At 39.9% G+C, this 57,671-nt stretch carries 46 protein-coding genes, 5 tRNA genes and 3 pseudogenes (2 of these 54 running past the window's edge); 35 read left to right on the plus strand and 19 right to left on the minus strand.

What is annotated here, in order from left to right; all coding sequences use genetic code 11:
* The 3 genes from QT327_RS17665 to QT327_RS17675 form a co-directional block, all read right to left on the minus strand.
* Positions 1 to 297, minus strand: the beginning of a protein-coding gene (locus tag QT327_RS17665; protein ID WP_289553594.1) for a RagB/SusD family nutrient uptake outer membrane protein. It extends 456 nt beyond the left edge of the window; the window shows 297 of its 753 coding nt (coding positions 1–297); the start codon lies at positions 295 to 297; its stop codon lies beyond the left edge, outside the window.
* Between the two features lie 24 nt (positions 298 to 321).
* Positions 322 to 3,807: a SusC/RagA family TonB-linked outer membrane protein gene (locus QT327_RS17670; protein ID WP_130856870.1), complete on the minus strand. Its 3,486-nt coding sequence runs from the start codon at positions 3,805 to 3,807 to the stop codon at positions 322 to 324.
* 468 nt (positions 3,808 to 4,275) lie between these two features.
* Positions 4,276 to 4,857, minus strand: coding sequence for a thymidine kinase (locus QT327_RS17675; RefSeq protein ID WP_013665648.1), 582 nt, complete (start codon positions 4,855 to 4,857; stop codon positions 4,276 to 4,278).
* A 219-nt stretch (positions 4,858 to 5,076) separates the two neighbouring features.
* Between QT327_RS17675 and QT327_RS17680 the strand changes: the two genes are divergently transcribed.
* Positions 5,077 to 6,240 (plus strand): DUF8457 domain-containing protein, encoded by a 1,164-nt coding sequence (locus tag QT327_RS17680; protein WP_130856871.1) that lies wholly within the window; start codon positions 5,077 to 5,079, stop codon positions 6,238 to 6,240.
* A 62-nt stretch (positions 6,241 to 6,302) separates the two neighbouring features.
* Here QT327_RS17680 and rodA read toward each other — a convergent pair whose 3' ends face one another.
* The 5 genes from rodA to QT327_RS17705 all read right to left on the minus strand — a co-directional run bounded on the left by rodA (position 6,303) and on the right by QT327_RS17705 (position 12,030).
* Entirely contained in the window at positions 6,303 to 7,568 is a 1,266-nt protein-coding gene (gene rodA / locus QT327_RS17685; protein WP_130856872.1) for a rod shape-determining protein RodA, read from the minus strand.
* 5 nt (positions 7,569 to 7,573) lie between these two features.
* Positions 7,574 to 9,547, minus strand: coding sequence for a penicillin-binding protein 2 (gene mrdA / locus QT327_RS17690; RefSeq protein ID WP_130856873.1), 1,974 nt, complete (start codon positions 9,545 to 9,547; stop codon positions 7,574 to 7,576).
* Positions 9,548 to 9,589: 42 nt separating this feature from the next.
* On the minus strand, positions 9,590 to 10,030 hold the full coding sequence (locus QT327_RS17695) for a rod shape-determining protein MreD (protein WP_242627275.1): 441 nt from the start codon (positions 10,028 to 10,030) through the stop codon (positions 9,590 to 9,592).
* Positions 10,031 to 10,097: 67 nt separating this feature from the next.
* On the minus strand, positions 10,098 to 10,934 hold the full coding sequence (gene mreC / locus QT327_RS17700; RefSeq protein ID WP_130856874.1) for a rod shape-determining protein MreC: 837 nt from the start codon (positions 10,932 to 10,934) through the stop codon (positions 10,098 to 10,100).
* A 73-nt stretch (positions 10,935 to 11,007) separates the two neighbouring features.
* Positions 11,008 to 12,030: a rod shape-determining protein gene (locus tag QT327_RS17705; protein ID WP_013665654.1), complete on the minus strand. Its 1,023-nt coding sequence runs from the start codon at positions 12,028 to 12,030 to the stop codon at positions 11,008 to 11,010.
* A gap of 233 nt (positions 12,031 to 12,263) precedes the next feature.
* Here QT327_RS17705 and QT327_RS17710 point away from each other — a divergent pair, with 233 nt between their 5' ends.
* Both QT327_RS17710 and QT327_RS17715 read left to right on the plus strand, forming a co-directional pair.
* Positions 12,264 to 14,165 (plus strand): DUF3858 domain-containing protein, encoded by a 1,902-nt coding sequence (locus QT327_RS17710; RefSeq protein WP_289553596.1) that lies wholly within the window; start codon positions 12,264 to 12,266, stop codon positions 14,163 to 14,165.
* Between the two features lie 98 nt (positions 14,166 to 14,263).
* Complete coding sequence (locus QT327_RS17715) at positions 14,264 to 16,171, plus strand: DUF3858 domain-containing protein (protein ID WP_289553597.1); 1,908 nt, start codon at positions 14,264 to 14,266, stop codon at positions 16,169 to 16,171.
* Between the two features lie 54 nt (positions 16,172 to 16,225).
* On the opposite strand, the gene purH is transcribed toward QT327_RS17715, so the two are convergent.
* Complete coding sequence (gene purH, locus QT327_RS17720; RefSeq protein WP_289553598.1) at positions 16,226 to 17,752, minus strand: bifunctional phosphoribosylaminoimidazolecarboxamide formyltransferase/IMP cyclohydrolase; 1,527 nt, start codon at positions 17,750 to 17,752, stop codon at positions 16,226 to 16,228.
* Between the two features lie 92 nt (positions 17,753 to 17,844).
* On the minus strand, positions 17,845 to 18,357 hold the full coding sequence (locus QT327_RS17725; protein WP_013665658.1) for a peroxiredoxin family protein: 513 nt from the start codon (positions 18,355 to 18,357) through the stop codon (positions 17,845 to 17,847).
* Positions 18,358 to 18,663: 306 nt separating this feature from the next.
* On the opposite strand from QT327_RS17725, the gene purN reads away from it, so the two are divergent.
* Positions 18,664 to 19,257 (plus strand): phosphoribosylglycinamide formyltransferase, encoded by a 594-nt coding sequence (gene purN, locus QT327_RS17730; protein ID WP_130856878.1) that lies wholly within the window; start codon positions 18,664 to 18,666, stop codon positions 19,255 to 19,257.
* A gap of 48 nt (positions 19,258 to 19,305) precedes the next feature.
* Here the strand turns inward: purN and QT327_RS17735 are convergent, their stop codons facing one another.
* The 4 genes from QT327_RS17735 to QT327_RS17750 all read right to left on the minus strand — a co-directional run bounded on the left by QT327_RS17735 (position 19,306) and on the right by QT327_RS17750 (position 23,517).
* A complete protein-coding gene (locus QT327_RS17735; protein WP_130856879.1) occupies positions 19,306 to 20,775 on the minus strand; it encodes a serine hydrolase domain-containing protein in 1,470 nt (489 codons plus the stop codon).
* Between the two features lie 22 nt (positions 20,776 to 20,797).
* Positions 20,798 to 21,376 (minus strand): LytR/AlgR family response regulator transcription factor, encoded by a 579-nt coding sequence (locus QT327_RS17740; protein WP_354004787.1) that lies wholly within the window; start codon positions 21,374 to 21,376, stop codon positions 20,798 to 20,800.
* 163 nt (positions 21,377 to 21,539) lie between these two features.
* A complete protein-coding gene (locus QT327_RS17745; RefSeq protein WP_289553600.1) occupies positions 21,540 to 22,292 on the minus strand; it encodes a sensor histidine kinase in 753 nt (250 codons plus the stop codon).
* A 313-nt stretch (positions 22,293 to 22,605) separates the two neighbouring features.
* Positions 22,606 to 23,517 carry a LiaF transmembrane domain-containing protein gene (locus QT327_RS17750; RefSeq protein ID WP_165447018.1) on the minus strand — a complete coding sequence of 304 codons (912 nt, stop codon included), beginning with the start codon at positions 23,515 to 23,517 and terminating at the stop codon, positions 22,606 to 22,608.
* A gap of 264 nt (positions 23,518 to 23,781) precedes the next feature.
* Between QT327_RS17750 and QT327_RS17755 the strand changes: the two genes are divergently transcribed.
* Positions 23,782 to 23,997: a hypothetical protein gene (locus QT327_RS17755; protein WP_289553601.1), complete on the plus strand. Its 216-nt coding sequence runs from the start codon at positions 23,782 to 23,784 to the stop codon at positions 23,995 to 23,997.
* A gap of 222 nt (positions 23,998 to 24,219) precedes the next feature.
* Complete coding sequence (locus QT327_RS17760) at positions 24,220 to 25,926, plus strand: glucoamylase family protein (RefSeq protein ID WP_289553602.1); 1,707 nt, start codon at positions 24,220 to 24,222, stop codon at positions 25,924 to 25,926.
* A 16-nt stretch (positions 25,927 to 25,942) separates the two neighbouring features.
* Here the strand turns inward: QT327_RS17760 and QT327_RS17765 are convergent, their stop codons facing one another.
* A complete protein-coding gene (locus QT327_RS17765; protein ID WP_130856883.1) occupies positions 25,943 to 26,677 on the minus strand; it encodes a DUF2490 domain-containing protein in 735 nt (244 codons plus the stop codon).
* Positions 26,678 to 26,784: 107 nt separating this feature from the next.
* On the opposite strand from QT327_RS17765, the gene QT327_RS17770 reads away from it, so the two are divergent.
* From QT327_RS17770 to rpsU, 5 genes are all read left to right on the plus strand, one after another.
* Positions 26,785 to 27,474 (plus strand): MFS transporter, encoded by a 690-nt coding sequence (locus QT327_RS17770; protein WP_289553603.1) that lies wholly within the window; start codon positions 26,785 to 26,787, stop codon positions 27,472 to 27,474.
* A gap of 35 nt (positions 27,475 to 27,509) precedes the next feature.
* Positions 27,510 to 28,076, plus strand: a complete 567-nt coding sequence (locus QT327_RS17775) for an MFS transporter (RefSeq protein ID WP_256377673.1) — start codon at positions 27,510 to 27,512, stop codon at positions 28,074 to 28,076.
* Between the two features lie 144 nt (positions 28,077 to 28,220).
* A complete protein-coding gene (locus QT327_RS17780; protein WP_130856885.1) occupies positions 28,221 to 28,973 on the plus strand; it encodes a hypothetical protein in 753 nt (250 codons plus the stop codon).
* Positions 28,974 to 29,001: 28 nt separating this feature from the next.
* Positions 29,002 to 30,111, plus strand: a complete 1,110-nt coding sequence (locus QT327_RS17785) for a DUF6588 family protein (protein WP_130856886.1) — start codon at positions 29,002 to 29,004, stop codon at positions 30,109 to 30,111.
* 149 nt (positions 30,112 to 30,260) lie between these two features.
* The gene (gene rpsU / locus QT327_RS17790; protein WP_013665669.1) at positions 30,261 to 30,452 is read left to right on the plus strand and encodes a 30S ribosomal protein S21; all 192 of its coding nucleotides are present in this window, start codon (positions 30,261 to 30,263) and stop codon (positions 30,450 to 30,452) included.
* Positions 30,453 to 30,511: 59 nt separating this feature from the next.
* Here the strand turns inward: rpsU and QT327_RS17795 are convergent, their stop codons facing one another.
* Positions 30,512 to 31,591, minus strand: coding sequence for a hypothetical protein (locus QT327_RS17795; RefSeq protein ID WP_130856887.1), 1,080 nt, complete (start codon positions 31,589 to 31,591; stop codon positions 30,512 to 30,514).
* A 106-nt stretch (positions 31,592 to 31,697) separates the two neighbouring features.
* On the opposite strand from QT327_RS17795, the gene QT327_RS17800 reads away from it, so the two are divergent.
* The 19 genes and pseudogenes from QT327_RS17800 (at position 31,698) to QT327_RS17890 (ending at position 48,776) form a co-directional block, all read left to right on the plus strand.
* The gene (locus QT327_RS17800; RefSeq protein WP_130856888.1) at positions 31,698 to 32,402 is read left to right on the plus strand and encodes a LexA family transcriptional regulator; all 705 of its coding nucleotides are present in this window, start codon (positions 31,698 to 31,700) and stop codon (positions 32,400 to 32,402) included.
* Between the two features lie 138 nt (positions 32,403 to 32,540).
* Complete coding sequence (locus QT327_RS17805; RefSeq protein WP_289553604.1) at positions 32,541 to 33,404, plus strand: tyrosine-type recombinase/integrase; 864 nt, start codon at positions 32,541 to 32,543, stop codon at positions 33,402 to 33,404.
* A gap of 13 nt (positions 33,405 to 33,417) precedes the next feature.
* Complete coding sequence (gene hpf, locus QT327_RS17810; protein ID WP_013665673.1) at positions 33,418 to 33,768, plus strand: ribosome hibernation-promoting factor, HPF/YfiA family; 351 nt, start codon at positions 33,418 to 33,420, stop codon at positions 33,766 to 33,768.
* 290 nt (positions 33,769 to 34,058) lie between these two features.
* Positions 34,059 to 34,131: transfer RNA gene (locus QT327_RS17815), tRNA-Thr, on the plus strand.
* Positions 34,132 to 34,138: 7 nt separating this feature from the next.
* Positions 34,139 to 34,222, plus strand: a tRNA-Tyr gene (locus QT327_RS17820).
* A gap of 94 nt (positions 34,223 to 34,316) precedes the next feature.
* Positions 34,317 to 34,389: transfer RNA gene (locus QT327_RS17825), tRNA-Gly, on the plus strand.
* Between the two features lie 55 nt (positions 34,390 to 34,444).
* A tRNA-Thr gene (locus QT327_RS17830) sits at positions 34,445 to 34,516 on the plus strand.
* Positions 34,517 to 34,574: 58 nt separating this feature from the next.
* Positions 34,575 to 35,762, plus strand: coding sequence for an elongation factor Tu (gene tuf / locus QT327_RS17835; RefSeq protein ID WP_013665674.1), 1,188 nt, complete (start codon positions 34,575 to 34,577; stop codon positions 35,760 to 35,762).
* Between the two features lie 53 nt (positions 35,763 to 35,815).
* A tRNA-Trp gene (locus tag QT327_RS17840) sits at positions 35,816 to 35,886 on the plus strand.
* A gap of 84 nt (positions 35,887 to 35,970) precedes the next feature.
* Positions 35,971 to 36,165 carry a preprotein translocase subunit SecE gene (gene secE, locus QT327_RS17845; protein ID WP_013665675.1) on the plus strand — a complete coding sequence of 65 codons (195 nt, stop codon included), beginning with the start codon at positions 35,971 to 35,973 and terminating at the stop codon, positions 36,163 to 36,165.
* Between the two features lie 19 nt (positions 36,166 to 36,184).
* Complete coding sequence (gene nusG, locus QT327_RS17850; protein WP_013665676.1) at positions 36,185 to 36,730, plus strand: transcription termination/antitermination protein NusG; 546 nt, start codon at positions 36,185 to 36,187, stop codon at positions 36,728 to 36,730.
* A 228-nt stretch (positions 36,731 to 36,958) separates the two neighbouring features.
* The gene (gene rplK / locus QT327_RS17855) at positions 36,959 to 37,402 is read left to right on the plus strand and encodes a 50S ribosomal protein L11 (RefSeq protein ID WP_013665677.1); all 444 of its coding nucleotides are present in this window, start codon (positions 36,959 to 36,961) and stop codon (positions 37,400 to 37,402) included.
* Between the two features lie 23 nt (positions 37,403 to 37,425).
* Positions 37,426 to 38,124, plus strand: coding sequence for a 50S ribosomal protein L1 (rplA, locus tag QT327_RS17860; protein ID WP_013665678.1), 699 nt, complete (start codon positions 37,426 to 37,428; stop codon positions 38,122 to 38,124).
* Between the two features lie 2 nt (positions 38,125 to 38,126).
* Positions 38,127 to 38,645, plus strand: coding sequence for a 50S ribosomal protein L10 (gene rplJ, locus QT327_RS17865; protein WP_013665679.1), 519 nt, complete (start codon positions 38,127 to 38,129; stop codon positions 38,643 to 38,645).
* Positions 38,646 to 38,715: 70 nt separating this feature from the next.
* A complete protein-coding gene (rplL, locus tag QT327_RS17870; RefSeq protein WP_130856890.1) occupies positions 38,716 to 39,096 on the plus strand; it encodes a 50S ribosomal protein L7/L12 in 381 nt (126 codons plus the stop codon).
* Between the two features lie 159 nt (positions 39,097 to 39,255).
* Complete coding sequence (rpoB, locus tag QT327_RS17875; RefSeq protein WP_013665681.1) at positions 39,256 to 43,065, plus strand: DNA-directed RNA polymerase subunit beta; 3,810 nt, start codon at positions 39,256 to 39,258, stop codon at positions 43,063 to 43,065.
* A 78-nt stretch (positions 43,066 to 43,143) separates the two neighbouring features.
* Positions 43,144 to 47,423 (plus strand): annotated as a pseudogene (gene rpoC / locus QT327_RS17880) (DNA-directed RNA polymerase subunit beta').
* 125 nt (positions 47,424 to 47,548) lie between these two features.
* Complete coding sequence (locus QT327_RS17885; protein WP_013665683.1) at positions 47,549 to 47,854, plus strand: DUF3467 domain-containing protein; 306 nt, start codon at positions 47,549 to 47,551, stop codon at positions 47,852 to 47,854.
* A 112-nt stretch (positions 47,855 to 47,966) separates the two neighbouring features.
* The gene (locus QT327_RS17890; RefSeq protein WP_013665684.1) at positions 47,967 to 48,776 is read left to right on the plus strand and encodes an SDR family NAD(P)-dependent oxidoreductase; all 810 of its coding nucleotides are present in this window, start codon (positions 47,967 to 47,969) and stop codon (positions 48,774 to 48,776) included.
* Positions 48,777 to 48,846: 70 nt separating this feature from the next.
* On the opposite strand, the gene lysS is transcribed toward QT327_RS17890, so the two are convergent.
* A complete protein-coding gene (lysS, locus tag QT327_RS17895; protein ID WP_130856893.1) occupies positions 48,847 to 50,565 on the minus strand; it encodes a lysine--tRNA ligase in 1,719 nt (572 codons plus the stop codon).
* 409 nt (positions 50,566 to 50,974) lie between these two features.
* Here lysS and QT327_RS17900 point away from each other — a divergent pair, with 409 nt between their 5' ends.
* From QT327_RS17900 to QT327_RS17910, 3 genes are read left to right on the plus strand one after another with little or no spacing between them, the layout of a single operon-like run.
* Complete coding sequence (locus QT327_RS17900; RefSeq protein ID WP_130856895.1) at positions 50,975 to 51,577, plus strand: RNA polymerase sigma factor; 603 nt, start codon at positions 50,975 to 50,977, stop codon at positions 51,575 to 51,577.
* 15 nt (positions 51,578 to 51,592) lie between these two features.
* On the plus strand, positions 51,593 to 52,924 hold the full coding sequence (locus QT327_RS17905) for a hypothetical protein (protein WP_130856896.1): 1,332 nt from the start codon (positions 51,593 to 51,595) through the stop codon (positions 52,922 to 52,924).
* A gap of 32 nt (positions 52,925 to 52,956) precedes the next feature.
* Positions 52,957 to 53,247: a hypothetical protein gene (locus QT327_RS17910; RefSeq protein WP_289553608.1), complete on the plus strand. Its 291-nt coding sequence runs from the start codon at positions 52,957 to 52,959 to the stop codon at positions 53,245 to 53,247.
* A gap of 90 nt (positions 53,248 to 53,337) precedes the next feature.
* Here the strand turns inward: QT327_RS17910 and QT327_RS28550 are convergent.
* Together QT327_RS28550 and QT327_RS17925 are read right to left on the minus strand one after the other, a co-directional pair.
* A pseudogene (locus tag QT327_RS28550) lies at positions 53,338 to 54,618 on the minus strand (OmpA family protein); the annotation flags it as partial.
* Positions 54,619 to 54,831: 213 nt separating this feature from the next.
* Positions 54,832 to 55,311 (minus strand): DUF4293 domain-containing protein, encoded by a 480-nt coding sequence (locus QT327_RS17925; RefSeq protein WP_013665690.1) that lies wholly within the window; start codon positions 55,309 to 55,311, stop codon positions 54,832 to 54,834.
* A 132-nt stretch (positions 55,312 to 55,443) separates the two neighbouring features.
* Here QT327_RS17925 and truA point away from each other — a divergent pair, with 132 nt between their 5' ends.
* Both truA and QT327_RS17935 read left to right on the plus strand, forming a co-directional pair.
* Positions 55,444 to 56,211, plus strand: a complete 768-nt coding sequence (truA, locus tag QT327_RS17930; RefSeq protein ID WP_013665691.1) for a tRNA pseudouridine(38-40) synthase TruA — start codon at positions 55,444 to 55,446, stop codon at positions 56,209 to 56,211.
* 88 nt (positions 56,212 to 56,299) lie between these two features.
* Positions 56,300 to 57,671, plus strand: a pseudogene (locus QT327_RS17935) (ABC transporter ATP-binding protein) (it continues 448 nt past the right edge of the window).

Raw genomic sequence — 57,671 nt, forward strand, 5'->3', positions numbered from 1 at the left:
CCAAGGGTTGTTTACTTGGATATTATTTGTTCGGAAATTTTCGTATTCGGGATAGACCGAAGCATGACTTACATGACCTGCGGAAAATTCGGGAACGATAATGATGGACTGGCCAAAAGAAAAGGAGTTTAGCATTGTCCGGTACATGCCAATTACGGCTGAATTAGCGTTTGTTTCTGAATTAAAATACTCATCGGGTGTAATCTGGCTAATCGGTTCTTTATCAAGGAAGTCGTTACAAGCCGACAAGGAGGCTGCTAGCAACGTTATTATAACGATATTAAAGAATGTCTTCATTGTTTTCAAGTCTATTTTGAACTATTAAAAAGTTAAGTTTACACCAGCTGTAAATATGCGAGGCTGAGGATAACTGCCATAATCATAACCGTAAATGAGGCCGGTGTTAGCACCGCCATGACTGGATCCTACTTCCGGGTCGTATCCCCGATAATTGGTGAAAACGTAGGCATTTTGGACCGTTACGTAAACCCGCAGTCGACTTAAGTTGATATTTTCAATCATTTTAGTTGGGAAAGTATACCCTAGGGTGATGTTTCTCAATCTAAAGAAAGATCCATCTTGCACAAAACGGTCGGAAATAGCACCGTTATTCAGATCGCCTGGACTTGGTCGTGGAACATCCGTGATATCTCCAGGGTTCCTCCACCGACGGGTCCAATCGGTAAAGCCATTACTACTTGCGTTATACCCCTCTAAACCGGTTGCTAAATTATAGTTGAACACATCGTTTCCGTAGGAGAATTGTCCCATGATACTTAAATCAAAATTCTTGTACTGGAAAGTGTTCGTTATACCACCAAAGAAATCGGGATTTGGATCACCAATAATTTGTCGATCATCCGGATTAGTAGGCGTGGTTGGGTCGCCATTTTGGTCTTCAAAATCAATCAGTCCGGTTTCGGGGTTGACACCGATCATTTTCCATCCATAAAAGGTTCCGAGGGGAAGTCCCGGTTGTGCAATATTTAACTCACCTACTCCTCCAAGAATCCTGTTAACAGGTAAAGACACCACCTTGTTGCGGTTGAACGTCATGTTGAGTGTGGTATTCCATTTAAATTCCCCCACAAGGTTTTGCGTTGACAGCTCAAATTCAAACCCTTTATTTTGGATTTCGCCGAAATTGGTGAATCTGTTTTGAAAGCCCGAATTTGTGAGAACAGGTATTCCGATCAGCAAATCAGAGGTGTTTTTCAAATAGTAGTCTGCCAATAAGGAAATTCGATTACCGAAGAGACCTAAATCCAAGCCGATATCCCATTGTTTGGTGGTTTCCCATTTTAAGTTTTTATCTCCCAAAACATTAGGTATGAACCCAGGTAGGCCTAAATAATTCTGTCCACCTGTATAAAGCGAATAACTAGCATAGTTGCCGATATTCTGATTACCGGTAATCCCCCAGCTCGCCCTTAGTTTTAAATTGCTAATTGCTTTGATATCTTTAATAAAATCCTCGTCCGACAACCTCCATGCAGCGGCAAACGAAGGAAAATACCCCCACCGGTTATTTTCTCCAAATCTAGAGGAGCCGTCAGCGCGGAAATTTGCTGTAAATAAATATTTCCCTTTAAAACCATAATTTACCCGAGCGAATCCTGATGCAATAGCCCATTCTTCAGGATATGAATTAGCTCCCGTTATAACACCTCCTGAAGAAATGTACTCAATATCGTTTGAAGGAAAATTAGAGCGTTGTGCATCAACAAATTCCAATCGCGACTCTTGAACAGAAAAACCTGCCAGCGCATTAATACTGTGATCGCCGAAGGATTTGTCAAAACTTAATGTTGTTTCATTAATCCATAGTTGATCACGGGTGTTTCGTCTGGCACCTATTCCTCCCTGACTAGCAAAAGAACGCAATCCCTGCGGAGGCATAAAAAAAGTTTCATCAATAAAACTTAAATCGGTGCCGAAACTTGTTTTAAGTGCCAGTTCCGGTATAAAGCGATATTCAGCCGAAGCGTTTGCCAACACCCTAAATGTCTGTGCATTGTTGGTGGGAAGTTCTAGCATGGCTACTGGATTTTCCCGAGAAGTGCTTACTTCATCGAAGGCGTAGCTGCCATCCGGATTATAAACCGGAATATTTGGTGGCGCTACAATGCCGTTTTTTGTGGCTCCCTCTTTTGAGTTTTCTTCCTGAACGCGATCATTAATAGCCCTGGTTAGATTAATAGAAGTAGAGAAACGTAATTTTTCACTATGTTGATGGTCAAGATTAAGGCGGGCACTTAAACGGTTAAAATTTGAGTTTAACAGCACCCCGCCCTGTTTCATATAGCCGATTGAAGTATAATATTGTGTTTTTTCGCTGCCTCCGCTCGCTGACAATTCATAGTTACGTGTGGCGGCCGTACGGAAGATAGCATCTTGCCAGTCGGTGTTAATGTTGGGGTTTGCTAAGATCTGATCCGGGATGGCCGTGACGGTAGAATCCATTTCCATCCGATACTTATAATAATCCCGCATGTAATCTTGGTACTGTGCTGTGTTCATCATATCGTACCAACGTTCCTTCGGTACTTCAGAAAAACCTTCATACATATTGAAATTAAATGTACTTGTGCCCGCCTGTCCTTTTTTTGTGGTTATTAGTACAACACCGTTAGCCGCGCGTGCACCATATATAGAGGATGAGGCAGCATCTTTAAGTACTTCAACAGATTGTACATCCGACGGATTAATAGATGAAAGAATATTAATCCCCTGTGTACCGCCGCCAAAATTAAAATTCGTTCCACCTGTAAAATTTGTGGTACTATTTACGGGAATTCCATCTACTACATAAAGCGGGTCGGAGCTTGCATTGATTGAGGTCGTTCCGCGTACACGAATATTGAGGCCACCTCCAGGTGATCCCGATTTTTGCGTAACCTGAACACCGCCGGCTTTACCTTGAATAGCCTGTGTTACACTAGGCAATACATCATTTTCAATTTGATCACTTCCGATACTTGATACAGAGCTGGTTAATTTAGAGCGATCCATTGTTCCGTAACCGACAGCAACTACCTCCACTTCTTTTAAAGCTTGAGCCTCCTCACTAAGTGTTGTATTGACTACTTTTCTGTTGTTTACAAACTCCTCTTTCGTATCGTAGCCTAAAGAACTAAATACGAGTACAACATTGCCTGGTGCGGCTACACTGTATTTGCCCTGCTCATCCGTAATAACGCCTTCTTTTTTGCCTTTAATAGTTACGCTAACGCCCGGGATGGGGCCTTTTGTATCCCTTACAACACCGGTAATTTTTTCTTGTGTACTATCTGTTTTTGCAGTGTCCGGTTTTACTTGTGTGCTGTCACGGCGAAGCGAATCATTGGCTATCTTGTTTGTATCCGGTGTAACGTTAGCGGCAGGTTGAGACGAACTGGCCACAGGTTTTTCTATCAGTTGCAACTCGATATTAATCTCCTGCATTTTATTGACAGGTTCTTCTTTTGTTTGGTAACCGGAAGAGGCGAAAATTAACACGCCTATCGCTGGACTGTTGATAACATATTTTCCATCCTGGCCCGTTAGTACGCTGTCCCTTGAACCTTTAGGTTTTACAGAAACGTTAGCCAAAGGTTTGCCGGAAGAATCTGTGACCACGCCCTGTATCCGGATAGTATCGAGAACCGGTTTTTTCGTCGTGTCTTGCATGGTCGTGTCCTGATAGGAAAGAAGCAGATCCGATTTATTGCTTGCATGTGTGGTTTTTACGGTAGCGCCTTTTGAGTAATAGCCAAGGAGGATTAGGCTTAAGATAAATACAATTTGGGTGTAACGACTTCGTTTCATTCTTTGCTTTTTTACTATAATTGATTGTCTCGTCAGCAAGTGACGGGTTATCTTAACTGACGATCAAAAAGCTTAACAAAAGATGATTTAATAAAGTTTGCGGTATTGTTATACAGATTTTGTAACTATTATATTGATAATCAAAGGATTGCTGTGTGGAAAATCCGCTTTTTGTGGACTTTGGTACACATAATGTTGAAAAATTAAAAAAAAGTAAGGCTGTTCGATGGGCGAACAGCCTTAACTTAACCAATTATAAACCTAAATTATGAGAAGGATCTTTATATAAAAACCAATGTGATGGTTGTCTATTACTTCAAACAAAGATAGCCAAGAGAACAAAAAAATTCTAAAATATAGTGTTAAATTTATGTTAATATAAGGTCAAAAATGATGTAAATAAACTGTATACCAATTGGGTATATAGTTAAAAACGCAAAAAACAAATGAATATTGTGTGACTCTAGGCTATTTATTTCCTTGATAAAAACAATTTCTGCAACGAGGTTCGTAACTCTCCTTTTCTCCTATGAGCACTCTGGTATTGCCGGTCGAAATTCTATAGGAATAGTTGGCGGGGGCTCCGCAACATACGCACACGGCATGAACCTTGGTAACATGTTCGGCAATAGCCATTAGGTTTGGAATTGGGCCAAAGGGTCTACCCATATAATCCATGTCTAGCCCGGCGACAATAACCCTTATTCCTTTATTTGCCAGTATGTTACATACTTCGGGAAGATTGTCGTCAAAAAACTGCGCTTCATCGATGCCAACTACTTGAGTTTGTGTTCCCAATAATAAAATAGCAGAAGACATTTCCACAACCGTGGATTGAATACTATTCTTATCGTGTGAGACAATTTCCGTTGTCGCGTAACGCGTATCAACAGTTGGCTTAAAAATCTCAACTTCCAACTTTGCTATTTGTGCCCTTCTCAATCTTCTAATCAGTTCCTCGGTTTTTCCGGAGAACATAGAACCACATATCACTTCTATACTTCCTTTCGGGCCTGTTTTGTTTATGAAATTATGCTCACTGAACAGCATGGATTGTTGTTTTTATTCTTTAACACTAAAATCACCTTAGAAAAAGGGATGCTAATATCGGCATTTATTTCTGGTTTTGCCGCTTGGCTTCGCTATAAGAAAGCATGGTTGCTTAATAATAACCAATAGAGCAAGATAGCTCTTGCCAATCCATGCTATTTTATCTAAGTTTGACTAATATTCTTCAACATTTAGGATAAATAAGCGTTAATACATATTATGGTAACACAGAAAAGCATTTTTGAAAAGATAGGTGGTCTGTTGCAGGATTTGACTGAACAGTATGAGTTTCTAAAGGAAAATCCAAAGGAACAACAAGGTATTCATTTGGAACTTTTTGAGGCAAATATGACTTATCTAATGGGGCATGTAACGATATTAAAAAAACTCACCTCTTTGGATACCACAGAAAGTTATGCTAGCAATGTACAGGAGACAGGGCTCGATGCGAAAAAAGAGGAAAAGGCGGAGATTTCGATGCCTGAAATAAGTGCAGCGCAAGCAGTAGACGAAAAGGTAACCTTAAGGGAGGAAGAAGGCGAACAAACGTCTGCATTGAATTATGTAGATCAACAAGAAGTGAAAGAGACCTATTTTACGCCTGCCACAGCAAGTGAAGACGAAAAAGCCGAGGAATTTAAATTAGAGGATAAGCGCGATAAAAAAGAGGAGGAAAGAAGAGAACAGGGGGAATCAGGAGAACGGATCGATTATCCTATAAATGACAGAAAACAACCAGAAGATACGGCTGAAGAAACAGCGGTTGTAAAAAGCAGCGAAGAAGATGATCAACAAATTCATACTGAGCGTATGCTGGAGAAGGACCCTGATGAAGAAGAGAAGGAAGAAGTAGATAGAACCGGTGTAGGATTTATGGGGGAAAACGAAGTAGAAAAGGAAAAAACAGAGAAAGAGACTATGTCGGCGGGAGAAGGGGAGCCCGTATCAAAACAGGTTATAGAGGAGGCCAAATCAGTTGTTATTCCGAATGATCAAAACAAGGCTGAGCCAAAACAAGAAGAACCAAAGCGTCCAATGACCTTAAACGAATTGTTCTCTGCTCAACGTAAGCAAGAGCAAGGTATATTGAATGAACAGCAAGCGTCCGGTAATTTTGCCAAACAAGAATCCCCGACTACCACTAAACGGATTACGGATATAAAATCAGCTGTTAGTTTGAATGACAAGCTGCTATTTATCAAAGACTTGTTCAATGGTTATAGTTTAGCTTATACAGAGGCGATTGAGCTCTTAAGCCGTTATGATAATTTTGCCGATGCGGATACCTTCCTGCAGAGTAATTATGCTCAAAAGAATAACTGGGCAAATAAACAAGCCACAGTAGATAAATTATATGCCATATTGCGGCAAAGATTCGCTTAATAGTGTTTGACACGATTGTTCAATGAGATAATCCAGGTATCTTCGAGTGCCTGGATTTTTTATTAAACAACTCCTTTTCTGTTCGAGTCAAATTTCAGTAGGATAAAGAGCAGCAGGGTGAAACTCAGTAGAGAAGAGCCTCCATAGCTAAGGAAAGGTAGCGGGATACCAATGACAGGTACAATCCCTATTGTCATACCGATATTGATAAAAAAATGAAAAAAGAAAATGGAGGCAACACCATAGCCATATATTCTGGCAAATGCGGATCGCTGTCGTTCTGCCAGCTGGGTTATCCTCAGTAGTAAGGTCATATACAGCAATACAATAACCATTGAACCAACAAAACCCCATTCTTCACCTACTGTGCAAAAAATAAAATCCGTACTTTGTTCGGGAACGAAGTTATATTTTGTCTGGGTTCCCTGTAAATATCCCTTTCCAAAAAGCTGCCCCGACCCGATGGCTATTTTGGATTGATTCAGGTTGTAACCCTGTCCTCGGGGATCATCTACTTTTCCGAGAATTACATCAATCCGATTGCGTTGGTGCGACTGTAAAACATGTTCGTAAGCAAAATCAACCAGCAATACAAAAACAGCAGAGGCTATAAAAGCAATTACAATTGACTGAATTACTTTACGGCTTCTTTTAAACATATAGATTGACAATGCCGCTAATATAGCGAGTACGCCAATGATATACCACTGGGAGAAAAGTAGCGTAAGAATAAAGAGAATGATACAGATAAATGCGAATGCGAGGAATTGACCCGAGACATAGCCTTCACGATAAAAAACAAGCGTAAGTGCAAAGAAGGTAAGTGCAGAGCCCGTGTCCGGTTGAAGCATGATGAGAAGTACCGGTACAAAAAGGATGAGTGCCCCAAATACCAAAGTTTTAAGATTTGGCATTTTATTGCTATGTGAACTTAAATACCTTGCCAATAGTAAGCAAGAGCCCAATTTAGCAAATTCTGAAGGTTGCAACCTAAAGGTGCCGATTGGAATCCAAGCTTGGTTACCGCCCACGTTGCGTCCTACGATTAAAACGATGACCAAGAGAAGAAGAGTAATCCCGTACAGAATTGGGGATATATAATTGTAAAATTTACCATCGATAATCATCACTGCACAAGCAACTAACAAACACACTAAAATGTAAATGAACTGTTTACCATAATTGGTGCTCAGGCTTATTAAGCTGGCGTGTTGTGGGTCAAAGACGGCAGCACGAATATTAAACCAGCCGATAATACAAAGGGTCAACCAGATGAATACTGTTATCCAATCAATAGAGCCACCGTATATTTTTTTTGTTTGATTCATGAATGTTATCTTCCTTCGCTGTTTTTGTATTCGATGCGCCTTTTCAATTCATTAATAACTGCCACTTCATTATGTTTAACATAGCTTTCGCGCTTTCTTGATTGCGGTTTATTGCCGTTTGCTTTACTGATAACCGGTTCCGTAGTATTTTTAGGAGGCTCGGGCACGATTAAATTGCTTTCTTTCAATACTCTTTCTTGTACAGCTTTAGACATGCTGATGGTATCTTTTAGGTATTTTTCAACCATCATACTTGCTATTGGCGCTGCATAGGTTGCACCATAGCCTACATTTTCTACGAAAACAGCAATGGCAATTTTTGGATTTACCCTTGGAGCAAAAGCAAAGAAAACGGAATGGTGTTTACCGTGAGGGTTTTGAGCTGTACCGGTTTTTCCACACATTTCTATATCCGGGATTCGAATATTGGCATTATATTTAACGACGCGGCTCATTCCTTCTATAACCGGCTCAAAGTATTTCTGGTCGATGCCAACAGGTATTTTCTCAATAAACTCCTTCTTTACTACTTTTTTTTCTCCGATGGATTTTATCAGGTGCGGTCGAAAGTAATACCCTCGGTTGGCAACGATTGCCATGATATTGGCCATTTGTAAAGTGGTAATTTCAACCTCTCCTTGTCCAATGGAGTTTGAGATATTGTATCCTGAACCCCATTTATCGTTTCCATAACGTTTGGAATAGAAGTCGGCCGTCGGAAGAAGTCCCTTTTTCTCATTTGGAAGATCGACGCCCAATTCCTGGGCGACACCAAATTTCATGATAGCATCTCGCCAAAGTGAATAGGCTTTAGTTGACTTCATTTTTCGTTGATCAATCATTCTTGCATATACATGGCCAAAATAAGTATTGCAAGAGCCTTGAATAGCTGCAGGAAGATCGATCGTGCCATGAACGTGGGTACAGCGCATAAAGCCTCTACCTCCTCCATAACTGTAACCACCGGGACAATTCCATCGGGTATGCTCATCGATCATGCCTGCCTGTTGCGCTACGAGTGCACTTACAACCTTAAACACTGATCCTGGAGGATATTGAGCCTGAATGGGGCGAATGAACATAGGTTTATTGGGATCATTCAGCAACTTCATGTAATTATTACCCCGTTCCCTCCCCACCATTAGATTCGGATCGTAGCTTGGGGTACTGGCAAAGGCCAAAATTTCTCCTGTTGAGGGTTCTATGGCAACTACCGAGCCACGCTTATTCTTCATGAACTTTTCAGCAAGTTTTTGCAATTCTAAATCAAGAGAAGAGACAAGGCCTTCTCCTGCGACCGCGAGGGTGTCGTACTTTCCATCCATAAAGTGTCCCTTTGGACGATTAAAGGCGTCAACCATTAAATTCTGTACTCCGCGTTGGCCTCTTAATAGTTCTTCATAAGCACGCTCCACCCCGCTTACTCCGATGTAATCACCAGGACGGTAAAAGTTATTGGATCGCTCAATATCTTTTTCCGTAACTTCATTGATATAGCCCAGAAATTGAGCGGCAACCGAATCCGGATAGCTTCGTACCGTTCGATTTTGAACGTAGAATCCCCTGAATTGGAATAATTTCTCCTGTAGTCTGGCGTACGTTTGCGCTGATAATTGTTTTTCAAATATGGATGCACGATAGGGAGAAAAGTTGACAGCTTTTTGATAACGCTTATCAAAGCCTTCTTTGTCAATACCGATCAGCTCGCAAAGTGCCAAGGTGTCAAAAGGCTTGACCTCTCTTGGAGTGACCATTAGATCGTAAACCGGTTCGTTTTGAACCAATATTTTGCCATTTCGATCTAAAATAACGCCTCTAGCGGGATAGATAACAACTTTTCTTAATACGTTATTGTTTGCAGAGAGTATATACGAATCGTCGATGATTTGTAGATAAAAAAGTCGACAAGCCAATAAAAAGGCAGCTATTATAAAGATTCCTTGAACGACGTACTTTCTTTCAAAAAAACTGTTATTCATGTGCTAGTAGAATATTGGCTTTTCAATGAAGGATACACCATATTAGCGTCTACTTCTTTGATAGAAAAGTAAAGAAAAAAGTAAAATTAATAGTACCGTAAATATACAACTTAAAACAGCACGAACGAGTGTATAATGAAAGTTGCTGAAGGTGAACGCTTCCAATAGTGTTAAAACGAAATGATGCGAAAGAGACAATACGAGACAATAAATGAAAAACCATCTAAAAGACATCTCACTGATGCTAGGGGTGGCGAATGTTTCGTGATTTTCCAATTGAACGGTGATGCTGATAAAAGTTGTACGTAAGAAGGCGAGTGCTACACACGCTGCCGCGTTTACACCCAACGTGTCATAAAAGCCGTCTACAATAAGACCGGTAAAAAAACAGATAACAAATAATAACCATTTAGGCATACCCAAAGGCAACATGAGTAAGAAAAGAATATACGGATAGGGTGTAGCCAAATTGTAGTATCCCATGTTCTTGAAAAGGAATACCTGCATAGTTATTAAAACTATAAATCGGATGATATTTAACAGTAAAATCCTACTCATTTGTTGCTATCGTGTCTCCTTCTAATTGCCGTTTTTCGCTTGCGAACTGATCTTTGATGATATAAACATATTGCAGTGTATTAAAATCGTTATTCAGCTTCACCTCAATATCCAAAAAACTGTCACCGCTTTTGCCCGTTTTTATCACTCTTCCGATAGAAATACCGGGAGGAAATAAAGAATAGCCGGAAGTTACTACCTCTTCACCAGGGCGCACTTTTACATGATTGGGAATGTCTTTTAAAATTGCTTTGCGCGAATCGAAATTTTCTGTGCCCCAAACCAAAGAGCCGAATGCGTTACTATTCGCTAAACTAGCGCTTACTCTCGTGTCAGCATGTAGTAGCGACTGAATGGTAGCAAAATGAGGAGAGACATTCAACACAATCCCGACAATGCCATGTGAAGAAATTACGCCCATTCCTTTAACGATTCCTTCTTCGCTACCCCGATTGATCGTTAGGTAATTGTTCTTCTGATGGATGCTATTATTGATAACCCTGGCTACGATGTAGGTATATTGTGTTTGACCTAGTGAATCCAATACAGAATCTTGTTCAATCAACTTGCTGTATAATGAGCTTTTTAATTGACTTCGTAAGTACGCGTTCTCCTCGGATAAGTCTTTATTGGTTTGTTTTAAATTTAAATATTGCGTGAAATTATCAATCTTTTGATAGATACCACCAATTACGGTATTAGAGGAGTTTAATGCACTGGCCCGCTGAAAGCCGTTGTTTTTTACAATAAGTGCAACGGCGGCGCTGAAAAAAAGGATAAACAAAAAGAAGTTATTATACTTACTAATGAATATCCAAAGGTTGCGCATATGTTGTTTTGGAATTTATAATAAGATGGCGTACCAAAAATAAATGAATGTACGCCATAGATGATCGATGCTATTATTGCATTAAAAATTTATAACCGCCGATGTTTTTAAGCGCGATGCCCGTGCCGCGTACTACAGCTCTTAGTGGATCTTCTGCTACATGGACAGGTAATTTGGTTTTGGCCTGAACGCGCTTATCCAAACCTCGGAGTAAGGCGCCGCCCCCTGTTAAATAAATGCCGGTTTGGTAAATGTCTGCAGACAATTCCGGTGGTGTAATCTCTAAGGCCTTTAAAATAGCCTCTTCAATTTTAGAAATAGACTTGTCTAAGCAATGGGCAATTTCTGTATAGGACACGGTTATCTGCTTGGGGACTCCGGTCATTAAATCGCGACCTTGAACGGCAAAATCAGGAGGTGGGTCTTGTAATTCCGGAAGCGCGGCTCCGACTTCTATTTTGATCTTTTCGGCAGTTCGTTCTCCGATCATGATATTATGCTGTCTGCGAATATACTGTACAATATCTGAATCGAAGTTATCACCGGCAACCCGAATAGATTGATCGCATACGATCCCTGAAAGAGCTATGACGGCAATTTCTGTTGTACCACCACCAATATCAATAATCATATTGCCCATTGGCTCCTCTACATCGATGCCAATTCCGACTGCGGCAGCCATAGGTTCGTGAATTAAATATACCTCTTTAGCTCCGGCAATCTCGGCTGAATCCCTTACGGCTCGTTTCTCTACTTCGGTAATGCCCGAAGGGATACAGATCACCATTCTTAAGGATGGGAAAAACCAACCTTTACCGTTGTTGATCATTTTTATCATGCCTCTGATCATATATTCAGCAGCATTGAAATCGGCTATTACACCGTCTTTTAATGGTCTTACTGTCCGTATATTGTCGTGGGTCTTACCCTCCATTTGCATGGCTTGCCTACCGATAGCAATCACCTTGTTCGTGGTGCGATCGAAAGCCACAATACTGGGCTCATCTACTACCACCTTGTCATTATGTATTATTAGGGTATTTGCCGTACCTAAATCTATGGCAACTTCTTGAGTAAACCAGTTAAATAGCCCCATTCGCTAATCTTTTAAATGTTTCTTGAATATAGTCCGCAAAATTAAAACAAAAATATCACAATATGAACCCGATATGCTACAATAGCGAGAAAAAAAAACAACGGTTCGGAAAGCTCTATTGAGGGTTAGCGAACGAACAATTCGGGAATATTCAGTAATGGGTTATTGTAAGCTTCTACAACTTTTTTGTTATTTTACTATATTTACTTCATTAACGATCTAAACCCTATTTCATGACCAGATTTTTTTTATCGATCTGCCTTTTGTTTCAGTTTTTTTCGGGAACAGCAGAGGATTTTTCTTTTGGACTGATAAGCGATACAGAAAGAGCCGTAAAGAGCTATCAACTGGATAGTATCTCAAATGCTGTTGTTCTTAACGAATATGGAACAGCGATGTTTGTTTTTGATGATCAGCGCGGTGAGTTGAATATCGCTTTCACACACCATGTAAGGTTAAAAATATTTAATAAAGATGATCCTAGTCAGGCAAATATCCAGATTCCTTTGCGTATAAGCGACGATAAAGCAGAATATCTGGAAGATCTTAAAGCAGTAACCTATAATTTTCGCGATGGTAGAAAAACAGAAACTTGGTTGAATACTAAAAATACGTATCAAGAAGAGTTAAGCAAATATGTCAAATTAACGAAGTTTAGCATGCCCGATATTCAAGATGGTAGCATTATTGAATACAGTTATCGGATCATGTCTCCTTTGATATATAACTTTAGAACCTGGCGATTTCAGGCAGACATTCCTAAAATCAGAAGTGAATTTGAAGCGATTATACCTGCCACATATACATATAATGTTATCATGAGAGGGCCGTATAAATTGAAAGAGCAAAAGTCTTCCATACTTCGGGAGGGATTCCGCTTGCCCGGTTGGCCGATTGACTGTTCGCGGATGGTCTATATCATGGAGAATATTCCGGCTTTTATCGAAGAAGACTATATGACGGCAGCGTCTAATTTTAAATCGGCCATTTATTTTGAACTGGCTACTGTTTATTTACGAAATGGTTCTAAACATCATTATACAAAGGAATGGAAAAATGTGGATAGGGAGCTGTTGACTGATAGAAGCTTGGGAGGGCAGATAAAACAAGAAGCAATATTCGAAAAACTGTTGGCGAATATAATATCCGCTGACATAAATGATCTTGCAAAAGCGAAGGCTATTTATACCTACATAAAAAATCAAATTAAATGGAATGCCTATTATGGCGTTTTCAGTGAACTTGGAATAAAAAGGGCTTTAGAACGACATGAGGGAAACATAGCTGATATAAATCTTGCACTGGTTGCCGCTCTGTCGGCTGCCGGACTGGATGCCAATGCAGTTATCCTTTCGACCAGAGAGCATGGAATAGTAAATAAGCTTAACCCGGTTATTTCGGAATTCAATTATGTTATTAGCCAATTAAATGTCGACGGAGAAAGTTATTTATTAGATGCGTCTGATCCTTTTTTACCTTTTGGTATGCTGCCGTTGCGCTGCCTAAACGATCAAGGACGAGTGTTGCCATTGGACAAACCCTCATACTGGATTGATATTAAGTCCAATATGAAACGTCATACGAATTATGTACTAACCGGCGAGCTATCGGATGATGGGATTTTGAGAGGCAAAATAAAAGTAGCGAGTTTTAATTACGCGGCCTATCTTAAAAGAAAAGAGATCGCTAGTTATCCAAATATTGATCAGTTTATTGAAAAGAAAAAGGAAGAAAGTGTAGGAATGGAAATCGTCGAAGCTAACGTAGCAGGTATTGATTCCACGGATGTTGGACTGATAGAAAATTATCAGGTAACTATTAAATTGTTTGATAGCTTGCCATCCGAAAATGCTTATTTCAATCCGTTCATTTTGAATAAGATAAGCAAAAATCCATTCACTCTTTCCGAAAGGACTTATCCCGTGGATTTTGGAAATTCATCAGAAGAGAGTTATGAATTGGATATCGCCTTACCTACAGTTTATGATTTAGTCTCGAAGCCCGCGGATGTCAATATAGTGCTCGCTGAAAGAGGAGGGCAGTTTTTTAACCGCATAAAGTTGGAAAATAATCGTTTGCGTTGTGAGCAAGTGCTGCGATTCAACAAAATGATTTTGCACCTGATGAATATTTGAGTTTAAAGGAGTTTTTTAGTCGAATTATTCAACTGGAAAAGACGGATATCGTTCTAAAAAAGCGTATTTAATAAGAAGATCTTTAAGAAACCTTGTTTATGTTAAACAGATACTATGCGTGCATACTGTTTTTATTTTCAGTTGTACAAAGCATCGCACAAGACCGTTTCCCTGTGGATGAGATCCCCCAAAAGTTGACGGAGCGGGCAAATGCCGTTGTAAGGGATCAACAATGGACGGTCAATATACGATCATCCGATGACGTTATTTTACATGTTAAGCAAGTACTGACAATCCTCAACAGGGCTGGTTTGGAACATGCGAGGCTAGCAATACTATACGATAAAAGCACACAGATTAAATCGATTAGCGGCATACTTCAGGATCATAGCGGTGAAGTAATAAAAAAAATAAGCGTAAAAGATTTCATAGACGAGAGTGCGGTTAGTCATTTTTCCTTGTTTGAAGATAATCGTGTTAAACATTTTCTTCCAAATGCAATGCAGTATCCTTTTACAGTAAGTTATGAGTATGAACTGAAATTAAAACAAAACCTTGTTATTCCCGATTGGGTTCCTAAACCTTCCCGGGACTTATCCATTGAGCAAAGCAGTTATACGTTACGCTGTGGGTTATCGGACGGAATCAATATAAAGGAAATCAATTTTGAAGGGCAGAAACTGGAAGAGAAGAATGATAAGCAAAGAATCTATACATGGACAGTTCGGGGTATTCCGGCAAGTAAAAATGAGCCTCTCTCACCACCGAAAGAAAAGTACCAAATACGAGTGAAGGTTGCGGCTGAACAGTTTTATTATTATGGCAAGAAGGGTGCGTATAGTAATTGGGAAGAGTTAGGTGGATGGGTTTTTACCAATTTGTTAGCTGAACGACAAAAACCAACTCCGCAAATGGTCGGAAAAGTTCACGCTTTAACAATGAATATTCATGATGATATTGACAAAGTGAGGGTTTTATATAGGTATCTTCAAGAAAAAATGAGGTATGTAAGTGTTCAAATCGGAATAGGAGGATTTCAGCCTATGGCAGCCAGTCAGGTGGAGCAGTTGGGGTATGGCGATTGTAAGGCACTGGTCAACTATATGCAATCTCTTTTATCCATTGTTAATATACCATCTTACTATTGTGTTGTTAACGCTGGCGATATAAAACGCGATATGGATGAAAACTTTGCCAGCATGGACCAAGGGAATCATGTGATATTAGCAGTGCCCCTAAAAAAGGACACAATATGGTTGGAATGTACAAGCCAAAAAACGCCCTTTGGTTTTCTCGGCAGTTTTACAGACGATAGGATCGTTTTCGCTTGCACCGAGAAAGGTGGGAAACTAATGCGTACACCAAAGGTGTCTACAGAGGAAAGTTTACAAAAGAGGCATGGGCAGTTTCGTTTAAGTGAAGGGGGAGATATCGACGGCTTATTGTCCACCTCTTTCTATGGTAATCAGTTCGATAACCAACTAGCTATGTTAGGACTTCCGTTACAGGAGCAGGATAAAAGGCTAAAAGAACTGTATGCGGTGGATAATATCACTTTTAAAGATATAAACTATAAAGAAGACAACAGACTTAGTCCGCAGCTAATCGAACAGTTAAGCATTGTAATCCAAAAATATGCCCCTAAAAGTGGGACGAGAATCTACTTAATTCCAAATGTTTTTAACCGTAAGTCGTCCATTCCGATAACTCATGAACGAAAGATGCCATTTTTTATAAATCGTGGGTATAGAGATGTCGATTCGTTGGTCTTTGCCTTGCCTGAAAGTTATGTTATTGATCTAAAGCCAGCTGATGTGCAGCTTGATACGGAATTTGGTTCGTTTTCAATGAAGCTATACTTAAAGGGAAACAATTTGGTATTCTACAGGCAGTTAATACTCAGGGAGGGGCTGTTTGCGCCTGAAAAATACGCTACATTTGCGCAGTTCATAAATACCATCTACCAGACAGATTTAAGTAAAGTGGTATTTCTGAGGCGCTTATAAAAAAGACTAGCAATTGTTAGGTGCTAGTCTTTTTATTGTTGAAGCATTAATGCTTTAATGTTTAAAGTGTCGGATACCGGTTGTTACCATTGATATCCCTTTTTTATTAGCCATGTCAATAGAGTCCTTGTCCTTGATCGATCCACCCGGTTGAAGTACAGTTGCAATACCTGCCTCTGCGGCTATTTCCACACAATCGGGGAAAGGGAAAAAGGCGTCGGAGGCCATAGCCGCTCCATGTAAATCAAAACCAAATGATTTAGCCTTGTCAATAGCCTGCTTTAATGCATCTACACGAGACGTCTGACCAACCCCGCTAGCCAAGAGTTGGTTGTTTTTTGCGAATACGATGGTATTCGATTTGGTATGCTTTACGATTTTATTGGCGAAAAACAAGTTTGCGTAATCTTCTTCGGAAGGCGCGCGGTCAGTTACTGTTGTCATCCCTTCTTTGTTTTCAATAACCAGGTCCTTGTCTTGCTCGATGATGCCATTTAAAAGACTCTTAAATTGATTTTTAGGCAAATCAATATCATTTCTTTGAAGTAGAATCCGATTTTTTCGGCTCACTAATATCCGAAGTGCCTCTTCCGTGAACGAAGGCGCTATCAGCACTTCGAAAAATAATTTATTGATTTCTTCCGCTGCGTCCTGTTCGATCGGGCGGTTGCAAATCAGTACGCCACCGAAAGCGGAAATAGGATCACACGCTAAAGCATCTTTCCAGGCAGCTAGTATATTGTTTCTGCTGGCTACACCACAAGCATTTGTATGCTTTAAAATAGCAAAGGTAGGTTCTTCAAATTCGTCTATCAAAGCAATAGCTGCATCGATATCTACTAAATTGTTATAAGACAGTTCTTTTCCGTTTAATTTCCTGAACAGCGCATCGAGATCTCCATAAAAAGCTCCCTTTTGATGCGGGTTCTCCCCATAGCGCAATACTGTCTTTTTCTGCTCACTGTATTTGAACACTTCTAAAGGTTCTTCTCTATTGAAGTAGTTAAAAATTGCCGTATCGTAATGAGAAGATATATTGAAAGCTTTTTTAGCGAATGATTTCCGTTGCGCTAAAGAAGTGTAACCCTCGTTTTCCTTTAATATCTCCGCTAGTTCTCGATAGTCGTTTTTAGAAGATATGATAACGACGTCATTATAATTTTTGGCGGCGGCGCGAATTAAAGAAATACCACCGATATCGATTTTTTCTATGATTTCCTCTTCTGTTGCACCTGATGCAACAGTTTCTTCAAATGGATATAAATCGACAATTACTAAATCGATCTCTGGAATTTCATAAGTTTCAAGGGCCTCCTTATCTTCTTTTAGAGACCTTCTGCTTAAGATACCTCCAAAAACCTTCGGGTGCAAGGTTTTTACCCGTCCTCCGAGGATGGAAGGGTATCCGGTTAAATCTTCTACCGGTGTGACCGGAATATTAAGGTCACGAATAAATTTTTCAGTTCCTCCGGTTGAGTAAAAGTGCACTCCATAACTATGTAATAGTTTAACGAGAGGCTCCAAATTGTCCTTATAGTAAACAGAAATTAATGCGTTTTTGATTTTAACGGGATGACTCATTATTGATGCTTTAAAAAATGCAAAGTTAGCATTTTATATTGATTAGTTGCGACTCTCTTCTGAGTGCTTCCGAAGGGACTGCCATCCCGGGGTTATAAGTTCAGTGCCTTAATGATTTCCTCTGTTTTTTTTTCGCCATCCCAATATTTTTTAAGTTTTTTATCACCCCCATAAACAAAAGTTGCGGGATATTGGGTCGGTTTAAATCTGCCAATAAACTCATAATTTTTGTCATGCAAGAGCGTCACGTTTTTTTTATTTCGTAGCTGCCCTCCGTACATGGACATAAAAGCATTGATTAAATTTTTTTCCTGCATGGCCACCATGTAGAGATTGATATTCTTTATGCTATTATAGTTTTTGCCAAGCGCCAAGACTTCTTGCTGACAATGGCTGCAGCCGGGATCGAAAAAGAGAATAACGATGTTTTTCCCGTTGGAAGCAAGATTATTACGGGTGAAAGGAGCATCCTTATCAACAGTATAGAAGGTGAACTCAGGGATTTCTTTTGGAACCTGGTTGGTTTTTTGAGCGCAGGCGCTTGCGAAACAGAAAACGAAAGCTACGATAAGGTTAGCAGCGCAGGAATGGATATTGCTTTTCATATATAATATTATAATAAATTCAATGACAGCGTCTGTTTACATTCAAAAGCTTATGGTGTATGTTGGACTTATTGATTGCACCCATACGAATACATACTAATTTGAAGGGTAAAAATAAGTATTATGGTGGAAACCCGTAGAAGGTTGAACCAATTTTACGCTGAGATGTTGACCAAAAACTAAATAAATGCTGTATAATAATTAACTTTGCGGCAAAATACTTAGATAAAATTTAGCGATCCTTCGCAATAAGTAGAATCGGCGAGATTGATCGGTAAAGCGCATCGTATAAAAACAAAATACTTTATGAAAAAACGCATAGCTATTTTCGCGTCCGGCTCCGGCTCTAATGCTCAAAAGATCATGGAGCATTTTAAGTATAGCCACGACGCGGAAGTTTCTTTAATATTGACTAATAATCCCGAAGCTTACGTATTACAACGTGCCGATAACTTTGAAGTTCCCTCTCACGTATTTGACCGTCACGAGTTCTATAATACCGATAATATAGTTGAGTTGTTAAACCGGATGCAAATAGATTTAATTGTTCTTGCCGGTTTCTTATGGTTAGTTCCGGAAAATCTACTTAAATCGTTTCCGAATAAAATTATTAATATACATCCTGCCCTACTACCTGCCTACGGTGGAAAGGGAATGTATGGAGATCGTGTACATAAGGCTGTATTGGAAAATAAGGAGGAGGAGTCGGGCATCACTATCCATTATGTAAACGAACGCTTTGATGAGGGCGAGATCATTTATCAAGCGCGTTTCAAAATAGAAAAAGATGACAATTTAGAAATGGTAAAATTTAAGGGACAACAGTTGGAGCATCAATATTTCCCTAAAGTTATTGAAAACCTCTTGAAAAGAGTTGAGGGGCATAAGATAACTGATTAATTAGTCTTTTTCCCCGTTAAGGTTTCTCTTGCTGATGTTTCGGGTAAATCAGCGATTCGTGATAAGGTTATTTATTATAGAAAAACCTATACTATCTACCGATTTTGCCGCGTTTGCAAGTACCACAACGGCAACTTTCTTGCCTGGAACGAAAGCTAAAAAGCTACTGCTTCCAAAGGTTCCCCCATTTTGCCAGAAAATTTCCTGAAAGTTTTCAATATTAATATGCCATGACAAGCCGAGATCCTGAGTTTCCGAAACCAGCCAAGACGGTTTATGTGTCAACGCAATGGCTTTACCTAGTACAGTATTCGGGATGTTTATGTTGCTTTCGGCAAATTTAAGCAAATCCCTTATTGTGGATTTTAACGATCCCGCTCCGCTCAGAGCCAAAAAATGCCAATGCGGAGTCAGTTCTCCCTTATTATTATAAGTCGGAATAAATTTCGGTAATTTATCTCCACTCGGAAATTCGGTTGTGTTTTCTAATTCCAATGGGTCACAGATCGTTTTTTCTATTAATTCATTGTACGAAGAATTCTTTTTATAAGCCAATAAGTCTCCGATAATCCCGTATCCAAGATTGCTGTATTCATAAACGGAATCGGGTTTGTTTATTTGGCTATAACTCTTAAGATAGGAAAATAACGCTTTACGATCGTAATCTTTATAGGGGTCTAAGGGTTCGCTTGGAACTATATTGTCCGGTAAGCGTGGTAAACCGGATGTATGGGTCGCTAAATTTTGAAAGGTGATCTTCTCGAGTTCTTTGTTTTGAGCGATACTATCCGGGAGATACTTAACAATTGGATCATTTAGGTGGATACTATCTGTCAACGTTGCATTTGCTAGAAGGGTGGCAGTAAAAGCTTTGCTGATGGATCCAATTTCAAATAAAGTTTCCTGATCAGGGAGTGTTTTATTACCTCGTGTGGTTTCGCCGTAATAATAGTAACCCGCTTTACCATTATGAATAATACCGATGGCTAGACCACAAGTACTGGGGTCGTTCGTATACTGAAGCGCAAGTGAATCGACTAAATTATCAATGGTGCTTTCCATTGTTTTTGATTCGTCTGCTAGCCTATGTCCTGTTGTATCCTCTATGGGATCTTCTTTTTTCACAGATGGTATTGTATCTCTTTCATTGACGGATTCCTCAAAGGGTTGGAAAAGGAATGTTTCTATTTTTTCATTAGAATCAACCCGCAAAATGAGCTTCAAGGTCTTTTTAGAAAAGACGAGTTTAAAATGCTCGAGGTCATTCTCATTTTTTATAAATGAAGAAGTTTCTATAGTACCTAGTGGGTAAAGTTGCTTAATTAGCAGCGAGTCGAGCTGGGCTTTCGACACGGTCGTCTTTGCGTGCTGGTTCCACTGTTGATAAATGGAGTCAGCCTGATGTTTGTTGAAATAGTTTTTGAATCTGTTTACTATTTTACTGCTGTTTTCTTCTTGGGCTGAGCACAGATGACAAACAAAAAGAAAGAAAATAGCGATCAGCGAATATCGAAACATTAATGGTGAGTTTGAAAATATTTTAAATGTCTAAAACCTGTTTGAGTCTTGAATAGCCTGATTTACTTACATTTACCTTCATGTTGTTGTTTAGTATTGCGATGTGGCTTTCCTTTTCAAAAGGTTCAAGTCGCACAATGCTATCCACGCGTACTATATAAGAACGATGAATTCTTACAAATATGTTAGGATCGAGCTCTTTTTCGAAAAAAGCCATTGTTTTATTCTTTAAATAGGCTCCTGTTGTGGTATGTAGGCGTACATAGTCATCATCCGCTTCCAGACAAATCAAACTATCGGTGTTGATTACGTTGATTTTACTGCCGGTTTTTACTACAATGCGTTCCAAAGAAGGGGAGGGGCTCATGGTCTCCAGCATCTTTTTTGTTTGCTCCTGTTCAGTTGTGCTCTTTAAATTACGTTGCTGGAGAAATTTATTCATGGCCTGATCGAAACGCGGCTTGCTGATTGGTTTAAGCAGATAATCTATTGCATATTTTTCAAATGCTTTAATTGCGTATTCATCAAAAGCTGTTGTAAAAATGACAGGCGGTTGCTGGTCAATCAGCTCAAGCATTTCAAAACCATTGATTTTTGGCATTTGGATATCCAAAAAACCAAGTCTGGCTGATATTGCATAATCGCTTTTGCTCCTTCAAACCCATCATTACATTCTGCAACGATTTGTACTTCCTTATAGTCGGCTAAATATTCACTTATTATGCTTCGCGCAAGTGGTTCATCGTCTATCAAAACAGCTTTAATCATTGTTGTGGTATTTTTATATTGCTTGTAAAGATATGCGCTGTATGATGAGTTTGCAACAAATCTGTGCGTCCAAACAATAAAAATAATCTCCGCTGTACACCACGTAGTCCAAAACCAGTACCCTTATGGGGGTTGCTGCTTTCTTTATCAAAAGGGTTTTGAATGGCCACCAATAAGTGGTTTTCATCTTTTTTTGCCCAAATGGCAATTTTTACCTGGCCCGTAGTGTCATACAAACCATATTTAATGGCATTTTCTACGAGAGGCTGTAAAATCATAGCAGGTAAGAGGCATTCTTCGCAGTCCTCCATAAGTATATCCGTATCTAGCCGATGGCCAAAGCGGACTTTCTCTATTTCTAGATAGAGTTTCAAATGTTCAATCTCGTCTTTCAGCGGAATAAGTTGTTGATCGTCTTTTCGAAGAGTTCCACGCAAAAAGTCAGATAATTGAAAAGTCATGTTTCTTGCCTCTTCGGGTTTTCGTCCAATAAGCGCAATGATGGAATTTAAACTATTAAAAAGAAAATGCGGTTGAAGCTGCTGTCGGAGATTATAGAGTTCCGCTTCGCGAGCCAGTTTCTCAGCATCTGCTTTTCGCTGTTCATTTTCCTTTTGATCATGTAGTGTGTTCCAAAGCACCTGCATAATTGCTACCCATGCGATTATCAAGCTATTGGTGCAATAGCGTATAGGAAGGGATAAATCAAGGAACGCTAAATAAGATTTGTCGCTTATAATATATTGCATCACATAGCGATTGATGGTTAGGCTGATCGCGGCCAAGCATAATCCCCAAATTATAATGTAAAAATAACGTTCCTTGCGAGGCTGATAATAATTAAATTATTAGCAATGATATAACACGCCGCTGCGATGGTTGTGGCGCTGATTAAACTGTCAAGGAGCGTGAGTTCAACGTTAAAATCAAACCAAAGCAATAAGCCGGTTTGTATAATAAGCGTACCTACCCAAACGGATACACAGCTGACTGCAATGAGCTTTTGCTTTGACGTGATGAGCGGGGTTGACGCCATTGGATAAATGCTTAAAATGATAATGATTAGATACTTTTGATTGTAATACCACCAAAAATTGAGGTGCCTTTTATAATCAAATTCTTGCGATTATCTACAGCTACATTATTAATAAATCGCTTGTCTTCCACTCCTCCAAAAATAGCCGTCATTTCCGGGTTTACTTTCCAGTGAGCAGGAACGAGAATGGTTGTACCTCCGAAAATCTGTACGACTTCCAAAATGACAGGATGTTGAATATCTGCTTGGATTAAATTAATATCGGCTCCTCCCATGATATTGACGATGTCTCCGCCTTTGAAATTCTTTGAATAAATATTCTTTTTTACCTGTCCGAAGATAGAAACGGAGTCGATATAATCTTCGTTAACTTTGCTCGATGACTGTTCAGCCTGTTCATAAAATGCATCAGGTTCGGCTTTCGGGGCCGAACCTTCTTGATTTTCATCTTCTGTTGAAATATCCGCTTCGCTGCTCACCCTTCTATCCCAATCAAGATCAGATTGATGTGGTGGGCTGTAATTCGAGAAAGGGCTTGTTTCTTTTGATGGTTCTCCGTAAGGACCCTTTTGGGGGTCAACGGGAGGGGGAGAGGAAAAGCGGCCCCTGTTTCTGCCTGCAATTAGCCAACAACCAAGGAGTATGATAAAAGCGGGCCAAAAAAACCTACCAAGACTTACATCGAACATCCGTTCTGTTAGGAAGAAACAACCGATAAGAATCAATATAAAAGATGAGGGCTTTTTGAAGTTATTTCGGGCTCCCAGTACCAAGCCGATAACAATTAACCACATAGGCCACGAGAATAGCCAGTTAGGAAAATCGAATATAAAGCCAAGTGTTTTTGATAACATGGAAAAACCGATGATAATAATAATAAGTCCTACCCACACTCTGCCGGAGTTTGACCTATGTTGAGGAGCTTTATAGTTATTCATATGTATAGTATTTATTGATGATCGTATGAGAAAAATCATGTATATTGCTGTTCTCTGCATAACATAGATTGTTCATACTTTATCTTTTTTTTGTAAATATAAATGAATATTTCACTTTAGTTTCATCAGAACTTGGCGGATGCACACAGTTTGTCGGTAAAAGACCTAATTTTATCGGTAAATGAGAAGAGAGATTCTTGAAAGCTGTCAAAGATGCCATGGCTTGGTTTTTGCTCCAATCTTTGACTGTTAAGATACGCTAATATGAACAAAATATACTTTTTCTTACTTGCTATTCTATTAAGCATTCAAGCTGAGGCCTCTAACTATCCGGAGGTGCTGTTCGAAAACAGTTTGATGCCAAAGAGTTACTACTATTCACAGTCGTCCTTTGCCGGTAACAGTTGGATCAACCACATGAATGGCCATCTACCGGTAGTGGATAGTGTTTTTTTACTCCGGGAAATTCGCTTATGTTGAATTATATTTCCGGAAATGAGGGTGAGTGGAAATCGGTTATCCACTATAGCAGCGATTATGGTCATTTACCCAAAAACAACGACTTATTGATTTTTTAAGATTTTTGTTTCAAGTGCTACTGCGAAAACAGAATTACCTAATATACAACTCGCTCAAGGTGAAAATATCTCCGAAGAGGTTAAAATTCAATCTTTTATAAAGAACTATCAGGATAATGCGTGGTTGTCGGTTGAAATTCCTTTGAAAGGCATCGGGAATTTAGACAACCAAGCACCGATAAGCAGTATAATTTTTAAGCAGGGAACGAATATGGATGGCAAGGAACATCGGTTATTTATTGATCAAATTGAATTCTTGCCTACTAAAACCCCCGATATGAAGCTTACCGGCAAGGCTGTACTCTCATCTGTAGAGGCTCATGAAAGACACGTTGATATTATGTGGCAGTTACCCCTCACGCCCAGTATTCGCTACATCAAAATATACCGATCTGAAGATAACCAAAACTTTGTCCCGGTTGCCGTTAGACCAATCTCATTTAACAAGTATACTGACTTCGTTCCGCGCACAAATGTGTCTTATTATTACAAAATCGCTTGGGTTGATTATCAGTATCGGGAATCACCCTTTTCGGAAATTAAAACAGCTGAAACTAAATTGGCGGGAGATGAAGACCTGTTAAATTCAATTGAGAAATCGCATATCGCCTATTTCACAAATGAAACGGAGTTCAATAGCGGCATGCATAAAATTTCTCCGTTGGTTAGTGATGCCAGTATTTCTGTGAAAGGGACGGGGATTGGCATTTTGGCTCAAGTAATTGGTGTAGAACGAAAATTTATTCCGCGGCAACTACTGTTGGATCGTTTAAAGAAAATCGTTAAATTTTTGGGAAGGGCAACTACTTATCATGGCGCTTTTCCGGAATTGCTTAACGGGAGATCCGGTAAGCCTATCATGACTGATTCTTGTGAAATAGCGGCCAATATTGAGTCTACGGCTTATTTAATGCAAGGTTTGCTGGTTGCTCGAAATTATTTTGATAAGGAGAGTGCTGACGAGAGTGAATTGAGAGACGCTATTTCCTCTCTATGGAACGGGGTGGATTGGACGAAATTTGTGAAGGAAGGAAATGGCTATCATCTATACAGTGTCTGGTCTCCTGCCTGCTCATTTACTAAGTCGGCGCCAATAGGAGGGTACAACGGTAGCTTGATCGCTTATCTATTAGCAATCGCTTCACCAAGTCACGCAATTACTCCCGCCTCCTATAAGCTTGGATTTAAACAGCCACTGAAGTATGTTGGTCCTGCTATTGGTAGATTGTCGACCTCTGTTAGTGATACGTTACTTTTTGGGAAAAATGGGGAAAAACCCGAGCTTTATAATCGTGAATCATTCATGATCGACAGTACCTATTACGGAATCCGATTGGTGGCGGGATCCGTACAAACTTCACTGATCGAACAGCAACTGCCTTTTTTGGCTATCAATCCGAGGAGCCCTATTGATAGCACGGTCAATTATTTTGATAATCAATGTGATTTGTCAATGATTTACTATCGGGCAGCTTTGGACAGCGGTGAACAGTTTGTGAGCATAACAAATTTACTGTGGCCTTATGTTGGGAAGGATTCGGCTTTTGTAAATCGTTTTAATCCTTCCGCAGCCATTGCGACTTATCCATATACACCCACGATCGCTATGGAAGCGCTCAAAAATTATTACAGAAACTTGGGAAGTTTTTTATGGACAGAATATGGGTTTAGGGATGAATTTAATTTTAAAGATAACTGGGTTTCCGGAAATTTTGACCCTATTCACCAAGGAATTGTTCCCATTATGTTGGAAAATGCACGCACCGGTTTAATATGGAATCTTTTTATGAAGGATCCGGATATTAAATTGCTTGTTGAAAAGATACGATAATGATTACAGTAGCCTTCTATAGTCGTGTATAGAAGGCAATCTGCGCTATATGATTTAGCAGATTTGGTTGGGTATTTCTTTTCGAAAATTGATTCATATAGCCTATTTCTAAATCATATTTTGGTGAAAATCGATAGCCGAAAGCTGCATAGGCTCTGTTTTGATCAAATAGGCTCCCGTTAACATTATCCTTATTTTGAATGTTAAAGAACAATTCGTTTTGAAGTGCGAGGAACCATCCCTTATTAAAGGGTTGTTGTAAAGGGCTATTGATAGGAATAATTCCCCTAATAAAATATCTCGCCCTCTGAGTAAAAACGCTTTCATCAGGACGCTTTAAAAAACGTTGCTCAAGTCTGAATCGATGTTGAACAGGGATATTTAGAAGCCTACCGGTGATGATATATTGCTCCCAAATTCTGTGTTCCGTTAATCGCGGCTGATCACCTGTTAATTTGTGTGTCACAAGAGTCGTTGCATACCCCGCTGAAGCGGTTTGATTGGCGCTGACGTAATAATTCACTCCAGGCCGGATTAAGATAAGTGAGTTTTCGTTCCAGTTCTTCCCTGCCCGAAATTGAATATCGTTATTCATTCCCCACTTGGCATTGAATTTAATATTATTAAACCATGCGTACCAGTTTCCGAATTGATTGTCCTGTGCTTTAATTGATGTTTGGGGAATCAGAAGGCATATTATAGCCATCAAGCCAAAGAGTGTGTTAACGAATTTGGATGCTGTTCTTTTCATCGAATGGTTAGTGTTTATATAGTGATTTGAAGGGCTTAAAATAAGAAAAAATCAATAAAATTTATAATTTGCCAGCTAAAGCAAGTACTGTTATCAATTATAAGCATATGTCAAGTACTATTTCAAGGAAACGTTTAAGAGCTATTATTGGAGGGTCTATCGGTAATTTAGTTGAATGGTACGATTGGTACGCCTATTCTGCATTTACCATTTATTTTTCTGCTTCTTTTTTTCCAGGAGACAACCGTACCCTGCAACTTTTAAATACAGCAGCTATATTTGCTGTTGGATTTCTAATGAGGCCGCTAGGCGGATATGTATTTGGCTTTATCGGGGACCGGTTTGGTCGGAAAAAATCAATGACTTTATCTGTTTTATTAATGTCTCTCGGTTCATTGATTATTGCCTGTTCGCCTACCTATAACCAGATTTGCGTGATTGCTCCTATTGTGTTGTTAATTGCAAGATTATTGCAGGGGTTGAGTGTAGGTGGAGAATATGGTGTATCGGCTACTTACCTTTCCGAGATGGCTACACCCGATAGGCGTGGTTTCTATTCGAGCTTTCAATATGTAACACTCATTGGAGGACAGTTAATCGCCTTGGGAATCCAGTTACTTTTACAGAAGCTTTTACTGAGCGAAGAGGATCTGTTTATGTGGGGATGGCGGATACCGTTTTTTATCGGAGCAGTTTTGGCGGTGGTGGCCCTGTATTTGAGACAGCATCTGGATGAAACGAGAGCTTTTAAACAACAGGAACTACTACAGGAAAAAAAGGTTCTTTACAGCTATTAATACAGCACCCTAAGGAGATATTGACGGTCATTGGTTTGACGTTAGGGGGAACCTTGGCTTTTTATACTTACTCCACGTACATGCAAAAGTTTCTTGTTAATACCGTTGGGCTTGTTAATGCAGATGCTACTTTAATCACGTTTCTTGCTTTATTGATTTTCGCGGGACTGCAACCGATTTTCGGTTTACTATCGGATAAAATCGGAAGAAAACCCCTGTTACTCGCTTTCGGTGCGCTGGGAACTCTTTTTACGGTGCCTTTATTGAATGCTTTACAATATGTCGAAGATAAATGGCAGGCTTTTTGGTTGATACTGCTAGCATTGATAATAGTTAGTGGGTATACGAGCATAAATGCTATTGTCAAAGCAGAGCTCTTTCCGGCAAAAATTAGGGCCTTGGGAGTTGGTTTACCTTATGCGTTAACTGTTGCAGTGTTTGGCGGATCAGCAGAATACATTGCCTTATGGTTTAAAAATATAGGACACGAAAATTACTTTTATTGGTATATCACGATATGCATTGCCTGCTCGTTATTCGTATATCTGGGAATGCAAGACACAATGCGCCGATCTCAATTAAATAATGAGCCGAATGGTTGATACAGAAGCGCAATACCAACTCCATAGGAAGGATTGGCTCAGATGTTAACAAGTTTAAATATGAACAAAGCTTTTACAACACTATTCTTAGGACTACTTTTGTTTTGCCTCTCAAGCTGCGAGCACGATAAAGTCTGTAACATAATGGACTATATCTATATCTTTCCCGAGCAGACCATTGAAGAGGTAGCCTATATAAAGGTATATACCAATGAACGCGATTTTACGGAAGGACAACATGCCGTTGAACCTGATAGCCTGTCGAAGAGTCAACTGGTTTTACCCACGGACCAAACCTCGATTCCCTTCATCGATATTCGGTATGCTGATGGAACTAACAGCTGGTCAAATCAGGCTGAGCTGGGGCGTTTGGCCCAAAAGTCTATTGAAAGCGCCGGCTGTAAGGCAATTTTTTCATATGCTGACAATACAACGCTGAAAAATACGATTAATAGTTCGGCCGTCTATCTGCATTTAGCCCTTCAACAACTTAATCAGAATGGCGGAGAGAAAACTTGGTTGATTGACCGTATCTACGATGAGGATAAATTGGATGTAACAGAAAGACCGGAATGGCAGTGTGTAAAAGGGTTAAAATTCACATTTTATAAGGGTGGAAAAGGGGCAAAAGTGAAAATTGATGCTCCAGTGGCAGAAGGTGTGTGTGGCGTCTTTGAAGAGCTTTTCGGAGAGAAATCAGAAGTGTTTGCCACCTATTCGCTAGAAGGGTCAAATCAAAAAGAATTGAGAATTACGGTTCCTGCTGTATCGGATGCATTAAAAGAGCAGCTAACTTTTCAAGTTCTTGAATCAGACTACGATTCTCTCAACATAAGTTTAACGAATGGTAGCTCTCAAATAGGATATGCTACTCTCATTCCTTCCAATCATGATTAAATTAAGGGTGTCCTATATTCCTAGGCTAATGAAGTGTAGCTGGCTTTTACTCGTTCTACTGATTAGCAATGTGGTGCAAGCCCAAACGTTGCAAGACTATGAAATGCAGGTGCGAGATATTGAACGTTTTGGTAACAGTTATTTTGCAGCGTATACCAATTTATTTTCTTCTAATTTTGGTTTTTCCCTCAATCAGGGCTGGCAAGGCGGGGCTATACCGAAGCAGGCAGGTCATTTGTCTTTTAGTTTAGTAGGATCCACCGCTATTATTCCTATCAATGACGGGAATCGTTATATTCGCATGGATCAATTATATCAAAGCGCAAACATAATCGCTGCCCCTTTAACCCCTGGTATGTTCACAGATGCCAAAGGAGGTGCTATCAGTGTTTTTCTATTAGACCCTGCCACAAACAATAGATTAGTTAATCCAGTTACGGGTGATTATCTGAGCGCAAATTTCAATATGATTGATGGGATCGGCACCGGCGTAGGAGTCACTCCCTTCGTTATGCCGCAACTGAGTGTGGGGCTCGGAAAAAGTACCGAATTGTCTTTGAGAGTAATGCCGTTTGCGATAGGATTAAATGAGGGTAAAGTGGATGTATCTGCATGGGGCGGGGCTATCCGACATAATATTTCTCAATGGTTTACTGACGATGAAGATCCTAACTTTACCGTTAACTTACTGCTTTCATATATGCGAAACAAGACGAGTTTTACACCGAACGGAGAACGTTTTTTAACCTTTAATAATGACTATTTTAGTACAGCGGGCACTTCCTTGGAGTTATCACATCACACTAAAACACAACAGGCTTTAGCTTTTTTTAACTATCGAGTAAACTCTTTTGTAGAGATTTATGGACATGGGGGAGTCGTTCATCAAACAAGTGATTTGGGAACTAATGGTGTTTTCAAACTGAAAATAAATGATGCGTATGTCCGGGATGTGGTGGAAGAAACAGGCTATGAATATAGAGACCTATTTAAATCGAGTATTAATGAAACCGTAGCAGCGGGTGGCTTTGGCCTTTTGCTAGGGAGCGGTTTTGTTAAAGCAGAGGTTCAATATACCTATGCCAATACACATATTGCGTCTTTAGCGTTGAGGGCCACCCTACTAAAAGGAGACTAAGAAATAAGCTGTTTTTACTGCATTGCCATCTAATATAAATAGGAGAGGAATTAAAAGTGAAAGAATGTTGAAAATCGCTTTTAATTTAACGGATTAATGTTTACCTTTGTTGTCCCAAATTTTGACAATAGAAAGGGGGTATAAAGAGCATGATTATCGTAAATGTAAAAGATGGCGAATCGTTAGATAAAGCCTTGAAGCGTTTTAAGAAAAAATTTGAAAAAACTGGAGTGTTAAGAGAGCTTCGTGCGCGCCAAGCATACGAAAAAAAATCTGTTACCCGCCGTACTCAAATTAAAAAAGCGATCTACAAACAATCATTGAACCAAGATACGGTTTAGAAAGTAGATGTCAATTATATAGGCCGTTCACAACAAGGTTCTGTGAACGGCTTTTTTGTTTAGTTTTCATCCCATCCTATACGATCTTCCTGAGGCCAGTGTGCGGTTTCTTGGTCTGCCAATTCCAGAAGTTCAAAAAATGTGTCCATATGAGCGGTGAAAGCTCGTAGTTCATGGTAATACCAGGGAGTGCCATTTGCAAATAAATGCTCGAGATATCCCATATAAATTCTCCGGAAATTTCGGCTAAGAAATTTAGGATGAAAAGATTCAAAATAGGACAGGAGTTCCTTTTCAAGTGTTTCTGTAAACATGACGGGCCCATATGAATGATTTCCATTGCTCTCTTCCAGATGACTCCAAAATTTTTCGAGATATTGTATCAGGTTATTGGTGAAGGTGTCGTCATCTAAAGACGGTACTTCTTGAATTGGGTTGGGTAAAGTGATTCCGTTGATTTGCGCAGTAGGGTTTAGGTTTGTTTCCTGATCACCTTTTGTTTGGATATCATCGGTTGATTTGTTGTATTTAAAGTTTAGATCTGCAATTAAGAAAATTGCTTCGACTGCTTTTTCCAGGTATTCGTAAATCGCAACAGATTCATACAATAATTCGGTACCATCGAAGATACTTTCGTTGGTATAAGCATACGTTAGCAGGTCATCCAAAATTTCTCGCCACTCATTGAGGTTACGATATAAAAAGAATTCTTCCAAAAAAAATCCGATATCGTTTATTTCCCGATTTTCCAGCTTCCTGAAATGTGCAGCGCCGCTATTTATTCTTTTTTCAATATCGATACGGTCTGTTGCCCAAGATGATTTTTGGTAAAGGGGATGGGTGTCCGGAATTCTTAGCTGAGGTATAGGTTGATGATACAGTACCCATAGCACCTCAATGACTGAAATTAGTTGTCGACAGTTATAAGCATAGTCTTCAGAATTGACATAAAACTTTCCGTTGAAATCTGATTTTCTTGTTGTAGCGGCATGAAGAAAAAAAAGGATGTCTTTCCTGAAAGTTTCCACCTCTGTTTCAAAATAGCAGAAGTTTTCGATAAAAGATAAGGGAGTTTGGATAGCATCTTCCGTTAGGTAACGAAAGTTGCTTGTTCGGATTGCTTCGTGAAGATTTTCCATAAATTAAAGTTTAAAAAAATTGTATTGATGGTTATTCATAATTGCGTACCTTAGAGGTATTCAAATATAGTATATTTTTATGTTATAAAAAATATTTTTTGATATTATGATAGATCACTTAGATAGAGCGGAATTAGGGCCTTTATTTAAAGAGGCACGATTGTTAAAAAAGATGACTTTAGAGCAGTTTTATGGTGGAATTGCCAAACATGTCAATAATTTTTCGTCGATTGAAAACGGTGGTAGGGTTGTAGGAAAACGGTTAGCAAAAGATATTATTGACTATCATAATATAAGTTTGAAGTGGCTTGAAAAGAAAGAGGGCGCGCCATTTTTATCAAATATACCCTATAAGCATAGACAAGGAGGGAAAGAAGTTCGCTCGGCAAATGAATCGTTAGAGAGAGAAGTACCTTTTTATAATATTCAGCCCGATATGGTATTTAACGGAGCGGATGTTTTTCAGGAAGTGCCCGAATTTTATGTCAATTTTCGTCCTTTTAATGATTGTACAGCCTATCTACCAATATACGGTGATAGCATGAACCCGAAATTTACCGGCGGGGATATAATCATCGTTAAGGAAGTGTCAAACTTGGAAGTGATCCTTTGGGGGGAAGCCTATCTGGTTGTTACCAATGAGCAAGCCAATAAATTGGTTACCGTAAAATTGCTGTTTCCGCACTCAGATCATACTAAGCTCGTATTGCGAGCGGCCAATCCGGAATATGCAGGAGACACCATTGTTGATAAGAAAGCCATTGTCAAACTTTTCATTGTAAAAGGTAAAGTGGCTAGGAAACAGCTATAATATGATCTGTTTTTACGATATTTAAGAACTGAAATGCAAAGCGGTATAAGCAGTTTTAAAGTAGGGTGTCCGTTTCGGATGAAATATTGGTAGAAACAAGTCAACACCAAAAAAAGAAGATATGTATGTAGAACGATTATGTCCTTTCTGCGGTTTGAGAAACATTATTCCGAACATACGCTAAAGGCCTATGAAAAAGATGTCCGTAGTTATCTGCAGTTTTGGGTTGCCGAACAGATATCATTTGAGGAAGTGGGGCACAAGCAATTGCGGTACTATTTATCGATACTGATGGACAGCGGCCTAGAGGCGTCTTCCATTAATAGGATATTATCCTCATTACGTACCTATTATAAATTCTTACAAAGGGAAAGTCTTTACGGAGCAAATCCTACCTTATTGGTTAAAGCCTTAAAAAAGCCGAAAAAGTTACCTGTCGTTATCCAAGAAGATAAATTGAACCAGTTACTGGATCACGATCATATCTTTCAGGACAATTTTGAAGGACAACGGGATCGGCTCATTATCGAATTGCTTTTTGGAACCGGGATGCGTTTGACTGAATTGATACAATTACAGGAGAAAGATATCGACTATTATAATCAGACGATCCGCATTTTAGGCAAGCGAAATAAAGAAAGGATAGTGCCTATGCTGCCTCATTTAAAACTTTTAATCGAACAATATTTAAAATTAAAAAAAATTGAAAATTTAGATAACAATTCCTTAACTTTAGTCGTTACTATAAAAGGTAAACAAGCTTATCCAAAGCTTATTTATCAAGTAGTAATTCGTTATTTGTCACTGATAACCTCTCAGCAAAAAAAGAGCCCCCATGTGCTAAGGCATAGCTTCGCAACAGCGTTATTGAATAAAGGGGCAGATTTAAATGCTATTAAAGAGTTATTAGGTCATGCAAATCTAGTCGCAACACAGGTATATACGCACAATTCTGTGGAACGATTGAAATCTATTTACAAACAAGCTCATCCCAAAGCTTAAAAAAGGAGGATTTATGAACATTACCACGCAATCTATTCAATTTAAAGCAGACAGAAAATTGGTAGACTTTATTCAACGTCGTGTAGACAAGCTGGATCAGTTTTTTGATCAGATCATAGCAGGTGAATGTTATCTGAAGCTGGAAAACGTGGAAGACGAAGCTAATAAAATTACGGAGTTTAAGTTAAATATCCCAGGGAATCAGCTTTTTGCTAAAGGGCAGGCCAAAAGCTTTGAAGAAGCGACGGATTTGGCGATAGAGTCATTGCGTAGGCAAATAAATAAACACAAAACAAAGACAAGAACTAAAGTGACACATCATAAAGAAGTGCTGGCTGAAGTGCAGGAAGAAGAGCTCGGCTAGTCGTATTCAATTTTTATTGGAAGAATCCCTTAAGGAGAAAGTCCTTGAGGGATTTTTTTCGTTCATTACAACTGTAGCGAAGGGAAGTTGTCTGAAAGCGGAAAAATTTGGAAAAATATTTCCCTGATAATTAAGCTATTTGGTCAGGCGGGCATTTTTTTAGCATAAATATTTTCACTTTTTTTTTGAATTAATACTTTCTTGTCTATCTTTGCAGTCCCAAAGGGAACACAGGGGGTCAGATCAAGAAAAGAGGGTTCCAAAAAGGGTAGAAAGTTCTTAATAGTATTGCCTCCTTAGCTCAGCTGGTAGAGCAACTGACTTGTAATCAGTAGGTCGCTGGTTCGATCCCGGCAGGGGGCTCTAAGTTGGGGGGATTCCAGAGCGGTCAAATGGGACGGACTGTAAATCCGTTGCTTCGGCTTCGAAGGTTCGAATCCTTCTCCCCCCACCATTTAGATGTTGTTTGGTGTTTGTACTCATCGATCGGATTTTCTGATAAAATAGATGTTGTAATGACATACATCCGATAAAATCATCATAAATAAGCGGAAGTAGCTCAATTGGTAGAGCGATAGCCTTCCAAGCTATAGGTTGCGGGTTCGAGACCCGTCTTCCGCTCTTGAATCAAAGAGTTAAAACCGGTATCGGCTTTAGCTTTTTGTTGTTCAAACAAGCCGATGTAGCTCAGCGGTAGAGCACTTCCTTGGTAAGGAAGAGGTCATGGGTTCAAGTCCCATCATTGGCTCGTAAGTGTAAATAAAAAAGAACCAAAATAAAAATTAACTTACTAATACGCATAAAAAATGGCAAAAGAGAAATTTGACCGCAGTAAACCACACTTAAATATTGGTACAATCGGTCACGTTGACCACGGTAAAACCACTACAACTGCTGCTATTACTAAAGTTTTGGCAGATAAAGGTTTGTCAGAAGCTCGTTCATTTGATTCAATTGACTCGGCTCCTGAAGAAAAAGAGCGTGGTATTACAATCAACACCGCTCACGTAGAGTATCAAACTGCAAGCCGTCACTATGCTCACGTTGACTGTCCAGGTCACGCTGACTATGTAAAGAACATGGTTACAGGTGCTGCACAAATGGACGGTGCGATCATCGTTGTTGCTGCAACTGACGGTCCTATGCCTCAAACTCGCGAGCACATTCTATTAGCTCGTCAGGTAGGTGTACCTGCTCTTGTAGTATTTATGAATAAAACTGACTTAGTTGATGACCCTGAGTTGTTGGATTTGGTAGAGATGGAAGTTCGTGAACTATTGTCATTCTATGAATATCCAGGTGATGATATCCCCGTAATCAAAGGTTCTGCATTAGGTGCATTGAACGGTGAAGCTCAGTGGGTAGACAAAATCATGGAGTTAATGGATGCAGTTGATAACTACATTCCTATTCCTCCACGTTTGACAGACTTACCTTTCTTGATGCCTATCGAGGATGTGTTCTCAATCACAGGTCGTGGTACCGTTGCAACAGGACGTATCGAGCGTGGTGTAATCAATACCGGTGATCCAGTTGAGATCTTAGGTATGGGTGCTGAAAACTTGAAATCTACTGTAACAGGGGTGGAAATGTTCCGTAAAATCCTTGACTACGGTGAGGCTGGTGATAACGTAGGTTTATTATTACGTGGTATTGAAAAAACTGATATCCGTCGTGGTATGGTTATCTGTAAACCAGGTAGTGTAACTCCTCACACTGAATTCAAGGCAGAGGTTTACGTATTGTCAAAAGCAGAAGGTGGACGTCACACGCCATTCTTTAACAAATACCGTCCTCAGTTCTATTTCCGTACAACAGACGTTACTGGAGAAATTACGCTTCAAGAAGGTGTGGAAATGGTTATGCCTGGTGATAACGTTACAATCAACGTAAAATTGATTAACGCAATTGCTATGGAAAAAGGTCTACGTTTTGCTATCCGCGAAGGTGGTAGAACAGTAGGTGCTGGTCAGGTAACTGAAATTATCGCTTAATTAAGCATATAGGCATTAGCTAATTGGTGAAAAGCCAATTAGCTAATCGTTTTACGGGCATAGTTCAATGGTAGAATAGAGGTCTCCAAAACCTTTGATCAGGGTTCGAATCCTTGTGCCCGTGCTAAATAACAGTCGGTTTCGTTGGCGTAAAAATGTTAACAGTGAACCGTTAGCTAAAGTCTAAAGAACATATCTCTATCATACAATGGCAAATGTACTTGATTTTATAAAAGACTCCTATCATGAGATGACTCAGAAGGTGTCTTGGCCAACATGGTCGGAGTTGCAGAATTCAGCGGTGGTGGTGCTTGTTGCGTCAATCATCATAGCACTGATTGTACTAGCAATGGATCAATCATCAAGTGCAATATTGAAACTTTTTTACGGTACGACGGCCTAAAATCAAGGAGGATTATAGAATGGCAGATCAGCAATTGAAATGGTATGTTGTACGCGCGGTAAGCGGTAAAGAGAAGAAAGTAAAGCAATATATTGAGGCTGAGATTAATCGCTTAGGAATAAATCATTTGGTTCCTCAGGTTTTAATCCCGATGGAGAAATATTTTCAGATGCGCGAGGGAAAGAAGATCGCCAAAGAAAGAAATTATTATCCGGGATATGTTTTACTCGAAGCAGCTTTAGATGGAGAATTGGAGCATGTTATAAAGAATATCAATAGTGTCATCGGATTTTTAGGTGACAAAGCTGGTAATGCCATTCCGCTGAGACAAGCTGAGGTTAACCGCATACTGGGAACAGTAGATGAAATGAGTGAGCAGGGCGAGATGATGAATGTTCCTTACTATGTGGGAGAGTCTGTTAAAGTAACGGATGGACCATTTAATGGTTTCTCCGGAGAGATAGAAGAGGTGAACGAAGAGAAGAAGAAGTTGAAGGTGATGGTGAAAGTCTTTGGTAGAAAGACACCGCTGGAACTAAATTATATGCAAGTTGAAAAGGAGTAATCTTCTATTACTCGATCCCAACGAATATTTTTCGCCTTAATACAACAAAGTTCAGATTTTACAAAAAAATATTTTGTTATTCTCTGAATTTTGTTGTATTTTTGCGCACTCTAAAAAAGTGTAAGGGCTTCTCGTAATTTAGTCCACTTGAGTGAGAAAAAACAAATGTTACGTTATATTGCTTCCAACTTACTAACAAACATTTAGTAATTTAAATTAAATCGAAAAATGGCAAAAGAAGTCAGTGCGTTAGTGAAATTACAGGTGAAGGGTGGCGCAGCTAATCCATCACCCCCTGTGGGACCTGCTTTAGGTGCAAAAGGGGTGAACATCATGGAATTTTGCAAGCAGTTCAATGCACGTACCCAAGACAAGCCAGGCAAAGTATTACCGGTTGTAATTACTGTGTATGCTGACAAGTCTTTCGATTTTATCATCAAGACTCCACCGGTTGCTGTTCAACTTATTGAAGTAGCAGGCATAAAGGGAGGCTCGGGCGAACCTAACCGTAAAAAGGTAGGTAAAGTTACTTGGGAACAAGTTGAAGCTATCGCCAAAGATAAAATGAGCGACTTAAACGCTTTTACAGTAGAGTCGGCCATGAAAATGGTGGCTGGTACAGCACGTAGTATGGGTATCACTGTAAGTGGTGATGCACCCTGGAACAATTAATTAACAGAAATCAGTTTAAGAAAGTGGCTAGATTAACAAAAAATCAAAAGGCGGCACTATCCAAAATTGAAGCTGGTAAAGCGTATACTTTGCAGGAGGCAGCAGCACTTGTAAAGGAGATTACCACTACCAAGTTTGATGCGTCCGTGGATATCGATGTTCGTTTGGGCGTAGATCCACGTAAAGCAAATCAGATGGTTCGTGGTATAGCTACCTTGCCTCATGGAACCGGTAAGACCGTACGTGTTTTAGTTTTGTGTACTCCGGATAAGGAGGAAGAAGCTAAAGCAGCGGGTGCGGATTATGTAGGTTTAGATGAGTATATCAGCAAAATTGAGGGTGGATGGACCGATGTTGATATCATTATTACCATGCCTAGCGTGATGGCTAAAGTAGGTAGATTGGGTCGTATTTTAGGCCCTAGAAACCTAATGCCTAACCCTAAGTCAGGAACGGTTACCCAAGATGTGGGTAAAGCAGTTACTGAAGTAAAAGGCGGTAAGATTGATTTCAAGGTTGACAAGACCGGTATCATTCATGCTTCAGTTGGTAAAGTGTCATTTGATGCAGACAAGATTTATGATAATGCGTTGGAAGTAATCCAAACAATTTCAAAATTGAAGCCGTCTGCAGCGAAAGGAACATATTTTAAGAGTATCCACCTCTCTTCAACAATGAGTCCGGGTATTCAAGTGGAAACTAAATCAGTAGCGGGGATTTAATCATGAGAAAAGAAGAAAAACAAGAAATTGTTCAAGCTTTAACTGATCAGATCAAATCTTACGGTAATTTCTATATTACTGATACTGCTGATTTGACTGTTGCAAAAGTTAACAATATCCGTCGCAAATGCTTTGAAAGAGGTATCAAAATTCAAGTAGCTAAGAATTCATTGATCGTTAAAGCTTTAGAAGCAGCCGGAGTTGATTCAGAAGAACTAAAAGGGGTGCTAAAAGGTGCTTCTACTATCCTTTTCTCTGAAACAGGTAATGCTCCTGCGAAATTGATCAAAGAACTCCGTAAAGAGGGTGATAAGCCGATCTTGAAGGGAGCTTATATTGATGCTTCGGTATTTGTTGGAGATGCCCAATTAGATTCGTTAGTTGCTCTGAAATCGAAAGAAGAGCTTATCGGCGATATCATTGGATTGCTTCAATCACCTGCTAAGAATGTTGTTTCTGCTCTTAAGTCGGGTGGAAGTACAATCGCAGGTTTGGTGAAAACTTTACAGGAAAGAGGTTAACGGAACCATTAAAACCGTTCAAGTAACAATAGTTTAATAGAAAAAAGTAAATTCAAAAATTTAAAATAAAATGGCAGATTTAAAAGCGTTTGCTGAGCAGTTAGTAAACTTAACAGTAAAAGAAGTTAACGAGTTAGCTCAAATCTTAAAAGATGAGTATGGTATTGAGCCAGCTGCTGCAGCTGTAGCTGTTGCTGGCCCTGCTGCAGGTGGTGATGCTCCTGCTGCTGCTGAAGAGAAAACATCTTTTGATGTAATCTTGAAAGAAGCCGGTGGTCAGAAATTGGCTGTTGTTAAATTAGTGAAAGATTTAACTGGTTTAGGCCTTAAAGAAGCTAAAGATTTAGTTGACGGCGCTCCTAAAGAATTAAAAGCTGGTGTTGCTAAAGATGAAGCTGAAGCTTTGAAAAAACAACTGGAAGAAGCAGGAGCTGTTGTTGAGATTAAGTAATTCTCATCTAAAGAGATCCTAAATGGTTTTAGACTCCGGTATTTCTACTGGGGTCTATTGCCGTTTATATTATCCCAAAAATACTGTTGGACTGTACAGAACCATCTTTCGGTTAAAACATGTCGCGTGAAGTTTAATTTAAACTAAAATATAATTCCCTTGGCAAACAAAGATATTCGTAACGAAAGAGTAAACTTTGCAACCAGCAAAAGAGTCATCGACTATCCCGACTTTCTGGATGTGCAATTGCAGTCTTTCAAGGAGTTTTTCCAATTGGAAACAACTTCTGATAACCGCCACCAGGAAGGGCTGTTCAAAGTTTTTTCTGAAAACTTCCCTATTTCTGATTCAAGAAACATTTTTGTGCTTGAATTTTTGGATTATTTCATCGATCCGCCACGTTATGATATTCAGGAATGTATCGAACGCGGCTTAACTTATAGCGTTCCGCTAAAAGCTAAGTTACGTTTATCATGTAATGATGAAGAACACGAAGATTTCGAAACCATAGTACAAGATGTGTATTTGGGAACTATCCCTTATATGACACCCAAAGGTACTTTCGTTATCAATGGCGCAGAGCGGGTAATCGTATCGCAACTTCACCGTTCGCCCGGTGTATTCTTTGGCCAAAGCCGCCATACCAATGGCACCAAACTATACTCTGCGAGGGTGATTCCTTTCAAAGGGTCTTGGATCGAATTTGCTACTGATGTTAATAATGTCATGTACGCTTATATCGACCGTAAAAAGAAATTCCCGGTAACGACTCTTTTGCGTGCTATTGGTTATGACTCGGATAAAGATATCCTTGAGTTATTCGAATTGGCCGACGAAGTCAAAGTTAGCAAATCCGGCTTGAAGAAATTAGTTGGCCGTAAATTGGCTGCTAGAGTTCTGAAAAGATGGGTTGAAGACTTTGTAGATGAAGATACCGGAGAAGTTGTATCGATTGATCGTAACGAAATTATCCTGGAACGTGAAACGATTCTGGAAGACGATCATATCGACATGATTATAGATGCCGGTGTTAAGTCTATCATTCTCACTAAAGAAGATAGCTCAAATAACGCTGATTATTCTATCATCTATAACACTTTACAGAAAGATACTTCCAACTCAGAGAAAGAAGCGGTAGAGCACATTTACCGTCAGTTAAGAAATGCGGAACCACCTGATGAAGAAACAGCTCGTGGTATTATTGAGCGCTTATTCTTCTCTGATAAACGATATGACTTGGGTGATGTGGGACGTTACCGCATTAACCGTAAATTGCAATTGGATACGCCTGATGAGATCAAAGTATTAACGAAGCAAGATATCATTGCCATTGTTAAGTACTTGATAAATCTGATCAATTCGAAGGCGGAAGTGGATGATATTGATCACTTGTCTAATCGACGTGTGCGCACCGTAGGCGAGCAGTTATATGCCCAATTTGGGGTAGGACTTTCTCGTATGGCACGTACAATTCGCGAGCGAATGAATATTCGAGATAACGAGGTGTTTACTCCAACTGATTTGATCAATGCACGTACTTTATCGTCTGTTATCAATTCATTCTTCGGAACCAACCAGTTATCGCAGTTTATGGATCAAACCAATCCATTAGCTGAAATCACACATAAGCGTCGTCTTTCTGCCCTCGGACCGGGGGGGCTTTCGCGAGAGCGTGCCGGTTTTGAGGTTCGTGACGTTCACTATACGCACTACGGCCGCCTATGTACGATTGAAACACCGGAAGGTCCGAACATCGGTTTGATTTCTTCCTTATGTGTACACGCAAAAATCAATAACCTCGGTTTTATCGAAACTCCTTATCGAAAAGTTCAAGATGGTAGGGTAGTGGTGGAAGAGCCCGTCGTTTATTTATCGGCAGAGGACGAAGATGGCAAAACCATCGCACAGGCCAATGCAGAATATGACGAAAAAGGTAATTTCACTACACCGAAAGTGAAAGCCCGCTTCGAAGGTGACTTCCCAATCATCGAACCGGAACGTTTAGATTTAATGGACATTGCACCGAACCAAATTACTTCGATTGCAGCTTCATTGATTCCGTTCTTGGAACACGATGATGCGAACCGTGCATTAATGGGATCAAACATGCAACGTCAAGCAGTTCCATTATTGCGTCCACAAGCGCCTATTGTGGGTACTGGATTGGAAGGCCGTGTAGCGAGTGACTCCCGTACCTTAATTAATGCGGAAGGCAACGGAGTGGTTGAGTACGTTGATGCGAACGAGATAAAAATTCGCTATGATCGGAACGAAGATGAGAAATTAGTTTCTTTCGACGATGATATTAAAACATATCGCTTAATCAAGTTCAAGAAAACAAACCAGAGCACCTGTATTAACTTGAAGCCTATTGTTCGTAAAGGACAACGTGTGGTTGAAGGACAAGTGTTATGCGAGGGCTATGCGACCGAAAACGGTGAACTCGCTTTGGGGCGTAACCTGAAAGTTGCTTTCATGCCATGGCAAGGATATAACTTCGAGGATGCGATCGTTATTTCTGAACGAGTGGTAAGCCAAGATATATTCACTTCTTTACATATCGAAGAATTTGAATTGGAGGTGCGTGATACTAAACGCGGGGAAGAAGAGCTTACTTCTGATATTCCCAACGTTTCTGAAGAAGCAACCAAAGATTTAGATGAAAACGGTATTATCCGTATTGGGGCAGAAGTGCGCGAAGGAGATATTCTGATTGGTAAAATTACACCTAAGGGTGAATCCGATCCTTCTCCCGAAGAAAAGCTCTTACGTGCAATCTTTGGTGATAAAGCAGGCGATGTAAAAGATGCATCTTTAAAAACACCTCCGTCAATCCGTGGGGTGGTAATTGATACAAAGCTCTTTTCGCGTGCTAAAAAAGCTGACAAGAAAGAGGAAAAAGCTGCTTTGGAACGTTTGGATCTTAATCATGAGCGTGCCGTTCGTCAATTAAGAGAACGCCTGATCGATAAATTATTTGCTATTGTAAATGGCAAAACATCACAAGGTGTGTATAACGTATACAAAGAGCTTTTGATTCCTAAGGGAGCTAAATTTACGCAGAAGATGTTGGCTGAACTTGACTTTGCTAATATCAACCCTTCTAAATGGACCACAGACGACGACAAGAACGAGCTGGTAAAACAGGCTTTACACTTCTATAATATCAAATTGAATGAGGAGCTTGGAGCTTATCGTCGTGATAAATTTGCCATTACAGTAGGTGATGAACTACCATCCGGTATTGTGCAGATGGCTAAAGTTTACGTCGCGAAGAAACGCAAGCTTAAAGTAGGTGATAAGATGGCGGGTCGTCACGGAAATAAGGGTATCGTAGCGCGTATTGTACGTGATGAGGATATGCCTTTCTTAGAAGACGGAACACCTGTAGATATTGTATTAAACCCACTTGGGGTACCTTCTCGTATGAACCTTGGACAGATTTATGAAACCGTTCTTGGTTGGGCAGGACAAAAACTAGGTGTGAAGTTTGCAACACCGATATTTGATGGAGCTTCCACTGAAGAAGTGGAGGAGTGGGTCGCTAAAGCCGGTTTACCTGCTTCCGGAAGAACCTATTTATATAATGGTTTAACGGGTGAGCGATTTGACCAGCCAACTACTGTTGGTGTAATTTACATGCTTAAATTAGGTCACATGGTAGACGACAAGATGCACGCACGTTCTATTGGACCATACTCCCTTATTACGCAGCAACCGCTTGGTGGTAAAGCGCAATTTGGTGGCCAACGTTTTGGTGAGATGGAGGTATGGGCGCTGGAAGCATTTGGTGCATCCAACATTCTACAAGAGATTCTTACTGTTAAGTCAGATGATGTTATCGGTAGAGCCAAGACCTACGAAGCAATCGTTAAAGGCGATAATTTGCCTACGCCATCTGTACCTGAATCATTCAATGTATTGGTACATGAGCTTCGCGGCTTAGGTTTAGATATCACGTTAGAATAGAGTTTTAAATTTTAAGTTGTGCGTCCTAAGTATTTGTACGTACAACTTATTACGTATAACTCATAACTAAAAAGAGCTATGTCTTACAAGAAAGATAATAAAATAAAAAGCAACTTCACCTCGATTACGATCAGCTTGTCGTCTCCAGAAGCTATTTTGGAGCGTTCCAGCGGTGAAGTATTAAAACCGGAAACCATTAACTACCGTACTTATAAGCCGGAGCGTGATGGTCTGTTTTGTGAGCGTATCTTCGGTCCTGTAAAGGATTACGAATGCCATTGCGGTAAGTATAAGCGTATTCGTTATAAAGGTATCGTCTGCGATCGATGTGGCGTAGAAGTTACTGAAAAGAAGGTGCGTAGAGAGCGCATGGGACATATTAATTTGGTTGTTCCGGTAGCTCATATCTGGTATTTTCGTTCACTTCCAAATAAGATTGGATATTTACTAGGTTTGCAACTAAGAAGTTGGATATGATTATCTACTATGAGCGATATGTCGTAATCCAGCCTGGTATAAAGGAAGAAGATGGCATCCAGTACATGGATTTCTTAACGGAGGAAGAGTATCTGGATATATTGGATACTTTACCAAAGGAGAATCAATATCTTGACGATAAGGATCCTCAGAAGTTTGTGGCGAAGATGGGGGCTGAAGCGTTGGAAGAATTATTGCAACGAATTGATTTAGATCAATTGTCATATGATTTACGTCACCAAGCCGCTAATGAGACTTCGCAACAACGTAAAAATGAAGCATTAAAACGCCTTCAAGTAGTTGAAGCTTTCCGCGGGTCACGCGAGCGTATTGAAAATCGTCCGGAGTGGATGATTGTTAAAATCGTTCCGGTTATTCCTCCCGAGTTACGTCCTTTAGTTCCTTTGGAAGGTGGGCGCTTTGCTACGTCAGATTTGAACGACTTATATCGCCGTGTTATTATTAGAAATAACCGTTTAAAACGTTTGATCGAAATCAAAGCACCTGAAGTAATTTTACGTAACGAAAAGCGTATGCTTCAGGAAGCTGTGGATTCATTATTCGATAACTCCCGTAAAGTGAATGCCGTGAAGACGGAAGGTAACCGTGCACTAAAATCACTTTCCGATATCCTAAAAGGTAAACAAGGGCGTTTCCGTCAGAACTTATTAGGTAAGCGTGTTGACTATTCGGCACGTTCCGTTATTGTGGTTGGACCAAACCTGAAACTGCATGAGTGCGGATTGCCTAAAGATATGGCTGCTGAATTATACAAACCGTTTATTATCCGTAAAATGATTGAACGCGGGGTTGTAAAAACAGTGAAATCAGCCAAAAAAATCGTTGACCGTAAAGATCCGATTGTTTGGGATATTTTGGAAAACGTATTGAAAGGACACCCTGTTCTTCTTAACCGTGCACCTACGTTGCACCGTTTAGGTATCCAGGCTTTTCAGCCGAAATTAGTGGAAGGAAAGGCGATTCAGCTTCACCCCTTAGTGTGTACAGCGTTCAACGCCGACTTTGACGGTGACCAGATGGCGGTGCATTTGCCTTTAGGAAATGCAGCTATTTTGGAGGCTCAAATACTAATGTTAGCCGCTCATAACATCTTGAACCCGGCGAATGGTACACCGATTACCGTACCTTCTCAGGACATGGTTTTGGGACTTTATTACATTACAAAGGGACGTAGAACAGATGATTCGCGTGTGGTAAAAGGCCAGGATATGACCTTCTACTCGCCGGAAGAAGTTATCATTGCTTATAACGAGAAGAAAATTGATTTACACGCCTTTATTAAGGTTAAAACTAATGTAAAGGATAAAGATGGTAATATCGTTAAGCAATTAATTGATACAACCGTTGGTAGGGTTTTATTCAATCAAGTAGTTCCGGAAGAGGTAGGTTATATCAATGAGCTACTTACGAAGAAGTCTTTACGTGATATCATCGGCGATGTGGTGAAAACCACTGGTATGGCCAGAGCAGCGAAGTTCTTGGATGATATTAAAGAACTTGGTTTCCAAATGGCGTTCCGTGGAGGTTTATCATTTAACTTACAAGATCTTAATATTCCGGATGCGAAAGCTGGTTTAATTGAGCAAGCAACACGTGAAGTAGAAGAAGTGATGAATAACTATAATATGGGATTCATTACCAATAACGAACGTTATAACCAAATTATCGATATCTGGACGCGTATTAACAACCGTTTGACTGCCAATGTGATGGATATTTTATCCAATGATAACCAAGGCTTTAATTCGGTTTATATGATGCTGGATTCAGGTGCCCGTGGTTCTAAGGAGCAGATTCGTCAGCTCTGTGGAATGCGGGGATTGATGGCGAAACCACAAAAATCCGGTTCGTCAGGAGGTGAAATTATCGAAAACCCAATTTTATCCAACTTTAAGGAAGGTTTATCGGTACTCGAGTACTTTATCTCAACGCACGGTGCTCGTAAAGGTCTTGCGGATACAGCATTAAAGACAGCTGACGCCGGGTACTTAACTCGTCGTTTGCACGATGTCGCGCAAGATATGATCGTTACCGAGGAGGATTGTGGTACATTGAGAGGTATTTTCACTACTGCTCTGAAAGATAACGAAGACATCGTTGAACCTTTATATGACCGTATACTAGGACGTACTTCGCTGCACGATGTGTATGATCCGGTAAGCAATGAACTATTGGTTAGTGCTGATCAAGATATTACGGAAGAGATTGCAGAGAAGATAGAGCGTTCTTCAGTAGAAGGTATAGAAATTCGTTCGGTATTAACTTGCGAAAGCAAGCGCGGTGTTTGTGCCTTGTGTTATGGACGTAACCTTGCGTCGGGTAAACGTGTTCAAATGGGAGAAGCGGTTGGTGTTATCGCCGCTCAGTCTATCGGTGAGCCAGGTACACAGCTTACACTTCGTACGTTCCACGTGGGTGGTACGGCTTCTAACATTGCTGCTGAGTCGCAAATCGTTGCTAAATTTGACGGTATCGTTGAATTCGAGAATATGCGTTCGGTAGAGCGCGAAACGGAAGAAGGTAAATTGCACATCGTATTGGGCCGCTCAGGTGAATTCCGCATTCTTGATCCGGAATCTAAGAAGGTACTGATGACCAATAACATTCCTTACGGTTCGTTCCTATACATTGCCGATGGTGATAAGGTAACGAAGGGCGATAGAATCTGTTCTTGGGATCCGTACAACGCGGTTATTATTTCTGAATTTGCAGGTACGGTTGAATTTGATGCGATCATAGAAGGTGTTACCTATCGTGAAGAGTCTGATGAACAAACCGGACACCGCGAGAAAGTAATCATCGATACGCGTGATAAAACGAAGAACCCGGCGATCAAAATTTTGGATAATGCAGGTGATGTAATCCGTACCTACAACTTACCGGTTGGTGCCCACATTGCTGTGGATAATGCCGGTAAAGCAAAAGTGGGGGAAATTATCGCGAAAATTCCTCGTTCAGCTGGGAAGACCCGCGATATTACGGGGGGTCTACCGCGTGTAACTGAATTGTTTGAAGCAAGAAACCCTTCTAATCCAGCTGTCGTAACAGAAATCGACGGGGTAGTAACGTTAGGGGGAGTTAAACGTGGTAACCGTGAAATTCAAATAGAATCACGTGATGGCCAAGTGAAGAAATACTTAGTGCCACTTTCTAAACACATTTTAGTACAAGATAATGACTTCGTGAAGGCAGGTATGCCGCTTTCTGACGGCTCTATTTCGCCGTCTGATATTTTAGCGATAAAGGGGCCAGCTGCTGTACAAGAGTATTTAGTAAACGGTATTCAGGAAGTTTACCGTCTGCAAGGTGTGAAAATTAATGATAAACACTTTGAGACAATTGTACATCAAATGATGCAAAAGGTCATGATCGAAGACCCAGGCGATACCCGCTTCTTGGAAAAGGATGCTGTTAACAAATGGGATTTTATCGAAGAGAACGACAGTATGTACGATAAGAAAGTGGTAACTGATCCAGGTGATTCAAATGTACTGAAAGCTGGTCAGATCGTGTCTCTACGTAAACTGCGAGAAGAGAATTCTAGTTTGAAACGTCGAGATCTAAAACTGGTACAGGTGCGTGATGCAATTGCTGCTACTTCCAGTCCAATGCTTCAAGGTATTACACGTGCATCATTGGGAACCAAATCGTTTATATCGGCAGCGTCTTTCCAGGAAACTACCAAAGTGTTAAACGAAGCGGCTATTAGTGGTAAACGCGATGATTTACTAGGATTGAAAGAGAATGTTATTGTCGGACACTTAATCCCTTCGGGTACCGGTTTACGTAATTATGACCGTATCATCGTTGGATCTAAAGAGGAATATGATCAGTTGTTGGCTTCTAAAGAAGAAGTTTAATAGTTGTTTATTCACTTTATATTATAAAACCCCGAAGGCTAGTGTTCTTCGGGGTTTTTTGTTTCCTATTTATTATCTTTACCGCTAGATATCATTTAGACATACATGCTTACCATTAAATCAATATGGAAGAACAGGATAATCAATTGAACATAGAACTTACCGAAGATATCGCCGAAGGCATATATTCAAATCTAGCAATCATAACGCACTCCCATACAGAATTTGTTGTCGACTTCATTCGCGTAATGCCAGGAATTCCAAAAGCGAAAGTAAAGTCGAGAATCGTCTTAACACCTGAGCATGCGAAACGATTAATGAAGGCTTTTCAAGATAATATCGCGAAGTATGAAGCCATGAATGGCAAAATTGATACGCATGAGGAACCCCCATTTCCAATGAACTTCGGAGGTCCAACAGCGCAAGCTTAAGCTTGGTTATGAGTTGTTCGTTGATGGTATTGATTTTAGCCTTGTGATATTTTTATGAAACGCATGGCGGAATCTGACCAACAGCCAATAATGAATAACGAATTGCAAGTACATGAAAAATCTAAATTTTAAGGATAAGTGGATATTGGTTACCGGCGCCTCATCGGGATTGGGAGAGGAGATGGCGAGGCAGTTAGCTGTTCAACATGGCGCGAATTTAATTTTGCTAGCTCGTCGTAAAGAGCGGTTGGAACAATTGAAGATTACCATAGAAAGTGAAACGGAATCAAGTGTTGATATTGTTGTTGCAGATTTATCCCAACCCGAGCAGATTGAAGAAATTCTGGAAACAATTATAAGCCGACGAGACTTGTATGCAGCTATCTTAAATGCGGGCGTTACCTATTTGGGGAAACACTTGGCGCTGCCAAAGGAACAATTTAACCAAATGATCCAAATCAATATCATTAGCGTTACCTATATGACAACCCAATTGGTCGCGTACTTTGAGAAAAAAAAATCTGTCGGTGGTATCATGATCGTCTCCAGTATGGCAGCAATTTTCCCAACGCCCTTCCAGGCAGCTTATGCAGGTACTAAGGGGTTTCTACTTAACTTCGCTTCGGCTCTTTCACAGGAGCTAGATAATAAAGAATTGTCGCTTACGATATTTTTACCGGGAGGTATTGCTACGGAAATGACGGCAGGCGACGGCTTTAATGAACTTCGCGGTTATCTGATGCCGGTACAACAGGTTGCAAAAGAAGGATTGCTGGCTTTCAAAAAAAGAAAATCGACTTATATTCCCGGATTTCTCAATCGTTTAAGTAGCAAATTGTCTTTTTTACTCCGGAAGGAGTTTATTATTAAGCAGACGGGTAAGACCTATAAGAAATCGTTGGATAGACATTCGGAGTTGTGAGTTGCCCGTTGTGGGTTATGAGCTTTTTAATTTACAAAACTCACAACTCGTAACCAACAACTCACAACTTTTATTTAAACCATTCCATCACCTCGTCCTTCGTAGGCATGGCAGATTCAATTTTCATTTTTTTCCGTAATCCGCCTAAATCATTGAAGACTTTGTTTGGATTGGCTGCTTTTAACGACTCAATGGTGATAAGTCCCATTTTCTGCAATGCAGGAACCCAAACAGCTGGAATTCCTTGAGCCTCGTAATCAGTCACAGAAGCGGTTTTGATAACTTTTTCAGGTCGCATCTGTGGGAAAAACAACACATCTTGTATACTTGCCTGATTTGTCATCAGCATTGCTAATCGATCAATACCAATACCGATTCCTGAGGTAGGAGGCATGCCATATTCCAACGCTCTTAGAAAGTCGTAATCAATAAACATCGCCTCATCATCACCCCGCTCCATTAACTTCAACTGATCCTCAAAACGCTTAAGCTGGTCTATTGGATCATTAAGTTCGGAATAAGCATTCGCTAATTCCTTTCCATTTACCATGAGTTCAAAACGTTCAACAAGTCCTTCCTTGCTGCGATGTTTCTTCGTTAAAGGACTCATCTCTACCGGATAATCAATAATAAATGTGGGTTGAATATAATGATGCTCACATTTTTCACCAAATATCTCGTCAATAAGCTTTCCCTTACCCATGCTTTCATCTACCGGGATATGAAGCTGCTTGCATACATCCCGTAATCCCACCTCATCTAAGCCTGAAACGTCAAAGCCTGTATGCTCTTTTATTGCATCATATATGCTGATCCGTTTATAGGGAGCTGCAAAGTTAATTTCCTTATCGCCAACCGTTATGGTGGTCTTTCCGTTTGTAGCTAGCGCCACCTTCTCGAAGAGCTGCTCTGTGATGTCCATCATCCATAGGTAATCTTTGTATGCCACATAGAATTCGAGTACCGTAAATTCAGGATTATGGGTTCGGTCCATTCCTTCATTGCGAAAGTTTCTGCTGAATTCATACACCCAATCGTAGCCGCCAACGATTAAGCGCTTTAAATACAGCTCATTGGCTATCCGTAAATATAACGGGATGTCAAGTGCGTTATGATGCGTAATAAACGGTCTTGCAGCAGCACCGCCCGGTATACTTTGTAATACCGGTGTGTCTACTTCAATGGCTCCCTGTTCATCCAAAAATTGCCTTATGGCAGATTTGATTTTAGTTACTTTGGTGAACGTTTCCCGAACGTGCGGATTTACTACTAAATCAACGTAACGTTGTCTATAGCGAAATTCAGGATCGGTTACGGCATCGAACACTTTTCCATCTGCTTCCTTAACTATCGGCAGAGGTTTCAGCGATTTTGCTAGCAATGTCAATTCAGTTGCATGGATGGATATTGTTCCGGTCTGCGTTGTAAAAACGTGTCCCTTTACACCAACGAAATCTCCAATATCCAATAATTTTTTAAAAACGGTGTTATATAATGTTTTATCCTCGGTGGGGCAAAGCTCATCTCTTGTCAGATAAACCTGAATACGACCTGTCGAATCTTGAAGTTCAAAGAAAGAAGCACTTCCCATCACTCGCCTACTCATCATACGACCTGCAATACTAATATTTTTATAATTCAGCTTGTCGCGATCATAATTTTCATGGATGTCCCGTGCGTTAGCATTAATGTCAAATGCCTCTGCAGGATAAGGTTCTATTCCTAATTGGATCAATTGATCTAAAGCCTGTCGGCGCAATACTTCCTGTTCTGATAAAATGCTGCTCATTTAGTTAAAATATGTACTCACTTGAAGGAGAAAGAACATGGGCTTCTGTATACTGATTTACGAAATAACCTCGGTTCTGATTTTTCGCAAACTTAGATAAAATTGGCCTGATATGCAAAGGAGTAAGGCGTAAAAAGGAGTGTATTTTAGCGGTTTTTAGTTATTTATCAATACGTGTGCTGTAGCGTTTTGTTGTTTTTATCGTTATACCGATGTATGGTTAAAAAGAACTACGAGACGGAATTGACAGCAGCTACAAGCTAATTTGAAAATAAAAAGGTGTATCAGGGAAATCCTTTGTGTACCAAAAATAAGAACATCTTTTTTAGCAGGTTTGCGTATTTTTGAATAAGCTTTGTTTATTTGCTAATTAAATAGATGGGGCTTTCCAATTAGTAGTATTGCTGTAGTGAATTACCGTTTAGGATTTTTAAGTAAAAAGAAGACATTAACACTAGAAAGTGCCTTGGATGCTTGTGTCCAAACGGATGCGGAACGGGCTAAAGAATTTATCTACAAAAAGTACTATGGATACGTGTTAGCAGTAGTGGCAAGGTATATAAAAAGCGAATACGATGCGGAAGAGCTGGTAAATGAAACATTTATTAAAGCGTTTAAAAATCTGCCTCGATTCAACAGAGTAGGTGAAGGAAATGTTCTTGAAAAATCATTTAGAGGTTGGCTAGCAAGAATAGCAGCAAATTTATCCATTGACTTATTACGATCTCAAAAAAATATGGTGGCAATGGAGGATGTAGGTGAGCAAGAAGTTAAACCGGTTTTGGTTAATGCTTCCGACAAGCTCTTTGCAGAAGATATCCTAAAGCTTTTAGAGAGATTACCCGAAATTCAACGGATCATTTTCAACTTATACGAAATCGAAGGATATGCACATGAAGAGATTGGAAAAATGTTAAATATACCTGACAGTACATCCAGAACATACTTAACCCGGGCAAAACAGCGGTTACGGAAGCTTTATATTGAGGAGTTCGCCATAGGAAAACAATAAAGTATAGAATTTACTATGAAAGAAAAAGATAATAAGGAACTGATCGATCGTATGGCTGAAGTCTTGCGAGAGCATTCAGCGCCTTATAGAGAAGGGGCATGGGAACGATTTGCAAGCACGCAAAAGCAAGGAAGAAAGGTTGTACCAATTTGGTACCTTGGGGGCGTGGCAGCTGCCGTTTTATTGGGGGTGGCGCTTTTTATGAATAGAAATAATGTTGACAAGCAAATTCCACCTGCAATAACTTATACACAAAATAACGGATCTGGGGAATCTAAAGGAGATTCTTTGCTGCAACAAGCCTCTCCGGTGATTACTGGGGAGACAAGTGCTGAGCATAATAACAAACGTAATGGGAGCCTACTGGCCCAGTCATCTAACAGAGGTTCTGAAGGAAAAAGCGCATCTACTTTCGCAGAAGTATTTAATAAGGAACAACCGACCAAAATTGATAATCGCATAGCGCAATTTGATCAAAAGAAAAATGAAGCTTTATCTTCTAATGGCTCTAGTATCGAAAGAGAGGAGCCGAATTCGGAGCAAGTGCAACAAAAAGGCAAAATTATCGAAGATACATCTAAAGAAAAGGAAGAAGCATTAATTAGCATGTTGAGGGAGAACAGCTCGTCGTCGAATTCTTCTGAACGTGCATTGATGAATAATGCCGACTATTCCGGAAATAAGCGCTGGAATGTAGGCGTTGTGTTTGCGCCCTCGCTAACAGAAGAACGTTTCAATATGGGAGGGGGGGTAACCGTAGCGTATAACATATCCAAAAAAGTATCTATTGGTTCTGGTGTTTCTTTGGTTGATTTAGGATTCCATCAGTCGTCACCCAACGCATCGAACGGAACCATGAATTCGCCCGTTTCAGCTTCACTAAGCGACGCATCTCCGACACTAAATGCAAAATCGCTTGAAACCAAAGAGCTAACGTCGATAAATACTAATTTGTTAGCTTTGGACATCCCAATTGATATTAAATATCAGGTGAGTAAACAATTTTATGCCAGTGCGGGTATTTCCTTTTTTGCGGTATTAAATGAAGATCGGACCAATAACTTTTTGACTCGGACACCAACAAATAGGACAATTCAAAACACGGAAGGCTATGCTTTCAGCCAGCCGGAATTCCAAGTGAATAACGTCAGTGAAAAAGCGGAAGAGACACCATTTCAAGGGAATGGCTATTCCGGGTTTCTCAACTTTTCAGTGGGAAGAAAAATGCCTATTTCGAGAAAAGTGGGTATCGCCGTTGAACCGTTTTTCAAGATTCCAATCGGTAGCTTATCCAATCAAAATATGAATCTTCGTTATGGCGGCATTCGTGTAATTACCAGTTTTTAGTAACTTAGGTGAGTTGATCGCGCATAAGGCTTATGAAGGTTTACTATATTATCCCGGCAAGCAGTAAAGTGCAAGCAATGGCTTTATGGCCTTTTGTCATTGCGAATACATCGCTGCGAAATCGAGGGGTTTCTATGCAGTTGTTAAGACATGAAAAAATTCATCTGAGGCAACAATTGGAATTGTTGATTTTACCCTTTTACATTTGGTATATTGGTGAGTGGCTGGTAAGATGGTGGATTTGTAAGGATCCGAATCGTGCTTATCGAACTATTTGTTTTGAGCGCGAAGCATATATTAACGATGAGCAAAAAATTATCTGAAGGTTAGGAAGGCTTGGAGTTTCTTAAAATATCTAAAATAAAAAGGACATCTATTGATGTCCTTTTTATTTTAGATAACGATACTGTTCATTAATAAAGTGTGAATTCTACTCGACGATTAGCTTGTCGTCCTTCTGCTGTCGCATTCGTCGCAATTGGTTGAGTTGGTCCATAACCGGTTGCTTCAATACGTGATGGATTAGCTCCTTTACTTACTAAGTAAGCTTTAACAGCTTCCGCACGTTCTTTTGACAAACGCATATTCAATTTCATTGAACCTGTGTTATCGGTATGTCCTGCCAATTTAAGACTGAAATTCTTCTCTACTAATAACCTGGCCACCTTATCTAAGCTTGGATAAGATGTAGGACGAATCGTTGCTTTACTTAGATCAAACTCTAAGTTTTTAATAGCTTCATCTACTACCCGACGATCTTCTTCCGTTACGGTGATTTGTTGTACTACTTTTTTAGCTTCAGGAAGCGGGCAGCCCGATCCATCTACTTTTGCATCAGCTGCGGTGCCTGGGCACTTATCAAATTTATTCGCAACACCATCACCGTCATCATCTGCTAAATCAGTTGTTAATTGAGCTTTTAACGCTTCATTTTCCTCTTTTTGTGCTTTCAAAGCTGTCGCTAATTCGTCATAACTTGCCTGATATTCTTTACGCATATCGACTACAGGATTACGATTGCCTAGGAATGGTTTTGTAGCATCTCCCAAAGCGAATTCAAGACCGGCATGTACATAAGAGAACATATCTACTTTGTTGGTGCTTAAACCATCAAGCGTACCGGTATTTGCCAAATTGACTTGGTAACCTAAATCTATATTGATCCCATTAGCTACACCGAATTTGAAACCTAAGCCTGCAGGAATAAACGCTTTGGTGGTTGAGCCAAGCTCTTGTTCCACACCGCCCATTGTTATTGTTGGATTGTAATTGAGTGCTCCCAATCCTACTGTCAAATAAGGTTTAATTACACCCTGTTGATGTCTCCAACTAATATTCGCCAATGTAATGTCGGCACTTAAAGCGGCCGACCACGGAAGCTTAGTGGAAAATTTATCATTACTTCCTTCGGCGCTACCACTTAATTTTCCTCCTAAATATTCAGCTCTCAGTCCGAATGCAGGTGTAATTTGCTTTTTTACATAAAAATTATAACCCAATTGACTTTCTGATGAACCGAAGTCCTTTCTTAATCCGATAATGTTCCATTGATTAATCACCCCGGCTCCAACACCGATTGACCAGGTTCTAAATTCGCTCTCAGGAGCAAATGGCTTAACATCATTTACCTGGGTGGTTTGAGCAAATGCAGGCGCAGAAGCTAAAAGTGCTAAAGCGACTAAAGAGTTTGTTTTTTTAGTCTAAAGTTCTTGATCATAAAATTTAATTTCGTGTCTAAATTGTTTTCTGAAATTTGATGCTGTATTACCAAAAATTAGACCATTTTCTGCTTGGTTGATGTAACGGATTGATTATTAGATGCTTTTATTTGGAAGGAGGAGCGGGAAATGTGCTAAAAAAAGGACGATTTCTCGCTCTTTTTCACACATTTCCTCAAAAAGATACAGTTATCGTAAACGATCTGCCGACTTGATAAGTTTGGTATCGTGATTAATGCCTTTAAGCGCTAAGAGTAGAAAAATAATATAGGGAGGGATAAGTAACGCACCGATACCGATATTATTTAGTTCGAGACTTTTGTTAACTGCTTCAACAGCACTATTAGCAGACAGAAACAGCCAAAAAGCAAAGAGAATGACCAATAAAAGAGTAACTAAGATCAGACTTACCTGTTTTTTTCTGTTTTTATATTTTAAAATGGTGATCAGCGGTAATACCGCCAATAAAATTGTTGCGATTGCCTGAAGGATAAAAGTGAAAGACGTGCTCAACTGATTACGGCCCCCGGTGTTATTTAAAACCCCTGTTACTTTTAATGCCATGGCAATCCCGCTGTTGTCAGAAAATTGTGCATATGGGAATAAAAATAAGACTAGGATAGTCACCGAAGCCAACAATAGCCAAACAGTTTGTATACGTTGTATCATGTAAAAAATATATATTGCTACAAAGATAATATATTCGTATCAACGCGCAAGGTATAAGTACACCTTGGATATGGAGAAAGTCTTTCTTATGGATGTCAAAAATCTACCTACTTTTATCTAAGTTTGCAGGTAGTGAAATCAGCAACGAAAAGATATTTTGTAGAACTTGCTTTCCATGGGGGAGCTTACCATGGCTGGCAAATACAGGAAAATGCAATTAGCGTGCAGGAGGTACTTAATAAAGCTTTGGGTACCCTATTACGGGTGCCAGTTAATACGGTTGGCTGCGGAAGAACGGATACCGGTGTACACGCAAAGCAGCTCTTTGCACACTTTGACGATGCGGTTGGTGCGATTGAAGGCAATGAAGAACGCATTGTGACAGGTTTGAACGCGCTATTACCGACAGATATTGCGGTAAAGCAACTTTTTGTTGTTGCTCCTAATGCGCACGCTCGTTTTGATGCGATCAAACGATCTTACGAGTATCATATACACTTCGGTAAGAATCCATTCCTGCATGGCTTTTCTTGGCAATTAAGGGATCGACCGGATGTGGAAGCGATGAACGAGGCCGCGCGACACATGATGAAATATAAGGATTTCAGCTGTTTCAGTAAATCACATACACAAGTTTTTACCAATAACTGTCAGCTTACGAAGGCAGAATGGCAATGGCTTGATGGAGGGCGTCTGGTTTTTTATATATCGGCTGATCGGTTTTTGAGGAATATGGTAAGGGCAATAGTTGGTACTTTAATGGAAATTGGAAACGGAAAACGCGATTTAAATTATATTCACGAAGTCATCAATAGCAAGAACAGAAGCATGGCAGGTGTTTCGGTGCCTGCTTGTGGATTATATCTTACCGAGGTTTTGTATCCCTGGGACGAAAAATAAAGTAAAAAGTTCCTTTAAAACGGACGGTGTATCAATAATTAAAAAGCTGTAGGCTGATATCTGAGGGCTGAACGCAGCGAATGTAAAAATGAGTGAAGCAAAGATAACAGGTAGAACATATGACACCCAACTGTTACGCAGACTGGGAAAATATTTAAGACCCTATCGAACCTATTTTGTTTGGTCGGTTATACTCACCCTTATTGTAGCAGGTATCTCTCCTCTTTTACCGATGTTGGTAGAATATACCCTTGATCAGTTTATTTTAAAGAACAACTATCAGGGACTGAATATCATGACCTTAATCATGTTCGGTTTGCTGATTTTTCAAACCGCTATCAGATATTATCACACCTTGCTGACCAATTCGTTGGGACAGTCTGTTATTCGCGATCTCCGAATTGAGACCTTTAATCATATCACGGATCTTCGGCTGAAGTATTTCGATAAGACTCCAATTGGTAGACTGATAACTCGTACAATATCGGACTTGGAAACCATTGCCGATATATTTTCTGAGGGATTAATACAAATCATTGGTGATATTTTGCAGTTGATTGTGATCATAGGTGTCATGTTCTATACTGATTGGGAGTTGACACTCATTGTATTAATACCGATGCCGTTGATGGTTATTGCTACTCATTTCTTTCAAGAAGCCATGAAGTCTGCCTTTCAGGATGTGAGGCATTGGGTATCCAATTTGAATACCTTCTTGCAAGAGCATATTTCAGGTGTCAGCATTATCCAATTCTTTGCTCGTGAGAAACAAGAAATGGATAAGTTTAAAGCGATTAACGCGGAACATCGAAATGCCCATATTCGTTCTAATTGGTATTTTTCCATTTTTTTTCCGGTTATCGAGATTATCATGGCCATCGCCTTGGGATTACTTGTTTGGTATGGTTCTAAATCTATTTTGGCAGGGCGTATCTCACCCGGTGTTGTGGTTGCCTTTATTATGTATATCAATATGATTTTTCGGCTATCCGAGAATTAGTTGATAAATTTAACACACTCCAAATGGGAATGGTAGGGGCAGAGCGTATCTTTACTGTTTTAGATACGGATGAAAAGACTCCAAACGATGGAATTTTAAAACCGGAAAAAATAAAGGGAGATATCACCTTCGATCATGTTTGGTTTACCTATGACGATTATATTGAAACGAACAAGAAATTAAACTTACCGGATCCGATCGTTGACGATCACAGCGTAAAATGGGTGCTCAAGGATGTGAGCTTTACCGTAAAGGCCGGTGAAACGCTGGCCTTAGTCGGCGCAACCGGTGCGGGTAAGTCTTCCACCATCAATATTCTTAGTAGGTTTTATGAGATCAGTAAAGGATCGATCCGATTAGACGGTGTCGATATCCGGTCGTATGACATTAACTATCTGCGTAAAACAATTGCAACCGTCCTGCAGGACGTTTTTCTTTTTTCCGATACGGTAGCTAATAA

The organism is Olivibacter sp. 47 (assembly GCF_030372825.1).
Classification (GTDB): Bacteria; Bacteroidota; Bacteroidia; order Sphingobacteriales; family Sphingobacteriaceae; genus Olivibacter; species Olivibacter oleidegradans.

What these genes read in the sequence shown, in the direction of transcription:
- QT327_RS17670 (WP_130856870.1), bottom strand. Translation starts at nt 3,807, where the DNA reads ATGAAACGAAGTCGTTACACCCAAATTGTATTTATCTTAAGCCTAATC.
- QT327_RS17675 (WP_013665648.1), bottom strand. Translation starts at nt 4,857, where the DNA reads ATGCTGTTCAGTGAGCATAATTTCATAAACAAAACAGGCCCGAAAGGA.
- QT327_RS17680 (WP_130856871.1), top strand. Translation starts at nt 5,077, where the DNA reads ATGGTAACACAGAAAAGCATTTTTGAAAAGATAGGTGGTCTGTTGCAG.
- rodA (WP_130856872.1), bottom strand. Translation starts at nt 7,568, where the DNA reads ATGAATCAAACAAAAAAAATATACGGTGGCTCTATTGATTGGATAACA.
- mrdA (WP_130856873.1), bottom strand. Translation starts at nt 9,547, where the DNA reads ATGAATAACAGTTTTTTTGAAAGAAAGTACGTCGTTCAAGGAATCTTT.
- QT327_RS17695 (WP_242627275.1), bottom strand. Translation starts at nt 10,030, where the DNA reads ATGGGATACTACAATTTGGCTACACCCTATCCGTATATTCTTTTCTTA.
- mreC (WP_130856874.1), bottom strand. Translation starts at nt 10,934, where the DNA reads ATGCGCAACCTTTGGATATTCATTAGTAAGTATAATAACTTCTTTTTG.
- QT327_RS17705 (WP_013665654.1), bottom strand. Translation starts at nt 12,030, where the DNA reads ATGGGGCTATTTAACTGGTTTACTCAAGAAGTTGCCATAGATTTAGGT.
- QT327_RS17710 (WP_289553596.1), top strand. Translation starts at nt 12,264, where the DNA reads ATGACCAGATTTTTTTTATCGATCTGCCTTTTGTTTCAGTTTTTTTCG.
- QT327_RS17715 (WP_289553597.1), top strand. Translation starts at nt 14,264, where the DNA reads ATGTTAAACAGATACTATGCGTGCATACTGTTTTTATTTTCAGTTGTA.
- purH (WP_289553598.1), bottom strand. Translation starts at nt 17,752, where the DNA reads ATGAGTCATCCCGTTAAAATCAAAAACGCATTAATTTCTGTTTACTAT.
- QT327_RS17725 (WP_013665658.1), bottom strand. Translation starts at nt 18,357, where the DNA reads ATGAAAAGCAATATCCATTCCTGCGCTGCTAACCTTATCGTAGCTTTC.
- purN (WP_130856878.1), top strand. Translation starts at nt 18,664, where the DNA reads ATGAAAAAACGCATAGCTATTTTCGCGTCCGGCTCCGGCTCTAATGCT.
- QT327_RS17735 (WP_130856879.1), bottom strand. Translation starts at nt 20,775, where the DNA reads ATGTTTCGATATTCGCTGATCGCTATTTTCTTTCTTTTTGTTTGTCAT.
- QT327_RS17740 (WP_354004787.1), bottom strand. Translation starts at nt 21,376, where the DNA reads ATGCCAAAAATCAATGGTTTTGAAATGCTTGAGCTGATTGACCAGCAA.
- QT327_RS17745 (WP_289553600.1), bottom strand. Translation starts at nt 22,292, where the DNA reads ATGCAATATATTATAAGCGACAAATCTTATTTAGCGTTCCTTGATTTA.
- QT327_RS17750 (WP_165447018.1), bottom strand. Translation starts at nt 23,517, where the DNA reads ATGAATAACTATAAAGCTCCTCAACATAGGTCAAACTCCGGCAGAGTG.
- QT327_RS17755 (WP_289553601.1), top strand. Translation starts at nt 23,782, where the DNA reads ATGAACAAAATATACTTTTTCTTACTTGCTATTCTATTAAGCATTCAA.
- QT327_RS17765 (WP_130856883.1), bottom strand. Translation starts at nt 26,677, where the DNA reads ATGAAAAGAACAGCATCCAAATTCGTTAACACACTCTTTGGCTTGATG.
- QT327_RS17770 (WP_289553603.1), top strand. Translation starts at nt 26,785, where the DNA reads ATGTCAAGTACTATTTCAAGGAAACGTTTAAGAGCTATTATTGGAGGG.
- QT327_RS17780 (WP_130856885.1), top strand. Translation starts at nt 28,221, where the DNA reads ATGGACTATATCTATATCTTTCCCGAGCAGACCATTGAAGAGGTAGCC.
- QT327_RS17785 (WP_130856886.1), top strand. Translation starts at nt 29,002, where the DNA reads ATGAAGTGTAGCTGGCTTTTACTCGTTCTACTGATTAGCAATGTGGTG.
- rpsU (WP_013665669.1), top strand. Translation starts at nt 30,261, where the DNA reads ATGATTATCGTAAATGTAAAAGATGGCGAATCGTTAGATAAAGCCTTG.
- QT327_RS17795 (WP_130856887.1), bottom strand. Translation starts at nt 31,591, where the DNA reads ATGGAAAATCTTCACGAAGCAATCCGAACAAGCAACTTTCGTTACCTA.
- QT327_RS17800 (WP_130856888.1), top strand. Translation starts at nt 31,698, where the DNA reads ATGATAGATCACTTAGATAGAGCGGAATTAGGGCCTTTATTTAAAGAG.
- QT327_RS17805 (WP_289553604.1), top strand. Translation starts at nt 32,541, where the DNA reads ATGTCCTTTCTGCGGTTTGAGAAACATTATTCCGAACATACGCTAAAG.
- hpf (WP_013665673.1), top strand. Translation starts at nt 33,418, where the DNA reads ATGAACATTACCACGCAATCTATTCAATTTAAAGCAGACAGAAAATTG.
- tuf (WP_013665674.1), top strand. Translation starts at nt 34,575, where the DNA reads ATGGCAAAAGAGAAATTTGACCGCAGTAAACCACACTTAAATATTGGT.
- secE (WP_013665675.1), top strand. Translation starts at nt 35,971, where the DNA reads ATGGCAAATGTACTTGATTTTATAAAAGACTCCTATCATGAGATGACT.
- nusG (WP_013665676.1), top strand. Translation starts at nt 36,185, where the DNA reads ATGGCAGATCAGCAATTGAAATGGTATGTTGTACGCGCGGTAAGCGGT.
- rplK (WP_013665677.1), top strand. Translation starts at nt 36,959, where the DNA reads ATGGCAAAAGAAGTCAGTGCGTTAGTGAAATTACAGGTGAAGGGTGGC.
- rplJ (WP_013665679.1), top strand. Translation starts at nt 38,127, where the DNA reads ATGAGAAAAGAAGAAAAACAAGAAATTGTTCAAGCTTTAACTGATCAG.
- rplL (WP_130856890.1), top strand. Translation starts at nt 38,716, where the DNA reads ATGGCAGATTTAAAAGCGTTTGCTGAGCAGTTAGTAAACTTAACAGTA.
- QT327_RS17885 (WP_013665683.1), top strand. Translation starts at nt 47,549, where the DNA reads ATGGAAGAACAGGATAATCAATTGAACATAGAACTTACCGAAGATATC.
- QT327_RS17890 (WP_013665684.1), top strand. Translation starts at nt 47,967, where the DNA reads ATGAAAAATCTAAATTTTAAGGATAAGTGGATATTGGTTACCGGCGCC.
- lysS (WP_130856893.1), bottom strand. Translation starts at nt 50,565, where the DNA reads ATGAGCAGCATTTTATCAGAACAGGAAGTATTGCGCCGACAGGCTTTA.
- QT327_RS17905 (WP_130856896.1), top strand. Translation starts at nt 51,593, where the DNA reads ATGAAAGAAAAAGATAATAAGGAACTGATCGATCGTATGGCTGAAGTC.
- QT327_RS17910 (WP_289553608.1), top strand. Translation starts at nt 52,957, where the DNA reads ATGAAGGTTTACTATATTATCCCGGCAAGCAGTAAAGTGCAAGCAATG.
- QT327_RS17925 (WP_013665690.1), bottom strand. Translation starts at nt 55,311, where the DNA reads ATGATACAACGTATACAAACTGTTTGGCTATTGTTGGCTTCGGTGACT.